Source organism: uncultured Mobiluncus sp., assembly GCF_963511525.1.
Taxonomy (GTDB): Bacteria; Actinomycetota; Actinomycetes; order Actinomycetales; family Actinomycetaceae; genus Mobiluncus.
Genome location: NZ_CAUPIY010000001.1, coordinates 115344 through 172651, shown reverse-complemented (window position 1 = coordinate 172651; position 57308 = coordinate 115344). Strand labels below are relative to the sequence as shown.

54 protein-coding genes and 1 tRNA gene (2 of these 55 cut by a window edge) are annotated in these 57308 nt (G+C 55.7%); 23 read left to right on the top strand and 32 right to left on the bottom strand.

What is annotated here, in order from left to right:
• Together RQ935_RS00770 and RQ935_RS00765 are read right to left on the bottom strand one after the other, a co-directional pair.
• Positions 1–51: the 5' portion of a transposase family protein gene (locus RQ935_RS00770; protein WP_295026639.1), read on the bottom strand. The gene continues 405 nt to the left of window position 1, outside the view; 51 of the gene's 456 nt are visible here — the first part of the coding sequence; the start codon lies at positions 49–51; its stop codon lies beyond the left edge, outside the window.
• A complete protein-coding gene (locus tag RQ935_RS00765) occupies positions 48–395 on the bottom strand; it encodes a hypothetical protein (protein ID WP_295026637.1) in 348 nt (115 codons plus the stop codon). Before RQ935_RS00765 ends, RQ935_RS00770 begins: the two co-directional genes overlap by 4 nt.
• A 284-nt stretch (positions 396–679) precedes the next feature.
• Here RQ935_RS00765 and RQ935_RS00760 point away from each other — a divergent pair, with 284 nt between their 5' ends.
• The 8 genes from RQ935_RS00760 to RQ935_RS00725 all read left to right on the top strand — a co-directional run bounded on the left by RQ935_RS00760 (position 680) and on the right by RQ935_RS00725 (position 10273).
• Positions 680–2860 (top strand): YcaO-like family protein, encoded by a 2181-nt coding sequence (locus RQ935_RS00760; RefSeq protein WP_311496774.1) that lies wholly within the window; start codon positions 680–682, stop codon positions 2858–2860.
• A gap of 10 nt (positions 2861–2870) precedes the next feature.
• Positions 2871–3977 (top strand): iron ABC transporter permease, encoded by a 1107-nt coding sequence (locus tag RQ935_RS00755; RefSeq protein WP_295026636.1) that lies wholly within the window; start codon positions 2871–2873, stop codon positions 3975–3977.
• Positions 3970–4785: an ABC transporter ATP-binding protein gene (locus RQ935_RS00750; protein WP_297346509.1), complete on the top strand. Its 816-nt coding sequence runs from the start codon at positions 3970–3972 to the stop codon at positions 4783–4785. Before RQ935_RS00755 ends, RQ935_RS00750 begins: the two co-directional genes overlap by 8 nt.
• On the top strand, positions 4782–5813 hold the full coding sequence (locus RQ935_RS00745) for an ABC transporter substrate-binding protein (RefSeq protein WP_311496773.1): 1032 nt from the start codon (positions 4782–4784) through the stop codon (positions 5811–5813). Before RQ935_RS00750 ends, RQ935_RS00745 begins: the two co-directional genes overlap by 4 nt.
• A 32-nt stretch (positions 5814–5845) precedes the next feature.
• On the top strand, positions 5846–7666 hold the full coding sequence (locus RQ935_RS00740) for an ABC transporter ATP-binding protein/permease (protein ID WP_297346511.1): 1821 nt from the start codon (positions 5846–5848) through the stop codon (positions 7664–7666).
• Entirely contained in the window at positions 7663–9399 is a 1737-nt protein-coding gene (locus tag RQ935_RS00735) for an ABC transporter ATP-binding protein (RefSeq protein ID WP_295026630.1), read from the top strand. The genes RQ935_RS00740 and RQ935_RS00735 overlap by 4 nt, the downstream gene beginning before the upstream one ends.
• Positions 9400–9602: 203 nt before the next feature.
• Complete coding sequence (locus tag RQ935_RS00730; RefSeq protein WP_311496772.1) at positions 9603–10004, top strand: hypothetical protein; 402 nt, start codon at positions 9603–9605, stop codon at positions 10002–10004.
• 80 nt (positions 10005–10084) lie between these two features.
• Positions 10085–10273 carry a hypothetical protein gene (locus RQ935_RS00725; RefSeq protein ID WP_311496771.1) on the top strand — a complete coding sequence of 63 codons (189 nt, stop codon included), beginning with the start codon at positions 10085–10087 and terminating at the stop codon, positions 10271–10273.
• Between the two features lie 84 nt (positions 10274–10357).
• On the opposite strand, the gene RQ935_RS00720 is transcribed toward RQ935_RS00725, so the two are convergent.
• From RQ935_RS00720 to RQ935_RS00705, 4 genes are all read right to left on the bottom strand, one after another.
• On the bottom strand, positions 10358–10999 hold the full coding sequence (locus RQ935_RS00720; protein ID WP_311496770.1) for a hypothetical protein: 642 nt from the start codon (positions 10997–10999) through the stop codon (positions 10358–10360).
• A gap of 206 nt (positions 11000–11205) precedes the next feature.
• Positions 11206–12105 (bottom strand): hypothetical protein, encoded by a 900-nt coding sequence (locus tag RQ935_RS00715; protein ID WP_311496769.1) that lies wholly within the window; start codon positions 12103–12105, stop codon positions 11206–11208.
• A complete protein-coding gene (locus RQ935_RS00710; RefSeq protein WP_311496768.1) occupies positions 12102–12824 on the bottom strand; it encodes an ATP-binding cassette domain-containing protein in 723 nt (240 codons plus the stop codon). Before RQ935_RS00710 ends, RQ935_RS00715 begins: the two co-directional genes overlap by 4 nt.
• A 441-nt stretch (positions 12825–13265) precedes the next feature.
• Positions 13266–13694 carry a hypothetical protein gene (locus tag RQ935_RS00705; protein ID WP_311496767.1) on the bottom strand — a complete coding sequence of 143 codons (429 nt, stop codon included), beginning with the start codon at positions 13692–13694 and terminating at the stop codon, positions 13266–13268.
• A 243-nt stretch (positions 13695–13937) separates the two neighbouring features.
• Between RQ935_RS00705 and RQ935_RS00700 the strand changes: the two genes are divergently transcribed.
• Positions 13938–14264 (top strand): hypothetical protein, encoded by a 327-nt coding sequence (locus RQ935_RS00700; protein WP_311496766.1) that lies wholly within the window; start codon positions 13938–13940, stop codon positions 14262–14264.
• A 72-nt stretch (positions 14265–14336) separates the two neighbouring features.
• On the opposite strand, the gene RQ935_RS00695 is transcribed toward RQ935_RS00700, so the two are convergent.
• The 3 genes from RQ935_RS00695 to RQ935_RS00685 are packed head-to-tail and all read right to left on the bottom strand — an operon-like array spanning position 14337 to position 16401.
• Positions 14337–14570 carry a hypothetical protein gene (locus tag RQ935_RS00695; protein WP_311496765.1) on the bottom strand — a complete coding sequence of 78 codons (234 nt, stop codon included), beginning with the start codon at positions 14568–14570 and terminating at the stop codon, positions 14337–14339.
• A 27-nt stretch (positions 14571–14597) separates the two neighbouring features.
• Positions 14598–15272, bottom strand: a complete 675-nt coding sequence (locus RQ935_RS00690) for a response regulator transcription factor (protein WP_311496764.1) — start codon at positions 15270–15272, stop codon at positions 14598–14600.
• Positions 15259–16401, bottom strand: a complete 1143-nt coding sequence (locus RQ935_RS00685; protein WP_311496763.1) for a histidine kinase — start codon at positions 16399–16401, stop codon at positions 15259–15261. The genes RQ935_RS00690 and RQ935_RS00685 overlap by 14 nt, the downstream gene beginning before the upstream one ends.
• 227 nt (positions 16402–16628) lie before the next feature.
• Here RQ935_RS00685 and RQ935_RS00680 point away from each other — a divergent pair, with 227 nt between their 5' ends.
• Complete coding sequence (locus tag RQ935_RS00680) at positions 16629–17333, top strand: ABC transporter ATP-binding protein (protein WP_311496762.1); 705 nt, start codon at positions 16629–16631, stop codon at positions 17331–17333.
• A complete protein-coding gene (locus tag RQ935_RS00675; RefSeq protein ID WP_311496761.1) occupies positions 17330–17998 on the top strand; it encodes a hypothetical protein in 669 nt (222 codons plus the stop codon). The genes RQ935_RS00680 and RQ935_RS00675 overlap by 4 nt, the downstream gene beginning before the upstream one ends.
• 105 nt (positions 17999–18103) lie before the next feature.
• Here the strand turns inward: RQ935_RS00675 and RQ935_RS00670 are convergent, their stop codons facing one another.
• The 5 genes from RQ935_RS00670 to RQ935_RS00650 form a co-directional block, all read right to left on the bottom strand.
• Positions 18104–18262, bottom strand: coding sequence for a hypothetical protein (locus tag RQ935_RS00670; protein WP_311496760.1), 159 nt, complete (start codon positions 18260–18262; stop codon positions 18104–18106).
• 169 nt (positions 18263–18431) lie between these two features.
• Positions 18432–18923 (bottom strand): ribonuclease E activity regulator RraA, encoded by a 492-nt coding sequence (rraA, locus tag RQ935_RS00665; protein WP_299294202.1) that lies wholly within the window; start codon positions 18921–18923, stop codon positions 18432–18434.
• Between the two features lie 98 nt (positions 18924–19021).
• Positions 19022–19789: an ABC transporter ATP-binding protein gene (locus RQ935_RS00660; protein ID WP_311496759.1), complete on the bottom strand. Its 768-nt coding sequence runs from the start codon at positions 19787–19789 to the stop codon at positions 19022–19024.
• 4 nt (positions 19790–19793) lie between these two features.
• Positions 19794–21491: an ABC transporter permease subunit gene (locus tag RQ935_RS00655; RefSeq protein ID WP_311496758.1), complete on the bottom strand. Its 1698-nt coding sequence runs from the start codon at positions 21489–21491 to the stop codon at positions 19794–19796.
• 27 nt (positions 21492–21518) lie between these two features.
• On the bottom strand, positions 21519–22625 hold the full coding sequence (locus RQ935_RS00650) for a thiamine ABC transporter substrate-binding protein (RefSeq protein WP_311496757.1): 1107 nt from the start codon (positions 22623–22625) through the stop codon (positions 21519–21521).
• A 296-nt stretch (positions 22626–22921) separates the two neighbouring features.
• On the opposite strand from RQ935_RS00650, the gene glnA reads away from it, so the two are divergent.
• A complete protein-coding gene (gene glnA / locus RQ935_RS00645; protein ID WP_311496756.1) occupies positions 22922–24343 on the top strand; it encodes a type I glutamate--ammonia ligase in 1422 nt (473 codons plus the stop codon).
• A gap of 84 nt (positions 24344–24427) precedes the next feature.
• Here the strand turns inward: glnA and RQ935_RS00640 are convergent, their stop codons facing one another.
• The gene (locus RQ935_RS00640; protein WP_311496755.1) at positions 24428–25834 is read right to left on the bottom strand and encodes a hypothetical protein; all 1407 of its coding nucleotides are present in this window, start codon (positions 25832–25834) and stop codon (positions 24428–24430) included.
• Positions 25835–26002: 168 nt separating this feature from the next.
• Here RQ935_RS00640 and RQ935_RS00635 point away from each other — a divergent pair, with 168 nt between their 5' ends.
• Complete coding sequence (locus RQ935_RS00635) at positions 26003–27841, top strand: long-chain fatty acid--CoA ligase (RefSeq protein WP_311496754.1); 1839 nt, start codon at positions 26003–26005, stop codon at positions 27839–27841.
• A gap of 97 nt (positions 27842–27938) precedes the next feature.
• Here the strand turns inward: RQ935_RS00635 and RQ935_RS00630 are convergent, their stop codons facing one another.
• The 10 genes from RQ935_RS00630 to RQ935_RS00585 all read right to left on the bottom strand — a co-directional run bounded on the left by RQ935_RS00630 (position 27939) and on the right by RQ935_RS00585 (position 37760).
• Positions 27939–28910, bottom strand: a complete 972-nt coding sequence (locus tag RQ935_RS00630; protein ID WP_311496753.1) for a hypothetical protein — start codon at positions 28908–28910, stop codon at positions 27939–27941.
• Positions 28911–29673: 763 nt separating this feature from the next.
• A tRNA-Pro gene (locus RQ935_RS00625) sits at positions 29674–29747 on the bottom strand.
• A 110-nt stretch (positions 29748–29857) separates the two neighbouring features.
• On the bottom strand, positions 29858–31429 hold the full coding sequence (der, locus tag RQ935_RS00620; RefSeq protein ID WP_311496752.1) for a ribosome biogenesis GTPase Der: 1572 nt from the start codon (positions 31427–31429) through the stop codon (positions 29858–29860).
• A 43-nt stretch (positions 31430–31472) separates the two neighbouring features.
• A complete protein-coding gene (cmk, locus tag RQ935_RS00615) occupies positions 31473–32198 on the bottom strand; it encodes a (d)CMP kinase (protein WP_311496751.1) in 726 nt (241 codons plus the stop codon).
• 146 nt (positions 32199–32344) lie between these two features.
• Complete coding sequence (locus RQ935_RS00610; RefSeq protein ID WP_311496750.1) at positions 32345–33574, bottom strand: prephenate dehydrogenase; 1230 nt, start codon at positions 33572–33574, stop codon at positions 32345–32347.
• Positions 33571–34407: a pseudouridine synthase gene (locus RQ935_RS00605; RefSeq protein ID WP_311496749.1), complete on the bottom strand. Its 837-nt coding sequence runs from the start codon at positions 34405–34407 to the stop codon at positions 33571–33573. The genes RQ935_RS00610 and RQ935_RS00605 overlap by 4 nt, the downstream gene beginning before the upstream one ends.
• On the bottom strand, positions 34379–35047 hold the full coding sequence (gene scpB / locus RQ935_RS00600; RefSeq protein WP_311496748.1) for an SMC-Scp complex subunit ScpB: 669 nt from the start codon (positions 35045–35047) through the stop codon (positions 34379–34381). Before scpB ends, RQ935_RS00605 begins: the two co-directional genes overlap by 29 nt.
• Entirely contained in the window at positions 35038–35877 is an 840-nt protein-coding gene (locus RQ935_RS00595) for a ScpA family protein (protein ID WP_311496747.1), read from the bottom strand. Before RQ935_RS00595 ends, scpB begins: the two co-directional genes overlap by 10 nt.
• Positions 35867–36709, bottom strand: coding sequence for an AAA family ATPase (locus RQ935_RS00590; protein ID WP_311496963.1), 843 nt, complete (start codon positions 36707–36709; stop codon positions 35867–35869). Before RQ935_RS00590 ends, RQ935_RS00595 begins: the two co-directional genes overlap by 11 nt.
• Before the next feature lie 10 nt (positions 36710–36719).
• The gene (locus tag RQ935_RS00585) at positions 36720–37760 is read right to left on the bottom strand and encodes a site-specific tyrosine recombinase (RefSeq protein ID WP_311496746.1); all 1041 of its coding nucleotides are present in this window, start codon (positions 37758–37760) and stop codon (positions 36720–36722) included.
• 96 nt (positions 37761–37856) lie between these two features.
• Here RQ935_RS00585 and tkt point away from each other — a divergent pair, with 96 nt between their 5' ends.
• Positions 37857–39938, top strand: coding sequence for a transketolase (gene tkt, locus RQ935_RS00580; protein WP_311496745.1), 2082 nt, complete (start codon positions 37857–37859; stop codon positions 39936–39938).
• Positions 39939–39997: 59 nt separating this feature from the next.
• Here the strand turns inward: tkt and RQ935_RS00575 are convergent, their stop codons facing one another.
• Both RQ935_RS00575 and secG read right to left on the bottom strand, forming a co-directional pair.
• Positions 39998–40510, bottom strand: coding sequence for a hypothetical protein (locus RQ935_RS00575; protein WP_311496744.1), 513 nt, complete (start codon positions 40508–40510; stop codon positions 39998–40000).
• A gap of 441 nt (positions 40511–40951) precedes the next feature.
• Positions 40952–41299 carry a preprotein translocase subunit SecG gene (gene secG / locus RQ935_RS00570; protein WP_297346386.1) on the bottom strand — a complete coding sequence of 116 codons (348 nt, stop codon included), beginning with the start codon at positions 41297–41299 and terminating at the stop codon, positions 40952–40954.
• A gap of 74 nt (positions 41300–41373) precedes the next feature.
• On the opposite strand from secG, the gene RQ935_RS00565 reads away from it, so the two are divergent.
• On the top strand, positions 41374–42021 hold the full coding sequence (locus RQ935_RS00565; RefSeq protein ID WP_311496743.1) for a CrcB family protein: 648 nt from the start codon (positions 41374–41376) through the stop codon (positions 42019–42021).
• Positions 42018–42512, top strand: a complete 495-nt coding sequence (locus RQ935_RS00560) for a CrcB family protein (RefSeq protein WP_311496742.1) — start codon at positions 42018–42020, stop codon at positions 42510–42512. Before RQ935_RS00565 ends, RQ935_RS00560 begins: the two co-directional genes overlap by 4 nt.
• Positions 42513–42556: 44 nt before the next feature.
• On the opposite strand, the gene RQ935_RS00555 is transcribed toward RQ935_RS00560, so the two are convergent.
• The 4 genes from RQ935_RS00555 to gap all read right to left on the bottom strand — a co-directional run bounded on the left by RQ935_RS00555 (position 42557) and on the right by gap (position 47551).
• On the bottom strand, positions 42557–44314 hold the full coding sequence (locus tag RQ935_RS00555) for a cell wall-binding repeat-containing protein (RefSeq protein ID WP_311496741.1): 1758 nt from the start codon (positions 44312–44314) through the stop codon (positions 42557–42559).
• Positions 44315–44477: 163 nt separating this feature from the next.
• On the bottom strand, positions 44478–45254 hold the full coding sequence (gene tpiA, locus RQ935_RS00550; protein WP_296179956.1) for a triose-phosphate isomerase: 777 nt from the start codon (positions 45252–45254) through the stop codon (positions 44478–44480).
• Between the two features lie 2 nt (positions 45255–45256).
• Positions 45257–46447, bottom strand: coding sequence for a phosphoglycerate kinase (locus RQ935_RS00545; protein ID WP_311496962.1), 1191 nt, complete (start codon positions 46445–46447; stop codon positions 45257–45259).
• Between the two features lie 96 nt (positions 46448–46543).
• Positions 46544–47551: a type I glyceraldehyde-3-phosphate dehydrogenase gene (gene gap / locus RQ935_RS00540; protein WP_311496961.1), complete on the bottom strand. Its 1008-nt coding sequence runs from the start codon at positions 47549–47551 to the stop codon at positions 46544–46546.
• A 314-nt stretch (positions 47552–47865) separates the two neighbouring features.
• Between gap and RQ935_RS00535 the strand changes: the two genes are divergently transcribed.
• The 3 genes from RQ935_RS00535 (at position 47866) to RQ935_RS00525 (ending at position 52516) form a co-directional block, all read left to right on the top strand.
• Positions 47866–49299: a leucyl aminopeptidase gene (locus tag RQ935_RS00535; protein ID WP_311496740.1), complete on the top strand. Its 1434-nt coding sequence runs from the start codon at positions 47866–47868 to the stop codon at positions 49297–49299.
• Between the two features lie 103 nt (positions 49300–49402).
• Positions 49403–50770: a dihydrolipoyl dehydrogenase gene (gene lpdA / locus RQ935_RS00530; RefSeq protein WP_311496739.1), complete on the top strand. Its 1368-nt coding sequence runs from the start codon at positions 49403–49405 to the stop codon at positions 50768–50770.
• Positions 50771–50809: 39 nt separating this feature from the next.
• Positions 50810–52516 carry a biotin/lipoyl-containing protein gene (locus tag RQ935_RS00525; RefSeq protein ID WP_311496738.1) on the top strand — a complete coding sequence of 569 codons (1707 nt, stop codon included), beginning with the start codon at positions 50810–50812 and terminating at the stop codon, positions 52514–52516.
• Positions 52517–52541: 25 nt separating this feature from the next.
• Here RQ935_RS00525 and RQ935_RS00520 read toward each other — a convergent pair whose 3' ends face one another.
• Positions 52542–54158: a protein kinase domain-containing protein gene (locus tag RQ935_RS00520; protein WP_311496737.1), complete on the bottom strand. Its 1617-nt coding sequence runs from the start codon at positions 54156–54158 to the stop codon at positions 52542–52544.
• A 124-nt stretch (positions 54159–54282) separates the two neighbouring features.
• Here RQ935_RS00520 and RQ935_RS00515 point away from each other — a divergent pair, with 124 nt between their 5' ends.
• The 4 genes from RQ935_RS00515 to RQ935_RS00500 form a co-directional block, all read left to right on the top strand.
• A complete protein-coding gene (locus RQ935_RS00515) occupies positions 54283–54996 on the top strand; it encodes a DUF4191 domain-containing protein (RefSeq protein ID WP_311496736.1) in 714 nt (237 codons plus the stop codon).
• Positions 54997–55143: 147 nt separating this feature from the next.
• A complete protein-coding gene (locus tag RQ935_RS00510) occupies positions 55144–56076 on the top strand; it encodes a transporter substrate-binding domain-containing protein (protein ID WP_311496735.1) in 933 nt (310 codons plus the stop codon).
• 106 nt (positions 56077–56182) lie between these two features.
• A complete protein-coding gene (locus RQ935_RS00505) occupies positions 56183–57106 on the top strand; it encodes an amino acid ABC transporter permease (RefSeq protein WP_311496734.1) in 924 nt (307 codons plus the stop codon).
• Positions 57103–57308: the start of an amino acid ABC transporter ATP-binding protein gene (locus tag RQ935_RS00500; protein ID WP_311496733.1), read on the top strand. Its footprint extends 733 nt past the window's final position; 206 of the gene's 939 nt are visible here — the first part of the coding sequence; the start codon lies at positions 57103–57105; the stop codon falls past the right edge of the window. Before RQ935_RS00505 ends, RQ935_RS00500 begins: the two co-directional genes overlap by 4 nt.

Below are 57308 nucleotides of genomic sequence, written 5' to 3'. Positions count from 1 at the left end.
CTCGAAAAACCCCGGCTCGCAAGCAATCTCATCCCCGGCTCTTCCAATCACCAGTTCCTCATGCGTTTGAAGGAAATCAAGCCAAACACGCATCGATACTGCCAAATATTTACTGCATTGGCATCCTGATAGCACCCAAACCCGTTGTAGTATTCTCTTCGCCACCGTGGAATACTTTGTGGCCCGACCTTACGGTAATCAATCCTGACCACGCCAGGATTCCCAGTGACATCACTGGTCAGATACCTCCTCGCGGTAGCCCTGGACAATCCCGTAGATTCACAAAAACCATCTAGCACCCTGCCCTTTTCCTTTTTCGAAGCCCCGCGATACGCCCGGCGTAACCGCTTCGTGACCTCAACACGCGCACCCATAGAAACCACTCCATCATTCATACCAACAATATATTTTCGCGCTCAAACTATATGAGGCACCAGACCGCCTACGCGCTCAAAATACATAAGGTACGCTGCATGTTTGCAAACTCATATAGGTTAGGCTAACCTAAGTTCTGACATGGTTGTCATGTCATCCCTACAAGATAGGAGATTGTTATGAGTACGAAGGTGGAAATTAAGAAGGTCGAAGAGCGTCGCTCGGAGAAAACCATTCTTGCTCCGAATTCGAATCATCATCCTGGGCCGCATCCGACTACAGCTTTCCAGGTTGCAAGTAACAAGTGAAAGATTTAGTTCCTGGGGTTGCTCCGGTGGGTGTGGAAGATGCATTCGTTCAAGTGTGGCTCGTTGACGGTGGCTGCTTGGCTCGAGATGCACACGGCGACTTATTGCGACTATCTTTTGAAGGTGCAATAGATGATTTGGGTGCACGTGTATCGTGCCCACCCACCGTAGCAACCCTAAACTGTCAGATACCTGTACCTGAAGGCGTAAAGAACCTTGTTATTAAGGTCTGGAATCCGTTTCTAACAGAAGAAGATCAAACTGTTCTTCTTCAATGCGCTAAGGATTGTCTATCGGATTCCCCTTTTTTTGAAAATATCTGCATTTTACCTGCAGATGTTGATTGTGGTGAATCCATGGGGGATCAAGGCTCGTCAACTCTGGTGGTTCAACTTTTCTTAACGCCGGACATGGAGCAAATTCAGCGCGCCGAAGATCAAGCCCTTGCATGTGGTGCAATGTTTTGTGCAGTGATAGTGCGCTTCCCGCTGCTGCTTGTAGGACCATGTGCTGACAGTGAACATGCTGGGTTGTACAGTCAGTTTTATAAGCGTTTAGTTTCAGCCAGTCTGGAGCCGCTAATGACGCATGTTTCACTGACAAAACCGTTGTTGGACGGATTTGCCAGCCAGCTGGATGTTTGCTTGCAAGCTATAAGAGGGATGGGTTTCGGTGAATTCGCAAACCTTCTTTCTTGGTCTAGCCTAAATTTAGTCAATGGCGAGTATGAAAACCATTGGCTCGTGCCCTGGATTGATTGGGCTGGATATGCGCAAGGTAATGATTTCCCACGATTGCCGGCACAGGCTTTGATGGATTCTGAAGTGGGAGTCGTAACCCAACTTCGTCATATTAGACACAATGAGAATCTGCCTGATTGTCTCACTACTGTTCAATCAGATGTTGCAGATATAAGGGTCATATCCCAATGGGCAAATAACAGCGTTTGCCAGGGTAGCGCCATCAATGATTGGCAGGATGCTTCTAACGCAGCGGTTGGCGAGGCGATTGAGCGTTACTGCATTAATATCCTTGATTTGCCGCGAATCATCGTCGGATCGTGGACTGATCTTGAGCGGCAGGGATTACACCCGTGGTCGCCACAGAGTTTTGTGTTGTTCAGCGATGAGCAATACGCTCGGGATGGTTTCCCTTTTGAGAGATTTACAAAAGACACCATAATTCCATGGATTGATGGTGTCGTATTGGGGACGGGAGAGCCTGTATACGTTCCCGTATCTATGGTTTATGTTAACTATAACCATACGGGATTCGTTGATGGAGTCTCCCTTTCAAACTATCCCCTGATTAACCCGGTTCCTTATGCAGGGGTTGCTGCTGGGTCTAGCGAATATGATCCGATCGTCAATGGGCTTGAAGAGATTATTGAGCGTGATGCCACCATGATTTGGTGGCATAGTAAGCCTGCTATAGACCCAGTGAAGATTAACAGCCCACAGGTTGACGCAGTTATTCAAGAATTTGAAGCCAAGAGATTCTCAGTGAAACTGTTTATTCTCCCTAACGAGTTTAGAATTCCTGTTGTCGCTGCCTGTCTGACAAACGAGCAATTCGAAACGTGCAATATAGGGTTTTCGTGTCGCCCCAACGTAGAAGATGCCGCCTTGAAAGCTGTTACCGAAGCGGGAACGCTATTCGATGGTTCGATTGATTTGCTTGACCAGAATGGACGCCTTTACGAGGCGATACGCAAACGAGAACTCTCAGAAAAGATGGCTTTGCCGTGGCGTGCTGATAGACACTACTTAGATTCTATTGATTGGGATTTTAGCCGCGTTACAGACCTGATGATTCAACAACACATTAATATTGATCCGCGAGCAAAACAGTACCGCTCCGGTCATTTGAATCGCCAAGAGCACAGCGCCGACCTATCATGGCTTGACCAATCTGAACAGCGCAATAGGGAATACTACCTTGAACGACTGGAGGCTCACGGATACGACACAATTTGTGTTGATGTAACGACTCCTGATATTCGAATGTGTGGCGGTCGGGTCGTCCGGGTATTGGTTCCTGGGCTCGTGCCGAACTTTGCTGCCGGCCATATCACCCTCGGTCATCGCAGAATACAAGATGCTTACTTCAAAATGGGGCTGCTAGACAGTCCACAAGAATTTGCTGATTTAAACTATTTCCCTTTGCCTCATGCCTAACACTGAACTCGTGACTAAACGTTCCGCACCTCCCGACGAGAAGCTCATAGCTCCTGGTCTGTTAGCCGCAAAAAGATGGGTCTCGTTGCCCTCTTACGTGGGGCTTACGCTCATCCTTATTGTGGTATGGATTCTAGCTTTGGGAGTAGGTGCTGTCAGCATCAATCCGCTTGTCACCCTACGAGTAGTTCTGGAGAATATCTTTCCCGGACTCTACTTTACGGGGCTTCCTGCCCCCGCAAGTACCGATCATGATGTTATCTGGAATCTGCGTATGCCGCGAACTCTCCTTAGCGTCATCTGTGGTGCTGGTTTGGCTGTGTGTGGGCTCGCTACACAAGCCCTGCTCCGCAATATTTTGGCCGATCCTTATATTCTGGGGATTTCTTCCGGGGCATCTACAGGTGCTGCGATGGTTATGGTTCTCGGGATTGGACTCGGTTTTGCTTCGCCCTCAATCGCGGTCATGTGCGGAGCATTTATCGGATGCCTTGTCTCGGTATGCCTTGTTTTTGTTCTTGCTGGGTTGAATGGCAGAAACTCTACAACAAAAGTGGTTTTTGCTGGCATGGCAGTAAACTTCTTCTTTTCGGCTTTGACAAGTCTGCTCATCATGGTGGCAAAGAATCCTTCTGTCACGAAAAGTGTTATGTTTTGGATGCTAGGTTCCTTTAGCGCCACCCGCTGGAGGGAAATCCCAATTGTATTCTTCGGTGTCCTCCTAGGTTGCCTCTGGCTGTTTATAAGTGGCAGGAAAATAGATGCGATGACACTGGGTGATGATGCAGCGCGTGGTCTTGGACTCAGACCAGATCGCACTCGGCTCCATGTGTTCTTTGTAGTTGCGTTTATCGTCGCCACGCTAGTGTCTGTGAGCGGAACAATTGGGTTCGTCGGTCTTGTCGTACCGCATATAGCAAAGAAACTTTACGGAGGAATTTTCCGTAACGCTATCTTCGGATGTGCCCTTGTTGGCGCCACATTGATGCTAGGTGCCGACTTGTTGTCACGTATTTTGGTATCCCCCGGGGAACTGTCTGTTGGTATCATTACCGCTCTGATCGGCACTCCACTACTCATGTCACTTATTCGTAGGAATGCGGTTAACGATGCTTAACTCACACTTTTGCGCTCAAGTATCTGAAACGCCATTGTTTTCACTCGATGATGTGACGGTAAAATTCGGGAAAACGGTTGCGCTGAACCAACTGTCGGGGACTATTCCAGCAGGTATGCATGTTGGTTTAATAGGCCCGAACGGGTCGGGCAAGACGACACTTATGCGAGCCTTATACGGGGCAGTTAAACCTAATCGTGGTCGAATTAAGTTGGTTGGGGAACCTCTCGACAGTCTCCAACCGCACGAGATAGCAACCAAGATTGCTCTAGTTCCACAAAACCAAATTGTGCCGCAAAGAGTCAAGGTTATTGACGAAGTACTACTTGGCAGAATCCCTTTCTTATCCGCTTTTGCAACATATTCTCACAGTGACTATGACCTAGCCGCGAAGGCGCTTGACACAGTAGGGTTGACAGGCGTTCGCGAGAAGTATTCTGATCAACTCTCCGGGGGAGAGCGGCAACGAACCGTTATCGCCCGGGCGCTGACCCAAGACACGAACTGTGTGCTACTTGATGAGCCTACGAATCACCTCGACATTTTCTACCAGCATAAGGTGCTGAGTTTACTCAGGCGGCTGGCTCCCAATGTGGTCACGGTGCTTCACGATATTAACCTCGCAGCAAAATACTGCGACTGGTTGCTCATGCTCGACCACGGCAAAGTTTTCGCTTCCGGGAAACCCCACGAGGTACTAACCGAAAGCAATATCGAGCACGTGTACGGTGTTCAAGCAACAACCATCCATCACGAAGGCAAACTGCAATATTGCTTCAGTGTTAACAACGATAAGGAGAAATCATGATAAAAACTAGGCTGCAGATTCCACGAGCAATAACCTGCGTAGCGCTATTGGTAGCGTGCGGACTTGCTGGATGCACGACGCAAAAGCCTGATGATTCCGGTCAGAATACCCCTTCTGCTGCGAACAGTGCTGCGTATCCGCAGGAATACGATTCGTGTGGGACAAAAGTTACTTTAGATCAGCGCCCAGAGAGAATTATTGCGTCAGGCAGAGAAGGGGTTGCTAACCTTGTAGCTGCTGGCGGCGCGGATCGGATGATTGGTAGATTCGAAGAACACGGGGCGCAACAGTCCGATGAGGTTGAAGCAGCCGTCAAGGATGTCAAACAACTCGAGAATAGTTCGGGAGAAGCCCACGGCGAACTCTCGTTCGAAGCAATCCTCAAACTCAAGCCTGACATGATTTACGGCAATGATTACGGCGAAGTCGACGAACTTGAAAAATATGGGATTAAAGAAATTATTAGCCAATCTTCATGCGTTTATCTAACAAATGTTGATGAGGTTGATCGGGCTGACCTTACGGGTATTACGAAAACGATTCGCAACCTTGGTAAGTTGATTGATTCGGAAAAGGCAGCTAACGAAAATGCCGATAAACTAGATCAAGAGCTGCAGGACGCGCAAAAAGCTGGTGAAAGCCTGAAAGAAATGACCGTCGCCGGGTTGTATTACTGGGATGCGTCTGATGATCTGTTCGCATATGGTGCTAATTCCACCTTGCAGGGCATCTTTGAGGCCTCGAAACTGAAGAATGTTGTCGACCCGAAATACGATGCGATGATGAACGGTGCTATCCAGCCTGAGGCGATCATCAAAGCAAATCCCCAAGTAATAGTTATTACCACTGGGGAGTCGGGGATCACTCTCGAGGATTCCATGGACAGACTGAAGGCCATTCCTGGGATGGATCAAGTTGATGCAATTAAGAATAATCGCGTCATCGAGCTGCCTTCCGGGGCTGCGTATACCATCGCGGACGCTATTCACGGAGCTACCGCAACAGTTAAGGCCCGTCAAAACTACTAGGAGCGCCTAGTCCACACTAGATGAATGAAAGTATGTCGATGAAACCTGCCCACTTATGGCACCGCCAAATGACGGTGTTACGCATAGCCCAAGTCGGGGTTAGAATCATGATTCCGCCGATACTTCTTGGTCTGGTGTTAAGCGGTGCCTATGTTGGGCAGGCATTCATCAGTTCTGCGCTTTTCACGGAACTTCTTGGTAGTCGTGATAAAGGCACGATAGTTCGACTACTCATCGCTTTGAGTGTGTTTCTGGTTGCTATTCCGCTGATTGGTATTGCGAAGGCTTATCTTTTGAATCGAATAGGGTTGCGCCTGAAAGTCAATTTGCGTAAAGCGATTTTGACTCATGTCGATAGGCGTGGCCCCATGCGGATGAGCAGCCAGCGAGCTGGGAATCTTGAGTCGCTTATGGTTGACGGAGTTGAAGCGATTGAACCTTATTACGGCACTTATCTACCCCAAATCGCGATTACTACAATCACTGCAGGGTCTATCTGCGTGTGGATTGGAACAGTCAGCCCACTGGCTGGGATAGTTTTATTTGTTTGTGCAGTCATCACATTCCTGATTCCACGAGTATGGGACAAGGTGTTAGCGGAGAAAGGCCAAGAACACTGGGACGCTTACGCAGAGCTTAACTCGGATTTCGTCGATGCTATGACCGGCATGACTACGCTCAAGGCTTTTGGCGCTGCTAATCAATTCGGAAAACGACTCGCTAAGCAATCCAAGGAGCTTTTGCGCTCAACCCTCACCCAGCTACGCGTGTCACTTGGAGAAACCGGGGCATCGTCAGCCATGATGGTTCTCGGGCCAGCATTTGCCTTGTTGATTGCTATTGTCGAGGTTCGCAGCGGAAACTATCCGGTCACGAAAATATTCTTCATTACCTTGTTAAGCATTGAAGTATTTAGGCCTTTGAGAGACCTCGCCAATGCTTTCCATGCCGGCTATTTCGGACTATCCGCTGCCGACCAAATCTACAATACGCTCAGCGTTGACTCTACCATCCCAAACACGACTCAGACATCCAGGAAAACGCTTCCTGAGTCAACCCCCGCAACAATCGAAATCTGTGAACTGAGCTATCAATACGAATCAGCCACCACGAATGCACTCGAAAAAATTAGCCTTACCGTCGAGCAGGGGCAGTTTATGGCCATTGTCGGGGGATCGGGCTCAGGAAAATCCACTCTTCTAGGGCTCATGCTAGGTTTTGATGCCCCAAAATCAGGCACCGTGACTATCGGGAAAACCCCGACCGCAGAACTTGATATCGTCTCTACAGTCTCACTGGTGCCGCAAAACCCTGTCATCTTCCCCGGGACGGTTGAAAGTATCCTCAAAGAAGCTAACCCGCGTGCCAGCCATGATGATCTTCTTCAAGTGCTGAGTGTCGCTCAAGCAACCGATTTTCATGCTGAAGCCTCCGACGAAGAAGTCTTGGCTCATCGCCAAAAGGCTCAGCAGGCTGATCTGGAACTCATGATTGAAGAATCAGGGGCTAACATTTCTGGCGGACAAAAACAGCGTCTGGCTATCGCTCGCGCTCTCATCCGTAAGCCGCGCGTCATGATTCTTGATGAATCCACTTCGGCGCTCGATTCGCAGGTTGAAAAGAGAATCATTACCAGTCTGAGGAAAGATTTCCCGACCATGACGCTCATCCTCGTCACTCATCGAATGGACGTAGCGTTAATTGCAGATACGGTCACAGTGCTTCGAAAAGGTCGCATCAGTGAATATGGTTCCCCTGATGGTTTGTTAGCACGAAAAGGCGAATTCGCTGCGATGGTGGATAATTCCACAGGGAGCCTGACAGGTGCGAAAGAAACGGAGGTAAACAAATGAGAAAAACGCTTCATGATTTGTTCTCCATCATGGGACGGCTACGTGATTTCCGAGCGTTATTTCTAGCCTCAACCCTGGTCATAATCATCCACCAGCTCGCTTTAGCAGGTGTTGGAGCATTGAGCTACTGGATTTCTTCGTCAATCGTTGTCGACATCGATTATGAAATTACCTGGCTATTCGCAGGTCTATTCACGATTGCGGTTGTTCACGCACTTGGATATCTCATGGATGCTTGGTGGTCACACCAGCTCGCTTACCAGGTACTTGCTAGCATGCGCATCGACTTGTACAAGGTCATTCAGCGAATCGCCCCAAAAGGTCTGAAAGGTAGAAAAATCGCTGACGTCACTGCTGCAGGTATGAACGATATGGAACAACTCGAATGGTTCTACGCTCACACAGTCGCCGCCGCCTTGGCCGCTCTCATTAGCCCCACCATCCTTATCATCATTCTGTACGTTCTCATCGGCCCTTGGGCTTTGCTCACCCTTGTGTCCCTTTTCGCCCTAGTCGCAGCCCCGGCACTATTTGCCACCATTCAAAGACGTCAAGGAGAAAAAGTTCGCGCAGGCCTAGCCCAACTAAAAAGCCTCGGCTTGGAATCCATCATCGGGATTCGTGAACTCCATGTACTTGGACAAAAAACAAAACACGCAAACCGGGTATTCAAAGCCACAACTGATGTACAAAACCTGAAACTGCATCAAGCAATTCGAAAAAGTGGTGAAACAACATTATCAAGTATCGTGGTAACTGCTGTGTCAATCACTTTACTCGTGGTCATTACGGGTGACGTGCTTAATGGAACTCTTAACCCAGCGATACTTCCGGTTGCTGTCTCGCTAGCTGCCTCAAGCACCATCCCCGTTAATACCTTTGCGGGAATGTTGGGGATTATGGGAGAAGTCTCGGCGTGTGCTGCGCGTGTAAACGATTTAATGAACGCGCCTGATTCCATCAAAACGCCCACCGGAAACTACACGCCACTGTCCACATCCTTGGAAAACTACCCGAAGAGAGACCTTGACTACAACCAGGTCAGCTTCAAATACGATACAGAAGATGTTCTTGCCGATATCAACCTGAACATTCCAGACGGCCAAACAGTCGCGATTGTGGGGCAGTCAGGAGCGGGAAAAACCACCCTCGCATACCTAGCTATGCGCTTCTATGATCCAACCAGTGGACATATAGATTTCGCTGGACTACCGCTGACAGGTATTTATCCAGACGAATACCGCCAGCATCTAGCCCTCGTTCCTCAAGACGGACATGTTTTCGTCGGAACCTTTAGAACTAATCTGACGCTAGCGAAATGGGATGCCTCTGATAACGAATTATGGGAAGCAATTGACGCCGCCGGCATGACTACACTTGTAAAAGACCTCGGCGGCCTAGACTCACCCATCGGAGACCGGGGCACAAGCCTGTCAGGCGGAGAACGACAGCGCCTCGTTCTTGCCAGAGCATTTCTGCGCTCACCGGAACTCCTCATCCTCGACGAGCCTCTAGCCAATATTGACCCACAACTAGAACAAACGATCAACCAGGCATCCGGGGCACTACGTACGGGAAGAACCACAATCGTAATAACCCACAGGCTTCCGTCAATCCTCACTGCAGATACTGTCATCGTTGTTAAAGACGGACGGATTCACAATAGAGGAACACACGAAGAGCTACTGAAAGATGATTTCTATAGAAGCCTCTTAGCCAATCAGCTGACTTAGACGCAAAACAGTTTTTATCGAGGTAAAAACCGAGCTGGCTCAATCACATGACTTCCCGCCAATGAGAAACCACTGATATAGAAGTATCGCTAAAACCGGATGGGTACCAACCCGTACGGTTTTGGCATGTTTCAGGGACGTATTACGTATTAGCAAGAGCCCTCAAACTTTGTCGCTAGCTGGCTCTCGGAAAGGAGCCGGTTATGAGTACCAACCACAAAAATTTGCAATCAGCTTTTCGAACAAAGGCACACATGCAGGCGCGAGGAGTGTGGGCGATGAACAAGACGTTAGATGAGCGCCGCAACACGGAGGGATATCTTGATTTGAATACCTATCAGGCGTTGAAGAATCTGCAGCGCGCCACATACGGGTATCGGCCACTGGTGTATATCTGCTCGCCGTTTTCTCGTGATGTGGAAGCCAACATCGCTCTTGCTCGCCGTTTTTGTGCTCACGCCGTGGCAGCGAAGAAGATCCCGCTCGCCCGTGACGTGTCTGCCCCAGTACGCACCCGTAAAGTACGTAGATACGTGGTGCATCATGTCAATTTGAGCGCGAAGTGGGGGTTAGGCGCTGCGGGTTTTGATGCCTTGGGTGAGTAGGGTTTTATGTTTAGCTGAACTGTCCCAGATTTTCCCATCTACTCAAACGGAACAAAACCTGGGACAGTTCAAAACGCTACGTGGGTGCCCAAATCGGCATCTACAACCCGGAGGGAACCAAGGTCGGCAAAGTCACCCACCTGCGGAATCTGGAATATCTGGTCGTCGGCTGCAGCGCGCAGGTTGGTGCGCGTCTCCGCGCCGCTTTCCACGTCCCCGACGCCCCGGAAGCACCCTCAGAATCGCGCTTCCTCGCCCAAGTGGGCTAGTCCCCTTTCGCAATTAAAACCAAACTAAAAACTATCGAGCCGTGGTTGAAACGGACAATCGAAACGATATCGAAAGCCTAAAGTTCAGTGAAGATTTTTGTAATCAAAATGAGTGTAAATCACGAGGGATACTAACGTTATTAGACCTACCAAAAGCCAGGTAGGGAAACTGCTCACCGGCTGTAGCAAGATATTCCAAAATACGGGAGTGCTGGCGGTATCTGAAGTGCCAAAGATTAAGACTGCTCCGAGATAGATTATCCCCGGAATAGTGGCGTAGGACGTGCCGAGGACACAGCCGACAATCACACCTAGTGAAACCAAAAACAGTTCGTTACGTACGGCCACCAAGACAACTGAAGTAAAGTACACGGCATCGAAACTGTGGGTAAATATCGCGAGAATGAACAGTATTAGAGCGGTAGCTACGGCATAGCCAGTAATGACTATTATCAGCAAGGCTAGGCGGCTGAGCCGGAGCCGTCGAGTTTGCGTTAGTTCCAAGTTGCCTGGCACGGCCAAGAGCAAGGGCAGAATCAGCGCGCCGGAGGCTGCAGTGATGGGAAGCAGGAATACAGAGACACCCGCACGCAGCGGAACCTCGGTCAGGAACGCTGGCGAAAAAGCTACCAGGAGCGCGGGCAGGAGAACAGCAACACCAAAGACGCGGTAATCGCGAGACTTCACGAACAGCGCAAATCCCGGCGGGTTTTTACCACGTTCCACGGCTAGGTCGCCTCCTTCGAGAGCTGAGAATCAGTTAATTTACGGTTCCGAGCCAAATCTCGTCTTGTAAGTGCCGATATTTAGGCTCAGGAATCACTTTGCAATCAAGCAGCCTCGCGATGTAGGCACTCTCTATATCAGTTTGTTCAATGTGCTTGGTGCCGCCTCTCTGCGGAACAACTAGCAGAGGGGAACAGGTCTGCGCATCAGGGCCGAATGTGGTTATCCCGTTCCACCTCCATCGGTATCTCGTGCTCATCGAACCAGACCTTAGCTAAATCGTATTCTCGCATCACCGCGGGAAGATATCGTTTTGATTCTGGAGCCACGCACACCTTTACCTCCCCAGATGTCGCACACACGGCAGAATCTTGAGGCAGAGGGACGAAAGGACTCAAGCTCATAGTCGTAAACCAAGCAGAGAAGATTAAACTCGAAGCGCCGATACCAGCCACAAATGCCCACCACCGGCGAGGAAACAAGATCCCCAGAGCCGATAACACCACGATAGTCAGGGCGAACAGCCACTGAATGGACTTGAACGTCAGGTTATAGGTGTAACCGGTCAACGGCTCCGTGGCACCTCCGGGCAGGAACAAATAGTAGGGGAAACCGAGCCAGTTGTAGGCAGCAAACCATAACAGCGCTAAAAGAGGTGCGAAAACATAGCTCAGAACGATATTGCCGACAAAAACACCGAGGTACGAGGCCATCAGTATGACCGACACCATGGAGAAGAACGACCACGGATTGAGCAACCGAAAACAGGCATGGCCCACGGCTGTAAATACCGTCACGACCAGATACAGTACTGTTATTGCCAACACATAAGGCAGACTATTGATGAGACCAAAAGCCAGCACTTGCCGGTTCCATACCTGGCGTGGCCACAAATTCTGACAGCCATTTTTACGATGGTGAATTAACTCCAAGCTACCCGTCAGCAAGCAAAGCGGAGCCATTAAAGCGACGCAAACCACCGAAAAATCCGCTGCCCCCAACCAATCCTCGCTCCAGAATAAGCCGCGGGAAAACAGCGGAAGCAAACCCGCAATCATCGCCAACGGCAGCAGCTTCAGGGCATAGGAATACTTGAGCTGAGTCATGACGAGTTTCCCTGATAAACGCGGTCATAAAGTACTCGTAACAGTGATGTTGATTTCTCACCGGACACAGAATCAGTGATTTCACGGGTTACGTCGCTCATTTTGCCGGTGAAACCGCAACGCCCACCCCGCAGAATAACCACGTAGTCCGCTACCGGCTCAAACACCTCGACCTCGTGAGTGGACACCACGACGACGCGAGAACGACCCAACTGTGCCACACAATTAATCAGGGATTCACGCGCCCCAATGTCTAAACCAGTCAATGGTTCATCGAGCAAAACTACGCTTGGCCTGGCACATACCGATTGTGCGAGCATTACGCGCCGATACTGTCCTCCCGAGAGCTCGTTCAACCGCTTTTCTGCCAGTTCAGAAAGTGAAAACTCCGCAATGACTTCGGAAACCCGGCGAGCACGTTCTGACGATGGCACACCACGCCACCAAGCCGAATAGCGTAATAAGTCAAGAACCTTGTAACGACCTATCCAACGCGGATCTTGCGGTAAATATGCAGGAGCTTCTCTGCCCTCGTACTCAATTTGTGCGCCCGGTAGGGGTTTGAGTTCACCCTGAATACAACGCATCAAGGTGGACTTGCCAGCCCCGTTTTCTCCCATCAAGACGGTAACACCCGAACCGACTTGAAATGAAACATCCGTCAGGGACGGGCGGCTTTTCAGCCCGTACGCATAGCTAAGACTGCTGACGGTGAGCACGATGAAATCATATATCGATTTTGCGGATGTAATATTACAAAAATCACATAGCTAGGGAACAACTGTATTTAATTATTGCGCCCTGTTTTTCTGCAAATGTCTTATAAAAAAGCGTGACACCCTGAGGCTTTACCATCCGGGTCTCCCAGATAATTGGTGACGATGACTTCGGTTCATCTGCGTTTTGAGGCATCGGAATTAATTGCACGCCGCACCGCCACCCAGAAACGGCTCGCACAAGCGTACATATTGGATACAAACCTACGACTGTCTGAAACTTGCCGCCTAGAGGGTTCACTTTTTTGAAAAGAGGATTCACCCTAAATGAAATCCCCGTGACCTGCGTGGAACTCCACATAACCACACTTAACGCAAAGACCTGCCTCGCTGTTTAGCACCTCCGCCGCTCCGTATAACTTTTTGGCTTTAAGGTACTCGTCTCTATACTCGTAGGCGGATGCTGGCCGGGTCAACCCAGTCCAAAGCCTCGCCGCATTGGGGACACACCTCGAGTATTTCTTCGTCGGTGGGGAGCCAATCGAATCCTTCGATCTCAGGGCCAGACATGATGCCGAAGTTGTCGCACTCGAGGCAGACCCAACAATCCTGGTTTTCCCCTTGGCAATAGAACGGGGATTCCATGTACTCCTTGACTTGGTCTGGGTACATTTGCTCCAAATCGGAGAAAGTAGTCCACTTGACCTCTCCGCCACAATAGTCGCAGGTGCGCCGAAATATCTCACCAAATATGTCGGGCTGTTGGGGTTGAGCGGCTTCCCTTTGCTTTTGTTCCCTTGCCGCCTCGGTGTATTTCTGACCGGTCTTTTCCTGACGGTTGCGGATACGGCGTTTCTGGTTTTGGTTGCTCATGATTGTCGCTTTCAGGCACACGTCCCCGCTCGCGTGTACTGATAGGTTACGCGAACAATTACCAGCGACCCCTGGGGAGCCTTGTCCTCTAACGACAGGCGGACGCGGGAATCCGTGCTGTCTTGGAGATGAGCAGGCTGACTCCGCTCGCTGGCAACGTTACCAGAGGTCCGTCGAGTCACGGCTCCTCATAGAGCGAGTTGCTGGTTTAATACCTAATTAGATGAATCGAAGGAATCTCACATGAACCTGCCACCTGACTCAGAAGCGCACAATGCCGCCGTTGATGCGGTGAAACGCTCCGTGTTCGAGATGACCGATTTCACTATCGACCACACCCCTTTTGAGGAGAACGTCTCGTTCCTGATTTTCAACGATTCCAGTGACGGCTGGGGTGCGTCCGCCCGGCTCATCGCCGTAGCTGACACGAGAACGAATGCTGCAATACCGGCCGACAAACTGACTGGTTCGACTGGAACTGTTGAAACCCTAATGTGCATAGATCGCAAAGCACATCAGCGCCGAAAATACAGCTATGCTCAGAGCACTGGCAGTGTGCCAGTGCTCTAAGCATAGCTACGTTTTAGGTTCCTACTTATTGAAGTTCGCGAAAAAATGAGTCAAAAAGCAAGACCCCATGACTCATTTATAGAAGTTCGCCATGGTGGTGTGTTTGAAGGTCTCGCCGATTATGCAACCGAGGCTGCCCAAAGCAAGCCGGGTGACGTGCAGGTCGATGATCTCGATGAGGTTGCGGTCCGGGTCGCGGAAAAACGCCCAGTCCGCCCCACTGGAGCGCAGGCACTTCACAAGGGGGTGCTTTTCTTCGCATAATCGCCCATCGCCATCAGCAGAGCTCCAAGTGTTCGTTTTCATGTCGGTGGTCAGTTACACGTTTAGGAGTTACTCCGTCCTTAATTCCAGTTGCCCCATTTTCACGGCGATTTCGCCGCGCCGGGCTCCGAGTTCGGTGATGACATCACGGACATAACTTCCGACTGTGTTTTCGGCGAGCCCAGTCGCTCGGGAGATTTCCCGGTTTGTCATTGACTGGGCCAGACAATCGGCAACTTTGCGCAGTCGCGGAGGCAGATCCTCTAAGCGGCGGGCAAATTCGGGGTCAACAGGTTCAGGCTCTCCTTGCAGGTAAAAGTCTCGCAGCATATCCAACGGGCGGTCGTCCAACACGGTTTTTCCTTTATAAGCGCGGTGAATGAGCTCGGCGATTTCCTCTGACGGTGTGTCCTTGGTCAAAAATCCTTTAGCCCCGGTCTCGAGCGCCTGGCGTAAGGTTTCGGGACGCTCAAAAGCGGTCAGCATGAGTACCACCGCTTCAGGGCGCTGTTCTAGGAGCCGTTGCAAAGTGGCGATACCATCTAAACCAGGCATCCCAATATCCAGCAGTACCACATCCCACTCGACTCGCGAGGCCAATTCCAGCAGTGTAGTCCCGCAATTAGCCGTACCAACCAGGTCTAGGCTCGGCTGTCTACGGAGGAGAATACTTTCCTGCTCCATATAGAGGGGGTCATCATCGGCAAAAATCACCCGCAACACTGAATCGTTATTGTTTTGCATTAAAGTCCCCCTGCTCGATGGGTAGCTCTGCGTGGACAATCCACCAACCGTTGCTCGACCACGCTTCGAGGCTGCCCCCGGAATCATCCAGGCGCTTTTCTAGCTGTAGAAGGCCTTTCCCGGAACTCATCACTGCGTCCTGAACCTCTTCAGATACCCGATTTTTCATCATAAATTCCACGAAGTTGCCGCTGCGAGAAATGCTTAGGGTCACCGGCGCGCTGGGGGAAGCATATTTGATTGCATTGGTTATGGTTTCGCGCAAAATAGTGATTAGTTGATTCTCGATGTAATCAGGCAGCGCTTTAAGTTCTTGCCCGCTGGAATCCAGCTCGAGGCGAAGCCCCGCCCCGGCGGCGACGCTGGTGGCCCTGTCCAGTTCTTTTTTGAGGTGCGGGCGGATTTCTTTTTGATCCTGCCTGGTGTCTAACAGTTGGATAATCTCTCGCAACTCGCTAAGAGCGTTTCTCGTTTCTTGACGCAATAGTTCTGCCTTGGAACTCGTGGGTGAATCGGATGGTAGTTCCCCGCAAATTACCTCAGCGGTAGACGCCACAATGGAAAGAGTCCCAGCCACTGAATCGTGCAGTTGCACTGATAAACCATCACGGAAGGCCTGGGTTTCTTGGATGGTTTGGAGCTTTTGATTCCATAACTGGTTCAAAGCGCCGTCACGTTCATCAACGTATCTTCGCAGCATATACCCAGCAGTGAAACTGGCAATAAGCAGTATGGACGTAAGAATGCTCGTTGCTGGATAGAGCGGTGCGCCCAGGAAGAAGCTCGCCGCAAGGAGGATAATTGCGAGTGCGGCATCGACATAGTACCTACGCCACCCCCATAGAAAGATTACGGCCATGCACAGATATCCCAGCATTCCCACGGAGGAGCTGGGTAGAGCCACAAAAATTGCATCCGCTAAGAGATAGATCCAGCCACCTAGGCGGGGCCAAAACAGGAATATTATCGATGAAATACTGAGAATGGCAGCGGCAATCAAGCTTGTTGGGCGGGGCGGAACCTGGAATAAAAAGAGGTCAACCCCCAAAGCAAGGACTATAAGCAACAGCATTCCGAGACGATAGCCCCAGACTGATTTCTGCGGCCCCAATGACTCAAAATATCTCATGAAGACTTCCCAGTTCGCAGCAGGTCACATCCTATCAGAGGCTACTTCCGCTAGGAAGTTTTTGCAATACCCCGATTTTGGGGTATTCACACGCTTGATGTTCGTTGTTAGTCTGAAAAAGACCCTCAACCCTTGCCTGATTCGAACAGACTATTGTTTACTCTGATTGTCTGGCTTTGCGTAACCTTGACGCTTTGTTTAGTTGGAATGTCCAGAAGGAAGTAAAAATGCTAGAAACACAAAACTTGGTCAAGTCGGTGGATGGCAAAATCCTGGTTGACGATATCAGTTTCTTAGCTGAGCCCGGAGAAATCGTGGCAATCATCGGTCCTAATGGTGCTGGTAAGTCCACGCTGCTGAAAATTCTTGCCACATTAATTTGGCCTACTTCCGGCAGCTTCAGTTTCCAAAACCGGAAAGTTGACGGAAAATCTTCCGATTGGTACCTCAGCATAATGGGAACGAATCTGTCACTGCCTAAGGGGGAAGACGCGCGTAGTTGTCTTGAATTGCTGGAATCTCGGTTGGTTTACGGTGAGGTAACCCATGTAACTCCGGAGAATATTCTCCAGACGGTAGGGCTGCTTGAGAAAACACATATCCCTTTGTCGAAACTATCAACAGGGATGCGCTCTAGACTGGCTTTAGGTCTAGCGCTCGCGAATCAGCCAGAATTGTTATTGTTGGATGAACCAACCACCGGAATCGATGCTTCCGGTGTAGAGGGATTTGTCGAAATCATTCGTTCTGCTACTGCTCGCGGAACAACGACAATTTTAGTGAGCCACGATTTTCCCCTCGTATCTTCATTAGCGAATCGGATTTTCTTCATGAACCAAGGTTCTTTCACAGACTCCTGCGTCAAACGCAATGAATATGATGCTTTCCTTAACAAATATTCCACTCTGATTAACGCACAGGTGAAACAATGAAACAGTACGAATGGCGTATTTTGAACAAAAAACCTTTTTTAATATTAGGGTCGCTTTCCTTGACACTACCGCTGGTGTTCTCTTTATTTTTTAGGTTGCTTGGCGTGGATGAGGCGACTTCTCTCGGGCCGTTTCCACTAACCCTGAGCATCTCTATACCTGCCGCGATTACGTTATTCATCGCTACGATATACGTGAGCTGGATAGTATCCTACGGCGTTGTTTACGATTACCTTCCAGACAAACGCTCCTTCCTGTTTAGCCTCCCAGGTGGTAGGACAAAAGTGTTTCAAAATAAGTTGCATTTGCACTCTGCGCTAGGCGCGGGCTCAGTAGCAATAGGATTTTGGATCTCTGAATCAATCTATTGCGCCATCTCGGGAATCTCTTTACTGACGCCGCTATGCTACGCGGCAATTTTGGCCATCTCAGTTTTTAGCATGGCAATAATCGGTGCTTGCGTTGGGGTTATATCCGGGTCCACGCGCGCAACGGTGTTGAACGGTATTATTTGGGCCTGCCTGATTCCGAATACACTGGCAAATAGCGGTCCAGTCTGGGTGTCCTTAATCGCAGGCAGTAGTACCGCTGTTTTTTGTCTGGGTGTTGCTGCCGTATTGGGAATATTGACCAGGCAGAAGGTGCGGAAAATCGACTGTTTTTAAAATCTCATTCGCCCTACGCAGCTGCGCATTCTCACGTTTGAGCCGTTTGACTTCCTCATGCTCTTCACGCGTGAACCCCTGCCGCTCGCCCGTAACAACCAAATGCTACTCATACCAGCGGCGCAATAACTCGTTTGCAACCCCCAGCTTCGGAGCTATCTCATTAACCGCCCTCCACTGAGAACACAAGCCATCACCAGCTAAGCAATCCACAAGCATACGCACCGCCCAATCCTTAAACACCCGAGAATACCTCTTAACCATGCCCCAATCCTCTCAAAAACGAGTAGGAACAAAACCCAATACACTTCAAAAAGACGCACAACTTAACATTCACGCTCAAATTGACATGAGGCACCACGGAGTTTGGCGCACCTTACATATTTTGATCACGATAAGGGGGCTTAGGACCTCTATTCACCAGGGCGTTGGCTTACTCTTTTGGCAGCAAAACGATTCCGTCCATGTCGGCGTGCAAGATGTCTCCGGGGCGCCACGTGATGCCCCCGAAGTTTAGCTCCACATCGGTTTCCCCCACGCTGTCTTTGGCGGATTTACGAGGGGTAGTGCCCAGCGCTTTCATGCCCAGGGCCAGACCGCGAATCGTTGCCGAGTCACGAATCGCCCCATTGATGACGACCCCAGCCCAACCGTTCTTTACCGCGGCACCCGCAATCATGTCTCCGCACAAGGCCGTGCGCAGGTCGCCTTCTCCGTCAACGACCAGGACCCGGCCCTCCCCCGGCGAGTTCAGCGTGGCTTTCACCAGGCCATTGTCGAGGTGGCAGTGGATTGTTGTAATCTGGCCGGCGAAAGCCTTATGCCCGCCAAAGTTTTTCATCTGAATATCGCAAACTCGCAGCTTGTCACCGTATTCGTCATACAAATCCGTGGTGGCGAGGGGGGCTATCATGTCTTGTTTCATTGTCGTTTCCTTTCCGAAACACCACTGCATACCGCAAGAATGGTACGAATACACCGGTCTCGGGGCGCTGGCGTCACCAGTCTAACGAATTTCTCGAACTACCGGTGAGGAAAGCCGATCCCCAGGAATTTGGCGACTTCACGGGTCTCCGGGTGGGCTTTTAGCTCCTCCAACGTGCCGGTCTGACGAACCACCCCAGCGAGCATGATCCCCACCCGGTCCGCCACAAGAGCCGCCTCTGCCTGATCGTGGGTCACGTAAACAGCGGTGATGTGGCTGCGTTTCACAATGTCGCGGATTTCGGCGGCTAACTCGTACTTCAACTGTTCGTCAAGGGCGGAAAGAGGCTCATCGAGTAGCAGTAGTTTCGGCCGGGCCGCCAGGGCGCGAGCGAGGGCGACTCGCCCGGCCTGCCCCCCTGAAAGCGTGTCGACACGGCGTTTTTCCATGCCCTCTAACCGCACCAGCTGCAGCATTTCAGCAACTGTGGCGGCTATTTCCGTTTTGCTAGGGCGTGGGCGGCGCAGTTCCAGGGCGTAACCGACATTGCGTTCCACGTTGCGGTTGGCAAACAGTTGCCCGTCTTGGAACAGCATCGCGAATCCGCGCCGATGGGTGGGAATGGGCTCCTGGTTGACCCCGTCCCAGGTCAGGGTGCCGGAATCGGCTGGCAACAATCCCGCCACAACCTGCAGCAGGGTTGATTTCCCGCAGCCGGAGGGTCCCAGCAGCACCATGATTTCGCCCCGGTCCACGTCAAGGTCCACGTCCTGCAAAACCGGCATGGGAGCCTCACCGCGTCGGTTTGGCGGGTAGGAAAAGGTCACTTGCCGCAGGCACAAGCCCGGGTGGGCAATATCGTTCACGTGTTTATTCTCCTTTATGGGACAGTCGCCGCCGCGGGTCTCGCGTCAACAGGGTAAAACCGTTTTCCGCCACAAACATGACCAACGCACAAGTCAGCGCCAGCACCACGCTCGCGGCGGCGCTCGCCCCTTGTGCCTGCGCGGACGGACGGGAACTCAAAGCAAAAATTGCCACCGGCAGTGTCGGCTCCAGCGGCCTAGCCAAGAAACTGGTCGCCCCGAACTCCCCCAGAGAGATTGCAAAAGCAAAACCAGCCCCGACCCCGCTGACCCGCGCCAAAATGGGCAGCTCCACCGTGACGAAAGACTGCAGACGATTGGCCCCCAAAGTCGCGGCCGCCTCCCGCAGATGCGGATTGATGGCCCGCAAGGTCGGCAAGACCGAACGCAACACCAGCGGCACCGCCACCACCGCTTGTGCGGCCGCCAGAAACGCCGCGTTAGCGGGCAGAGAAAGCGGCGGAGCCTGCAAAGTTATCAACATTCCGAAACCCACCGTAACCGCGCTAACCCCTTGGGGAGAGGAAAACAGCATATCGAACAGTTCCTGAGCCCCGCGCCACCGCGAGTTTGACGGTACTCGGCGCGACACGACCAGAGCCACCGATAACCCCATGACCAGGGAAATCACGCAGGACAGCAACGCCACCTGCAGGGAATACCCCCACGCCCCCCAAGCCGTGCCCGGTAGCTGCGCCACGATTCCCGGCTGGCCCAAAGCCCGATAGTTCGCCAGCGTCCAACGACCCGCCAAACGCAGCGAAGCCACCACCATAAAAATTAGCGGCAGCGCCACCAACAAGATCCCGAAACCGGTCAAGACCAGCGCGAAAATATCCTCGCGACGCACTCGCCGGGGCGGCACGGTGCGCAACGCCCCCGCGCGTTCAAAACGCGCTCGCGCGATGCCGTTAATACCCAGAGCCGCTAACACGATGAGAATTTGCAGGATAGACAAAACTGCGGCTCCCGAAAGATTGAGGTAACTGGCGGTCTCCAGATAAATCTCGACTTCCAACGTCGTGATTTTTACCCCACCCAGCACCCGAATCAGGCCGTAAGACGTAATGCAATAGAGGAACACCAGGGAAGCCGCGGCAAAAATCGCCGGCCCCAGCCGGGGCAGGGTCACGGTCAAGAACGCCCGCGCCGGACTGGCCCCCAGCGCCCGCGCCGCTTGTGCGGGACGCGGATCCAAACGCATCCAAGCGTTGCCGACAATCCTCGCGACCAGGGAAAAGTTAAAAAACACCATCGCCAAGATAATCGCGGCACGGCTCTCGGACAGACCCAGGAAACCCAAGGGAGCGCCCGGCCCCAACAGGTTTTGGAACGCCACCCCGACCACCACGGAGGGCAGGACGAAAGGCACCCCGGTGAGGGTGCGCCACACTCGACGCCCCGGAATCCGCAGCCCGTAGAGCACCCAAGCCCCGGCCACACCCAGGAAAACTGAAAAAATAGTCCCCAGCAGACCCATCTCCAGGGTCCAAAACAGGGTCGTCCAGGTCCGGGTTCGACCGAGCATCTCGCGCAAAGCCCCGCCAAAGCCAGCACTACCACCGGAACCGAGGCCAGTCGCCGCACCGCTCAAACCCAGGCCGATAATCCGCAAGGTCGGCCACAGAAAAAACAGCCCCAGGAAAGCCAGCGGCAGGAAAACCATCACCGCTATAGCCACCCTGGGGGCTGTCTTTTCCATTTATCGCCTTTCGAACACTAGGGACGACTAGCCCATAATCGAGGCCCAGGAACGCACCCAGGCTTCGCGGTTCTTAACCACGTCAGATTCTTTCAACATGGCCGCCTGACCCGACGGGGCACCGAACTTGGCCAAAGCCTCCGGCAGCTGCACCGAATCCAACACCGGGTACATGTAGTTGTTCTCGGTCAGGTCCTTTTGCGCCGTTTCTTCGGTCAGGAACTGGACCAACGCCGCGGCACCCGCCGGGTTCTTGGCACCTTTCAGCACCCCGGCGTATTCAATCTGCTGGTAGCAAGTCGCCGGCACATTACCGATGGTGGAAACACTCCCGTCATCGCTGACTGCCCAAGCCGGGGACGAAGCGTAAGACACCATAACGGGGTAAGCCGCGCTGCCGTTGTCATTAGAACCCGCCGTAAAATCGACGTTGAAGGCATCGTCCCACGACCCCACGGACTTGACCCCGTTTTCTTTCAGCGACTTCCAGTAGTCCGTCCACCCGTTTTCGCCCTTGGCGTTGATGGTGGACAGCAGGAAAGCCAGGCCCGGCGTGGACGTGCGAGGATCCTCCACCACGGTGAGGTTCTTGTATTCAGGTTTCGCCAGGTCATCGAAGGTCGCCGGGGGCTGCTGGCCTTTCTTTTGGAAGTAGGCGACATCGTAGTTCACGCAAACCTCGCCGCGGTCCACGGGAACCAACTGTTTCGAATCCCCGCGCACCTTTTGCACGCTGGGAGCGAGTTTCCCGGTGAAATCAGCCAGGGCTCCGGCATCAACAGCGGCCTGAGCGGTGTTGTTATCGAAACCAAACACGGCGTCTCCCAACGGCGCGTCCTTGGTCAAAATCAGCTTGTTGGTCAGCTCTACCCCATCGCCGTTCTTAACCACCTTTAACTTGTAACCGGTTTTCTTGGTGAAGGCGGCGGCCGTTTCATCGCTCAGAGGGAATGAATCATAGGTCACAAGGGTCACCGTGCTGCTGGACTTGTCCTGGTCGGTTCCCGGGGTGCTGGTGGCGCTATCGGCCGGACGCGAATCGCTGCAACCCGCCAGCAAAGCCGCGCACAACCCTGCTGCGGCCAACGCTGCCAAAGTCCGGGACGAGGCTGGTCCACGAGTAATAGAAAACATAACTGCCCTTTCTATAATCAGTAAGAGCAGGGGAAAAGTTCACGTCCTGGGCGACGTAAACCGAGATTTACTCGACTTCCTCGGCAACATTACTTGCCTGGTGCGAGGGTCTGCCAGACTCGTGCAACGCACGAAGCCACGGCACTCTCAGCGAATTTCGCTCCCCTGTCGTGCCTCTAAGTATATGCCATCGTCAGGCAAAATCTGGAAGCGCGCCGATTTGGCGGACCTCGGGGGTAAAGGTAAAAATAGAGAGGTAAATATGTAATAATTTTTACCTTGCAGGAGGTTCCGGAATGTTTAATGATTCGCAATCAGTAATTAATTTTGTGAAAGAAAAAAACATTCGTTTCATCGATGTGCGCTTCTCCGACCTTTATGGGACTATGCAGCACCTTACCATCCCCACAAATATGCTGGAGGAAACGCTCACTGACGGGATGATGTTTGACGGTTCGTCCATCAACGGTTTCACCGCGATTCACGAGTCCGACATGAAGCTGATTCCCGATCCCACCGCGGCTTTCGTCGATCCGTTCCGACGGGAACCGACCCTGGTGCTGTATTCCTCCATCGTGGATCCCTTTACGAACGAACCGTTTTCCCGCGATCCGCGCGGCGTGACCCAGAAAGCGGAAGCCTACCTGAAGTCCACCGGCATCGCCGACACGGCGTACTTGGCTCCCGAACCGGAGTTTTACATTTTTGATTCCATCCAGTTCCGCACCGATCCGCACGATACTTTCGTAAAAATTGGTTCTAAGGAATCGCCCGTGACCTCCGGCGATTGGGAGGACGGGCACAACTTGGGCAACAAGATGCCGTTCCAAGCTGGCTATGTCCCGGTACCCCCGATGGATGCCACCGCCGATGACCGGGACGCCATTGTGCGCGCCTTGCAAGAGACCGGTTTTGAAATCGAACGCTCCCACCACGAAGTCGGGGCGTCGGGCCAGCAGGAAATCAACTACACCTATTCCACGCTGCTGCACGCCGCGGACAACCTCACGGTGTTCAAATACATCGTGAAGAACAAGGCTATCGAACTGGGCAAGACCGTGACTTTCATGCCCAAGCCGCTGTGGGGTCAGGCCGGTTCGGGAATGCACTGCCACGTGTCTCTGTGGAAAGACGGCAATCCCCTGTTCTACGGAGAAAACGGCTACGGCGGCCTATCTGACCTGGCACGTTGGTTTATCGGCGGGTTGCTGCGTCACGCGGCCGCGATTCTGCCGTTTACGAACCCGTCCATCAACTCTTTCCGCCGCCTGGTGCCGGGCTTCGAAGCCCCGGTGAACTTGGTGTATTCGGCGCGTAACCGGTCGGCTTGCATTCGCATTCCCGTCACCGGGACTTCCCCGAAAGCGAAGCGTGTCGAGTACCGCGTACCCGATACTTCGGCGAACCCCTACCTGGCTTTCCCCGCCATCCTGATGGCTGGTCTGGACGGGATTCGCAATCGTATCGAGCCGGCCGAGCCCATCGACAAAGACCTTTACGAACTTCCTCCTGAGGAGTACCGCGACATCGACAAACTACCGCCGTCGTTGGATTTGGCGCTGCACGCCCTAGAGGACGACAACGAGTTCCTCACCGAAGGCGACGTGTTCACGACTGACCTGTTAGAGACCTGGATTCGGCTGAAGCGCGAAAATGAGGTGCAAAAGTTGTTCGTGCATCCCCATCCGCTGGAGTTTGAACTGTACTACAACTGCTAATAGTTGCCGTTTTCCGCGGGTTCACAAGGGACCTGCCGCACTTTCGCGTTGCCGTCACCAGATTCCGGGTGGCGGCGGCGCGTTTTAATCCCCAGGTTTTCCCCGCATTAGCCACGGCCCTATCATCAGCATAATCCCGATGATGGCGGCGAAACTCAGCGCGACAATTTCCTCTGGAACCACGCCGTCAACAAACACTCGCATGATGACCAGGGTTATCACCAGCACGCCGCAAAAACTGATGAGGTTGCCGGCTGTGAGGTTGGCGATACCCAGGTTCAAGTTCAGGCTTTGCTGCAGTTTCGCCCCAAATCCGCTGGCCGCCGCGACTTGGCTCATATACATCGGATCCTCCGACACGCCACTAACGCTGGTACCTAACTGGCCGGCTTTCGGGGCTGGATCCTGGGGCGTCATCGGGGCTGGCAAAGCGGGTGCCAGATTGGCGTCGGGGCCTACGGCAGCGTTGCGTGCCTGGTTTTGGGGATGTGCCGCCGCGGTTTTGCCTTCGCTGGCCGACGCCGCCGCCTGCGCAACGGCCTGCTGAACGTTGGCCTGAGCCACGTTAGCTTGGCGCACCGCAGCTTCGGGCAAAGCGGCCGGAACCGCCGGTCCCCCGGGAACGCTTGCAGGAGTACCGGTCGGGTTCGCGGGAGCAGGAGCCGCCTGGGTCTGGGCTCCTTCCGCCCGCAGGGTCGCCGCTCCGGCAGCTGTCTGCGTAGCCGTTTGGGCGCCGGCCAGCTGTGCGGCCGCCGCTTGTGCGGAAGTGGCGGGAGCGGCGGTATTTGCGCTGGCCGCAGCGTTAGCCGGGGTGGGCATGGCGGATTGGGCGGTAGTGCCCGCCGCAGCTGTACCCGGGTTAGCAGCTCCCGCGGCAGAGGCGGGGTTTGCGGTGGTAGCTGGGTTCCCCGTGGCTGCGGCTCCGCCATTTTGGGCCGCCGCGTAAAGGTTCGCCCCCTGTCCGGGAGGAATAATCTGGGCGCGTCCCAAAGACGTTTGTACCGTGCCGGGAGACACGGTGGATTGGGAAAAGGTCTGCAGCATTCGTGCTAAAGAATCTGGATTCGCCCCACCCTTTTGGGTGGCGGCTTGCCCGGCGGCGTTTTGCCAGGCACTGCGGGAGTTTTGCAACGCGGAGTCAAGGTTGGTGCCGGAGGTTCCAGTGTTGGGCAACAGCTGAGTAGCCGGGGAGGCGTTAGATTGGGCGGACGCCGGATTGGGTTTTCCGGTGGCGGCCTCAGAAGTGTTTTGGGCCGACGCCAGACCCGCCACGATATTGGCGATGGCGGCAGAGTTTTGCGGAATCGGCGTGCCGGTAGCACTCAGGTTTTGCTGGACAGCCGCCCCCATATTCGCTGCCGCATTATTAACCGCAGCTTGGGCGTTTTGAGCGGCAGTTGCGGCATTTTGGGCGGCATTAGCCGCATTGGCAACATTAGCAACCCCCGGATTTCCTAGCGGAAAGGAGGGGCCAACCGCAGGTATACTCATGGATGCTCCCCCTTTCGATCAGATTTCTTTAAGTAGTTATTTCCGCCGATTTGATAAGTCTTACATCGGCTCTGCTGGTTTCATTATGAGGCTCCGCAGCCACAAAGTCCACCATTTCGGCGCGGTTGAGCCAAATACTATGTTCTATCTTTCGACCTATTTTGCGGTATGTTAAACCTATTGATTCAGGAGGCTCTGTTGACCACGAATTATTACGCCACCCCCGCCCAAGTCAGCTTGGAACCTAACGATTCCATCCCTGCCCTGTTTTTCACTCGCGCGCGGCGCACTCCCCAGGCCGTCGTAATGATGCGGCCGCAGCCTTTCGGTGATGGCTGGGAAGAGATTACCGCCTCCACTATGGCGAACCAAATTATCGATGTAGCGCGCGGATTTATCGGTATGGGCCTTCAGGCCGGGGACCGCATCGGCATCATGGCCGGGACCTCCTACGATTGGATCTTGTTAGATTACGCTGCCCAGTCGGCTGGTTTGACAGTGGTTCCCATCTATGAAACTGATTCGGCTGCCCAGGTGGACTGGATTTTGGAAGATACTGGGGCGCGTTTTGTCATAACCGAAACCGCGACTCAGACCCGTTTGGTTGAGTCCACCGGAAGGGCTGTAGATTGCGGGGTGGCCGCTCTCCAGGACGGGGCACTGGACGAGATTCGCCTCAAAGGAACCAACATCCGCAAACAGGAAGTTCGGGAACGTTTGTCCGCGGTCAATCTCGATTCGCTGCTCTCCATCGTCTATACCTCTGGTACGACTGGCAAACCGAAAGGCGTGGAGCTGACCCAGCGCAACTTCGTCTATATGGCTTTGATGATTGGGGACTGCCTGCCCGAAGTCATCGACAACAAAAAGACCCGTATGCTGCTGTTTTTACCGCTGGCTCACGTGTTTGCCCGTTTCAGTTCCTACACTGTACTCTCCGGGCGGGGCATGCTGGGCTGCGTCCCCAACGTAAAAAACCTGCTGAACGACCTACAATCCTTCCGTCCCACCAGCATGATTGTGGTGCCTCGGGTTTTGGAAAAAATTTATACCGCTGCCCAAGTCAAGGCCGGTCGCGGTTTGAAACACACGATTTTCAGCTGGGCGGTGGCGCAAGCCATTCATTACTCGGAAGCTTTAGAGGATCCAAACCGCAAGTTTGTGGGATTCCGCTTGCATCGTTCTCACGCGATTGCGGACAAGCTGCTGTTTTCTAAACTTTTGGAGCTGATGGGTGGAGACTGCCGCTGGGTCATCAGCGGTGGTGCTCCCCTAGGCGCGCGTCTGGGGCATTTTTTCCGCGGCGTGGGCTTGACTGTCATTGAGGGCTGGGGTCTGACAGAAACCGCCGGACCGGTTACCGGCAACCTTCCTGGCAATATCCGAATCGGCACCGTCGGGCGCCCGCTGCCCGGAGTGGAAATCAAACTTGACAACAGCGGGGAAATCTTTGTCCGGTCCGACGTGGTGATGCGCGGGTATCGCAACAACCCCGAGGCGACCCGCGAGGCTTTGGACCCCGACGGATGGTTCTCCAGTGGAGACTTGGGCGAAATCGACGACGACGGTTTTCTCAGCATTACTGGACGCAAGAAGGAACTTATCGTGACAGCCTCGGGAAAGAACGTCTCTCCGGCGCCGTTGGAGGACTCGTTCCGCGGTCACCCGCTGGTTTCTAACGTGGTCGTTATCGGAGACAAAAGGCCGTTTGTGTCGGCTCTGGTGACTTTGGACCGAGAAATGCTGCCCACGTGGCTGGCCAACCACAAACTTCCGCCCATGGATCCAGCTACTGCCGCCCTGCACCCCGCTGTCCAAGAATCACTGATGAAAGGCGCCCAGCGAGCTTCCGCCAGTGTCTCCAGGGCCGAGTCCATCCGCAAAGTGCGGGTTATTATCGGCGACTTTACCGTGGACAATGGCCTGTTGACGCCATCCTTAAAAGTTCGCCGGCAACTGGTCATTGAAAAATACGCCAAAGAAATCGAAGCTATCTACGCGAAATAGACTCGGCGCGGGATGACGCATTGAGGGCTTAAATCAAGTTGGACCCGCACGCGGCGGGTCCAACCAGTGGAGGTTTTAGTTATTCGGATTGAACGAGTTACCGTTCAACCTCGCTGGCGCGGCGACGCGTGGTGGCGACTGCGCCAGCCAGCAATCCGACGCCGGCAATCAGGGCAGCGACAGAGAGCAAAGCAGCATACTGGGCAACGGAGCCGGTGCGAGCCAAGGAGCGGCTCAAAGAGCCAGCTTCGGAGACGGCCTGAGCCCGATTAACTTGAGCCTGCTGAGCAGGGGCGGCCTGAACGGCGGAGGCCTGGACAGTAGTAGCAGGAACTACGTTCGCGTTGACTGCCGGAGCCTCAGAAACGGCCGAATTCAGCAACGGGGTGGTCTGACCGGGAACCAAAGCCGGGCCGGCAGGTTCCGGAAGCTCAAACCACACAACCTGGGATTGACCGTTGGGGTCAGCCGGAGGAGTGTTTTCGGTCTTTGCCATGGTCAGCAACGGAGCGGGAGCCTGGGGATCAGGAGCCGCGACCGGAGTGGAAACCGGAGCCATTGCGCTGTAATGAGGCACCACGTAAGTAACGGGAACGACTTGCGCCGGGGCAGGCTCTGCCGGCTCAGCAGGTTCTGCGGGCTCGGCGGCAGGAGCAGGCTCCTCAGCCTGAGGTTCGGCCGGAACGGTTTCCTCAGCAGGCTCAGCCTGGGTATCAGTACCCTCTTCGGCAGGAGCGGCAGTCTGTTCCTCAGCAGTTTCAGAGACTTCCGTTTCGGTGGTTTCGGGGGCTGGTGTAGTTTCCTGCGCGGCGGGTTCCTCACCCGGAGCAGGTTCTGAGGTGGCCTCTTCTGAAGTTACAGGTTCAGTTTCCTGCGTGGCTTCTTCAGTTTCCTCAGTACCGGCGACAGTAATGTCGTTATCGGCAGCAGTAGCGCCTGCCACCTCTATAGCGGGATCAGTTTCGAGTGCAGCTTGCGTGCCATCGTCCGCGAAAGACGGAGCGAAGCCCATCACCGCAGCTATAAGTAAGCCGCCTCCTGCGGCGTAAAGCTTATGTGAATTTTTCATGATCGGAGACCTCCATGCTCCAGCGATACCCTGTATATCGCTCTTCAGTTGCTGCCTTCCGGTTACCCTTATTACAGTCAACCCGTACTCACAAGTATAGTCGATTTCGGCCTAATTACGCCGATTGATTGCTCCACCCAACCCCCCAAAATAAAGTCAAATTTTTCATCTCAGTAAGTTTTAAGCTGGGTTACAGGAAAAATCGCTGAATTATCACCATTTAAAACATTTCCAGGGGGTAAGGAATCAATCTATTATGTGAGGAATATCACATTTATAGGATGCGAACAAAGGGGTCATTTGACCTGACATTAAAATCATCTTTGTATTCACATTCGAACTTAGCCACAGCCCAGTTTTGGGACAAAATCCCACGTGAGAAGGCATTTATCCGGTTGGGGAGGCTCTGGTTGGCGCGCTACGGCAAAACGACCGAAAATTCCCCCGTTGACCACCACCGAATTCTTAAGAGATTTACCAAAAATACTCAGGCATTCAGGAACGCTCGGCGAATTTAGGCGTTTTTTCAGCTAACCCTCAGATTTGAGCTGAGTCCAGGGACAATCGCCTCTCACGTGACGGCCGACAGCGCGAAGGTATTTTGTATTCATTCCGTGAACATAGTTCCAAAATCTAGCGACTGTTTAGATTATTTGTTGAATGTGAAATTGAGGCCAAAATTTCGTTCTCAGCGAACCGGAATCCAGAACCGGCAATCCCAATCCGCCTCTGCTCAAAAAGGAGCCACCCGTTAAACAAACTGTCGGGCTGACAGGATTTGAACCTGCGACCCCTTGACCCCCAGTCAAGTGCGCTACCAAACTGCGCCACAGCCCGATTGCCCAAAAAGCAACATAGACACTTTACCCTATTGGCAACCGAAGGGAAAAACGCTGCCGCCCCGGACGCTTGAAAAAAGAATAAATCATTGGAAAATCGCGGAAATCCTAGCGGCCTTTCCGCTTTTCGCGCACCCGCACCCCGATGCGTACCGGGGTACCTACGAAACCAAAAGTGTCCCGCAGGCGGTGTTCGATGAAACGTCGGTACTGCGGGTCAAGGAAACCGGTAGTAAACAGGACAAAACGAGGCGGACACACCCCCGCCTGGGTGGCGTAAAGAATACGCGGCTGTTTGCCGCCGCGTAGCGGATGGGGATGAGCCGCCACCAGCTCGCCCAAAAATGCGTTCAAACGCGAGGTCGGGATCCGAATGGTCCACCCCTCCAAGGCCGCTCGCAATGCCCGGGCAATCCGGTTCGTGTGCCACCCTGTTTTCGCCGAGACGTTAATCTTGGGCACCCAAGACACGTGCGCCAAGTCCGCCTCTTGCTCGTATTTCAGTTCGCCCTGGCGATATTCGTCCACCAGGTCCCACTTGTTGTTGACCAGCACTAAGGCCCGGCCTGCCTCGACGACCTGGTTCACGACCCGCACGTCTTGTTCCGTGAGGGGTTCTCCCCCGTCCAACAAGACCAGCGCCACATCAGCGTTTTCGATGGCGGCTTGGGTGCGCAGCACCGAATAGTAATCCGCACCCACGCTGCGCTTGACCCGCCGTCGCACCCCCGCGGTGTCCACAAAAACCCACTGCTGACCGTCCAGCTCCAAGACCTCGTCTACCGGGTCACGAGTGGTGCCGGGAACCTCTGACACCACGGCTCGTCCCGCCCCGGACAGGGCGTTCAGCAGCGAGGACTTGCCTACGTTGGGCCGGCCCACGAGGGCGACCCGCGGCGTAGAGTCTTCGGCACGGGTCACTGGTGTGGCTCCGGCCTGGGGCAACGCCTGCAAAATGGCGTCCAGCAAGTCACCTGTACCCCGCCCGTGCAGGGCAGAAATCGGGTAGGGCTGACCCATGCCGAGGTTCCACAGGGCGGCGGCATCGGCCTCTTGACGATCCGAGTCAACCTTATTAGCCACCAGCAGCACGGGCTTGCCGGAACGGCGCAGTAGCTTCATCAAACGCTCATCGGTAGCGGTCGCCCCCACGTTCGCGTCCACCACGAACAAAGCGGCGTCCGCCAGGTCAATCGCAATTTCGGCCTGGTCCGCGACCGCCCGGTCCAGCCCGGAAACCCCCACGTCCCAGCCGCCAGTATCAACCAGATGAAAATTGCGTCCGTTCCAGTGGGCATCATAAGTGACCCGGTCTCGCGTCACTCCCGGTTCGTCCAGCACCACGGCTTCGCGGCGTCCCAAAATGCGGTTCACCAGGGTGGATTTGCCGACATTGGGTCGACCCACCACGGCCAGGGTGGGCCAGTTTGGAGCGGCGGGCAGTCCGGCGGCGTCCAGCGTCATATCCCCGGACAGAAGATCCAAATCCTCCGGCTCCAAGTCGTAATCTTGCAGCCCCTCGCGCAGCATTTCATCACGCGCTGCGTCTGCGGGGTCTATCGTGCCATCGTCGACAAAGTTTTCGTATTCCTCATCAGGAAGCTCATCGTTGGACGCAATCGGAGCGGGCTGTTCAGACAGCGTCGCGTCCCCGGTGTCTCCGGTAGTTTCCTCGGTCATTATTCCCCCGTGCGTTACGGCCTGGCCAAATTCGGGCCAAGTCTCAATTCGTCGCCTGATCAATCAGACGCATAACCGTATCTAAAGTTTGCGACACGCTCAAATCGGTGGAGTCTACCTTGGTCACCCCATCGGCGGCCGCGTGGAAGGAAGTGACTTTGGCATCGCGGGCATCGCGGTCCAACACCAAGGCGCGTTCCCGGTCCAGAGTTTCGCTCTGAGCGTCACCTTGATCGGCCAAAGCCCGCCGACTGACCCGCGTCGCCGCGTTGGCAGTCAGCAGAATCCGCACTTGTGCATCCGGAGCCACCACGGTGGTGATGTCCCGGCCTTCCACCACGATACCGCGAGTAGATTCGCGGGCCTGGGCGATGATGTCGCGCTGCAGCGCAATCAGCGTGGTACGCACCTCCGGTACGCTCGAGACAGCGGACACGATAGTGTTGATGTGGTCCGTGCGAATCACGTGCATGACATCGACATCATCCACAAAAATCCTGGGCGCGTGGGGAACCGCGTTGACGGTGAACTTCATGGCCTGCACTGCTGCTGCGATGGCTACGGGATCGTTGAGATCCACCCCGCGGTGCTCCACCCCCCAGGCCGCGGCGCGATACATCGCTCCCGTATCGAGGTAGCCCAAATCGAGGGCTGCCGCCACGTTGCGCGAAATGGTGGATTTGCCCGAACCGCTGGGTCCGTCGATGGCGACCACCACCCCGCGCCCCAAAATCTTTTCGCGCAATGCCTCATAGTTCGCGTATTCCATGACTCCCCTACACTTTCCAGGTATTTAGCAACGTTCCAGTATTCCACATTGAAACCGGTAACGCCCTAAGCAAGCCTATTTTACAGGCAAAAGGGCTTGTAATGACCCGTTTTGCCGAAAGAATCCGGCGCTAAGCGCTCCCCGGTTCAAACCTCGGCCAGGGACCAGCCCCGTTGCGACAGGTGTGCCATCAGCGGCTCTACCGAAGCCGGTGTCACATACAGGTAGGCCAACCCGCGCGCTTGTCCCAACGAGTGTTCCAGGCGAAAATCCTCCACGTTGATGCCGGCTGAACCCATATCGTTGAACAAACGTCCCAGGAAACCCGGCTCATCCGGGACCAGCACCGCCACCACCCCGTACTTCGAGGCGGCATCACCGTGCTTGCCGGGAATCCGGCCCACGCCCTCATTTCCGCGCACCAACACAGTATTAATTGCGCCCACCGCGGGAGAATTCCAGGCGGTGCGCTCGCTAGTCTGGGAGGGGTCACAAGGCCGGGTGGGCGGGGTTGTTTCGGTTGGATTACCGTCCGGGTCGCCGGTATCGCAGTGAATATCCGGGCTCAGTCCGGCGATGAGAGCCTGCAGGTTACCTTGCAGTTCCACCAGGATTTCGCGCACCGCGGTTTCGTTTCCCGCCAAGATAGCGTTCCACAGCCGCGGGTCCGAGGCCGCGATGCGGGTTACGTCGCGCAAGCCGCCTCCAGCCAGTTCCAAAGCGGCCGGAGGTGCCGTCACCAGCAGCCCCGCCATCAGGGAGGACACCAGCTGGGGCACGTGCGAAACCAAAGCTACCGCCCGGTCGTGCTCGTCAGCGTCCAAAGTCAACAGGAACGCACCCAAGTCTGTCCCCAAAGTCCGCGCCGCCAATACCGCGTCGGGGCGGGTAGTCTCATGCGCCACCACCACCCAGGGCCGACCAGCGAATAAGTCTGCGGTGGCAGCTCCCACGCCGTTCACTTCCTTGCCAGCCATGGGATGCACCGAACAATAGCGCGGCGCCGCGGCGCAGTCCCCCGCCACGACCTCGTGCACCACCGCGTCCTTCACGGAACTGACGTCAAACACGAAAGCCGCGGGAAACTCCCGCAAAGCCGCCAACGCGACACCGGCAGTCACATCGGGAGGGGTCGCGACCAAAACCAGAGAAGGCGCGGGCAGGCCGTCCTGCCAGACCCGGCCGGCTCCCAGGCTCTCACCCAAAGCCATCGCCGTCGGGGACGCATCTCGCAGGTAAACGTCCACTCCCGCGCGGAACAGCGCCAACCCGATAGAACCGCCTATTAAACCGACACCGATAATTAACACCGGTCCCCGCGTGCCGACCACGGCGACACCGGGCTGCGGGGCGGATTGCGGTAATGCGTCGCTCATAGTCCCACCATTTCTTGTAGGGCGGCCAGCTCATTGCCGTGCAGCAGCCGGAACTGGCCTTCTTTCAGGCCATCCAAAGTCAGGTTGGCAATTCCCGTGCGGGTCAAGGCAGACACCGGGTGGCCCACCGCAGAGAGCAGGCGACGCACCACGCGGTTCTTGCCTGAATGCAGGGTCAGCTGCACAATAGACGAACCCTTGCGCACTTCGATGAGTTTGAATTTGTCGACTTTCACCGTGCCGTCCTCGAGCTCGACCCCACGGCGCAATACCTTACCCAAACCCATCTTGACCTGGCCTTGCACCACCGCGACGTAGGTTTTCGGGACTTCGTACGACGGGTGCATGATTCGGTTCGCCAGCTCGCCGTTGTTGGTCAGTAGCAGCAGTCCCGCCGTGGCGACATCCAGACGGCCCACGTTATAGACCCGCTCGGGCAGTTTCGTCACCCAGTCCCCGATGCAGGGCCGATCGTCCTCGGGCTGCATCGAAGAAACGGTGCCAACGGGCTTGTGAAAAGCCCAGACCTGCAGGACTGTATCGGTGTGAACACGCTGGCCGTCCACGGTAATCCGGTCCGTAGGCAGGACTTTTACTCCCATTTCGCGCACGGTTTCACCGTTAATCTGGACGCGACCCTGCGCAATCAAGTCCTCGCTGGCTCGCCGCGAGGCGACCCCGGCGCGGGACAATACCTTTTGGAGGCGCTCGGGTTCGCTGGTGGCTTCGGGGCGGGTCTGGGTTTCAGTTTCCGGCTCGGGCAAGGGCGTGTCGGCACTGGTAACGGTGTTTTTGGTTTCCGACTCAGTCATCTGTACTGCTTTCTGTGTCATTGATTTCGCTGTCGTCCGCACTGCGTTGGGTTTGAGCATCCCACAGCATGTCGGCCGTTTCCGCCGCCAAAACCTGGGATAGGTCAGGATTAGCCGGCATATATGGAGCTAAGGGCGGCAGCTGATCCAGGCTGTCCAGTCCGGTCTGTTCCAGGAAAGCCGCGGTGGTGCGGTACAGCAAAGCTCCAAGGTTCGTTTGTCCGCATTCCTCGATGAGCCCGCGCGCCGCCAGGTTACGCATTACCGAATCCACGTTCACCCCGCGAATGGCGGCGACTTGGGCGCGGGTACAGGGCTGTTTGTAAGCCACTACCGCCAAAGTTTCCAACGCCGCTTGTGAGAGCCGACCGGTGGAACCCAAGGTGACGAAACGCTGCACCAAGGTCTGAAACCGTGGCGCCACGTAGATACGCCACCCGCCGCCGACTTCCCGCAGCTCAAATCCGCGCGGGCGTCCGAACAGGGCTCCCTCCCCGCCTTCACCGCGATATTCCGCAGCCAACCCCTGCAGGGCGGCGCACACCTCTGTCTCTGGGGTCTGCAGGGCTACGGACAACACGTCCACACCCACCGGCGCTTCGGTAATCATCAAAATAGCTTCTAGGGAAGCCCACAAGTCTTGGTTGTCGCTCATTCCCATTCGTCCTCATTGCGGGGTGTGGGCTCGCTGTCGCTGGAGCCGACCCAGATGATAACTAACTTACCCAAAGGTTTTTCCTGGGTAAAACTCAATACCCCGGAGCGGTACATATCCAACAGCGCCAAGAACCGCGAAATGACTACCGGCAGGGTTTTGGCGTCCGCCACGAGTTCTTTAAACGTGAGGGTGCGGGCTCGTTCCAGGCGCTCGGTCAGCACCGCGGTTTGCTCATGAACCGAGACGAGCGGATCGTGCAGGTGGGCGACCAGGACTTGCGGAGGAACCGCGTAGAGAGTTCCGGCGGCGCGGCGGGCCAACTCCTCGGGATCTATCTGGGTTTTCAGTTCCGCCAAGACGTGTTTCAAAGCCGGCTCGTCGCCCGGCACACGTCCGGTCACCAGTTGAAAAGCCTGCAGCTGCTCCTCGACGAAGTTCGAGGCTTCTTTATAGGTTTGATATTGAATGAGCCGGGAAATCAGCAGGTCCTGGGCTTCCAGAAGTTCCAGGTCCTCCTCACTGTCAGCCATGCCCGGCAAGAGCCGCGCCGCTTTTATGTCCAGCAGGGTCGCCGCTATGACCAGGAATTCCGTCGCTTCGGCCAGATTGGGCCATTTATCCAGATAAGCGAGGAAATCCGCAGTCACTTCGGCGAGGGCAAAAGCGGTGATGTCCAGCTTGCGTTTCGCGACCAAGTCCGCCAGCAGGTGAAACGGTCCGGTGTACTCGGGTGAATGGACTTCAAAAGCGGGGGTGTCCGCTGCGTCCAAGTCCGCCGGTTCTTGGTTGTCCGGGGACGTGTCGGGCAGGTTCGGGTCAGGGTTAGGCGACATAGCCCTTGGCTATCACTTCGCGCGCCAAGCGGCGGTAGGCTTGGGCACCATCGTGGGTGGGGGCAAATTCGGTGATGGGCCGGGTCGCCACGGTGGAGTCGGGGAACTTCACGGTGCGTTTGATGACGGTGGAAAACATTTTGTCTTGGAACGCTTCGAGCAGGCGTTCCTGAACTTCCTTGGAGTGCAGGGTCCGCGAGTCCACCAACGTCGCCAAAATGCCGTCCAACTGCAGTTTCGGGTTCAACCGGTCACGCACGGTTTCAATAGTTTCCATCAGCAGCGCTACTCCGCGCAGGGCAAAGAATTCGGTAGACACCGGAATAATCACCCCGTGAGCCGCCGTCAAAGCATTGACCGTGAGCAAACCTAGTGACGGCTGACAGTCAATGATAATCGCGTCATATTCCGGCTCTACTTCTCGCAGGATTCGAGCCAGGATAGATTCCCGCGCCACTTCGTTTACCAGCTGCAACTCCGCGGCAGAAAGGTCAATGTTGGCCGGAATGATGTCCAGGTTTTCCGTGTTGGTGTGGTGAATGACATCGGCAGTCGTCAAGTCGCGGTGCGGGCCGACCATCAGGGAATAGATAGTGGTGTCCATCTCGTGACCGTTAATGCCCAAACCGACCGAGGCGGCTCCCTGCGGATCGAAATCGACCAGCAGGACTTTGCGACCGTATTCCGCCAGGGCTGCTGCCAAGTTAATGGAAGTCGTAGTTTTGCCAACCCCGCCTTTTTGGTTACACATGGCGATAATCCGCGCCGGACCGTGGCCTTTGAGGGACTTCGGGACCGGAAACTCTTTATCCGTATCAGGAACAGGCATCATCGCGGGTTGGTTAGCATTCACCGTTACAGTTTACCCAAAGTTGTTCCCTTGACATGCCACCACCGCCGTAACACGATAGCTCACTCGCTTCGCGATGCCATCGCGCACGCGGATGTGCTGAAGCGTAGACTTCCCGGAGCATGTCGTTCGAGACTTTCGTGTAAATCTGGGTGGTGGTCACCGCGGCGTGACCCAGCAGCTCCTGAACTGCCCGGACGTCCGCGCCGCCCTGCAATAGGTGCGTGGCAAAACAGTGCCGCAGGGTATGGGGACCAACCGGAACAGTAATCTGGGCGCGCTGCGCCGCGGACTGGATAATTGCCCAGGCACTTTGCCGACTGAGAGGGCGCCCCAAAGTATTCAAAAAGACCCGCCCTCGTGAACGACCCTTTTCTGCCAAGCCCGGGCGCACCCGCACCAAGTAGGCTTCCAGGGCGTCTTTGGCCAGGTGGCCCAACATGGACAGGCGTTCCTTGCGGCCCTTGCCGAACAGTCGGACCAGCGGAATCTCCTCATCGAGGTCAATATCATCCACCGCCAGATTAACCGCCTCGGAAATCCGGGCTCCCGTCGCGTAGAGGAACTCCAGCAGCGCCCGATCTCGCAACGCATTACCATCGCCGGGCGCGCTGGCAGCCTGCAGCAGGGCTTGGACTTCCTCCACGGTCAACACCGTGGGCAAATGCGCGCTGACCTTGGCAGGCGCGATGCCTTTCGTCGGGTTCGAGCGAGCCGCGCCGGTTTCATAAGCATAGCGATGCCAAGAGCGCACGCTGGCGATGGCACGGCGCGCCGAGGAGGGCGCCACCGCGGCATAGTCGCCAAAACCCGCTTCTAGGGCACGCACAAACGCCTCCAACACCGCCAAGGTCACCTCATCGAGACTTTTGACACCGTAGTCGACCAGGAACGTCACGTAACGACGCAAGTCCCGGGTATAGGCCGCCACGGTATGCGGGGAAGCGCCGCGCTCTACCGCCAGATAGTCCAAGTAGGGTTGAGGGTCCAACCGTTCGGGACACTCAAAAGTGGGGGCAGGTCGCGAGCCCATATCCTCCCCCTTTCACCCGGTTTTTTTATAGTATCGAGTGACGGGACAAAAACCGCGAGTATTTATCCGACTTTCCGACAATTTAGGTGATGAGTTATGACTTTTGTGGCAAGCGAACTGGACAAACAGGCGATTAAAGCCGCCAAGGCTCTGGCGGCAGACGCGGTAGAAAACGCCGGTAACGGACACCCGGGAACCCCGATCTCTTTGGCTCCCGCCGCTTATCTGCTCTACCAGTATGTGATGCGCAGCGATCCGTCAGATCCCTGGTGGCTGGGTCGAGATCGCTTCGTTCTCAGTGCCGGGCACGCCTCAGCTCTACAGTATGTGCAGCTCTTCCTGGCTGGCTACGGGATAGAGCTCGAGGACCTGAAAAAGTTCCGTCAATCGGGCGGGCTGCTGACCGGACATCCCGAATACCGTCACCAGCCCGGTGTGGAAGTCACTACTGGACCTTTGGGCACCGGCATCGCGGCCGCGGTCGGCATGGCGATGGAACAGCGCCGTCTGCGCGGGCTGCTGGACCCGGACGCAGCCCCCGGTGAAAGCCCCTTCGACCATCACATCTATGTGGTGTCCGGGGACGGCTGCCTGCAGGAAGGCATCAGTTACGAGGCGATGTCTCTGGCGGGTACTCAGGAACTCGGAAACCTCATCTATCTGTATGACGAAAACCGCATCTCTATCGAGGACGATATTGAGATTGCCTTTATCGAGGATATTCGCGCTCGGTTTGAATCCCAGGGTTGGCACTACCAAGAAGTGTCCTGGGTGCAAGACGATGGGTCTTACGTGGAAAACCTGGAGGCTCTGTTCGCCGCTTTCGAGGCCGCAAAAGCCGAAACGAAACGGCCTTCCATTATTAAGTTGCGCACCATTATTGGCTGGCCCTCGCCGAACAAACAGAATCAGGGCGGCATTCACGGCTCCGCTCTGGGCACTTCAGAGCTGGAGGGTCTTAAGGCCGCACTGGGGCTGGATCCCACTAAGATGTTCGACATTCCTGCCGAAATTGTCGCTGCGACCAGGGAAAACGTCGCCCAACGCGCCCGGGAGTTCCGGGCTGAGTGGGATCCGCGCTTTGCCGCTTGGCAGCAATCCCACCCGCAGCAGGCCGCGTTGCTGAAACGTCTGCAGGATGGGGAGCTGCCCGCCGATGTGGAGTCGGCGTTGCCGCAGTTCGAACCCGGCAGCGCAATCGCCACCCGCGCCGCCTCCGGCAAGGTCATCAATGCTTTGGCCGGCGTGCTGCCCGAGTTGTGGGGCGGCAGCGCGGACCTGGCAGGCTCTAACAACACCGCCATCGCCGACGAACCGTCTTTTGCTCCCGCCGACCGCGCCACAAAAGCGTGGACGAAGGTCAGCGAATGGGGCCGCAACCTGCACTTCGGGGTGCGCGAACACGCTATGGCAGGGATTCTCAACGGCATCGCGACCAGCGGTTTAACCCGCCCCTACGCGGGGACTTTCCTGGTGTTCTCTGACTTTATGCGCGGCGCGGTGCGCCTGTCAGCGCTGATGAAGCTGCCGGTCACGTACGTGTGGACCCACGACTCTATCGGGGTTGGCGAGGACGGACCGACTCACCAGCCGGTAGAGACGCTGACCAGCTTGCGCGCCATTCCGAACCTGGCGGTGGTACGTCCCGCGGACGGCGCGGAAACCGCGTACGCCTGGTTAGAGATTATGCGGCGGCGCGGCCCGGCCGGGTTGGCGCTGAGCCGTCAAAATCTGCCCAATCCCGCGCGCGGGGCGGACACCGGCTTGGCCAGTGCAAAAAATGTGGCGCGCGGTGGTTACGTGCTGAAAGACTTTGGGGACAATCCCACGGTCATTTTGCTGGCGACCGGTTCTGAGGTCGCTCTGGCTTTGCAGGCCGGAGAACAACTGGCTCAAGAGGGCGTGGCGGCTCGGGTCGTTTCCCTGCCGTGCTTGGAGTGGTTCGAAGAACAGGACGCGGCCTATCGGGAATCGGTCTTGCCCGCTTCAATCCGCGCCCGGGTGTCTATCGAGGCTGGACTGGCGATGCCGTGGTATCGCTATCTGGGAGATGCGGGGCAAGCGGTGTCGGTGGAAACTTTCGGTACTCCGGCAAGCGGTGAGGATAACTTTGCCCACTTTGGGTTCACTGTAGAAAACGTGGTCGCGAAAGCGAAAGAAAGTATGGCGAAATTGTAAGCACAATAGAAATGCATTACTCCTGGTACTGTTTAATAGATTATTGAAATGAGACGAGTTTAATCAAATTTCTCCAAGGTTTCAGGGGGTAAATTCTGATTTATCCAATCGTTTAAATGATTGGCACATCCATCATTAGGAATATAAGCCTGGAATAAGTTACCCTCTGAATCCAAGACCCAAACGCCTAGCAGCGGCGCATTTGTCTCCGCGCAGTTTTCAGCAAGATTTGGATTTTTTGCACGTAAGGCCTCACTCAATTTGCCAAGATTTCCAACAAATTTGTGGGGTTTGAAGCCCTCCTGCAAGTCAGAGACAATGCAAATCGTTGCCCCCTGCAAGGGGACATTCTCTAAACGTGGCAGCTGGATCAATTCGTCGTTTGTTTTACTGCAGTCAACATTCGACAGCACCTCATCAATGGTAGAAGCGCTTAAATTTGTCCCCAGAGCCGTGCTAGTTGCTTCAGGTTCAGACTTAGGATGCTCAGAAGTAGCGCAAGATACCAGCGAGAAGGCAAACAAACCACACAGAAATAAACCAACAAACTTACGCACAACAATCAGCCTCACTTGATGCTAATTCCCAACACAACCTGTGCCAATTTTTTGTCTATGCATATAGAAAATGGAAAGTTACTATTTCCACCTTTGATTGTGAGTAGCCCGTGTTTGTTACGACAGTAATCGGATAGGAAAGAGCGCCTATCGGGAGGTAATTGTGCGTCAGTCTCTTCACTAGACAGCATCTTTACAGATGAGTAGTTCAACTCATCAACATGAGATTGTGCCTGCGCAAAAGAAACGTTGACTGCACTAAATGATAGAGAGATAGAGGCCACAGCTGCCAAAATGCCCAATTTGTAATTTATCATTATTCTACCTACTATCAGACCGGATTTGAATCTCCACATCATTTTACTGACAGCTGAAAGTTACTGTCAATAGTCCGGCTAAATATACGAGGAAGCCCCGGAATATTCCGGGGCTTCCACTTCTAAGATTTAATGCGGCTTACTTTTGAGCCGGAGCGGGGCTGGTCGGCAAAGCCGGAGTCGGATTGGCCGGAGCCGTAATGGGCGCGGTAGGCGTCTGATTAGCCTTGGCATCAGGCGCCGCCGGCTTATCCATGGTGAAGGCGAACAGCACGATGGCAAAAAGCCACACCAGAGACACCACCACGGTCAAAATGTTCAGGTTACGCTGACCCACGCCGGAAGAGGACATAGCCGAAGTCAAGCCGCCGCCGAACATGTCGGACATGCCGCCGCCTTGGCCCTTGTGCATCAAAATGGACAATACCAGCAGCAGCGAGGTGATGACTAAAAGCACCTGTGCCACGATGTTGAAAGCAAATAACATGTTTTCCTCTGTGTTTATCTGTTCACGAACTCAGCCTTGCAATGATACCACGACCCGGGTATTAAGATGATTTCGTGACCGCAACACCCAAAGATTTATCCCCTCTCAGCGCCACCGTCGCTGTCTTTATCGGTGGTGCACTAGGGTCGCTGCTGCGCTGGGGCGGGTCTTTGGTAGCCCGTAGTGTGTCGTCCTCGCCGAACTGCCAGGGTCTTTGCCGAGTCATTGTCGGGGGCGGTGGAGTCAACATTGACACCTGGATCTTGAACCTCATTTCGGTGGTGGTGCTGGCATATTTGACGGGTCGTTTGGTGTCTAATCCGCATCGTCACCGCACCCAAGCCCTGAAGCTGTCGGTGGGCACCGGATTTTGCGGAGGACTGGGGACTTACGGGGGTCCGGTGTGGCAGATTGTGGTTTATCAACAGTTTTACCTGGGGCACTTGCTGGAGCTGATTGCCATGTTTGCCGTGGCCCTGCCGGTGGGGTTGTTTGCGCTGTGGCTGGGGACCCGGCAGGCTTTCGTTTCCGGAGACATCTACCGCGACTCCCCCGCTGACTTTACCCTGCCCAATGCTAACGACCCGACCTCCCTGCCGCCCTTGTCCACAGCGGCTGCCTCCACCGCACCACTGACGAACCATGTCGAGGATGAACAGCACCAACGTCCTTGTGCCCCCGAAGTACCACCTGAGACTGACGATGACGGGAGGTCGGCATGATTCCCCTTTTCATAGCTCTCGGCGGAGGACTGGGTGCGGCAGCCCGCTTTGGCGTGGACAAACTGTCCACGCGCCTCATCGACAAGTTTCGAGAGAAGCGCAGCGCCAAATATCCCAGTGAAACCGTGACCGGGAAGCGCTTGTGGGGCGGCTGGGGAATTATTTTCGTCAATATCACGGGTTGTTTCCTGGTGGGCTGGGTCGCGACCGCACCGTGGCTCGATGTCGTCATGGGCGGGCCCTCGCAAGCCCAGCTGCCCCCGCACACGGTGGCGGACGTGCTGCAAGCCGGTTTCCTGGGCGCCTACACGACATTTTCCACCGCCATCATGGACACCATCGGCTATACCTGGAAGCCCAAGTTTGACTTTAGGTATGCCGTGAAAGCCACGTTACTGATAGGCGTGGTCATTTTTGTCTGTATCGGGGCGGCACTGGCGGGCGTGGCGTTGAACACCGGCGTTTTCGTCCTGCCGAACCTGCATTCCTAGGGGTATCAGCGACAAAACGCCAGTTCGAACACGACACTTGGCGGCTAGCCAATAACGCCAAAACTGTAGCCCTGTGCGACAAAGTAGTCGATAATGCTCGGCAGTGCCGCAACGGTAGCTGTTTTTGGCGCTGAATCGTGCATCAACACGACCGCCACGTTTCCGGTACGCGGAACCTGTGAGCGCATCCGATTCAAAAGCTGGCTGGCATTCAACGATCGGCTCAACGCGTCCCCGATTTCCACATTCCAATCTATCCACGTCATTGCGCGTGAAGCCATCAACTGGTTACAAGGTGCCATGCCGCGCCATGACATCTGTCCTCCCGGATAACGGAAAGCGCCGGTCCCCCACTGGGGACCCGAAATCGAACGAACCGTATCGACCGCCCGCGCGTAATCTGCCCCGACATTCGCCGGCGAACACACGCGCCGAGGGTATAGATACTGATAGTTATGCGAGGCGGTATGCACCGCCACTGCATGGCCATTGAGCAGCTCTTGGCGCAAAATCTGTTGGGTAGCGGCGCTGCCCAGCTGGTTTGTCGCCACAAAAAAAGTGGCGTGAACTCCGCGGCTCGCTAAAGTCTGCAGGTTCTGGGCGGTGTTGGCGGAGGGGCCATCGTCAAAAGTCAGGAACACGACTTTTTGTTGGGGGTAGGTCGGTGAGGTTTGCCGGCGTAACAGCCAGTCCTGCACTTGCCCTGCCGGATAAACGTAGCTTTGCGCGGCATAGATGTGGTTTTGTCCGGGTACTATATCCGTGGGCCGCACCGGTGGCGGGCACACTTTTCCTGTCGCCTCATTCGACACGGCACCGGCACCTCCGAGGACGATTTTGGTCTCTAACGTCGAAAGGCGCTTGACTACCGGCTGACTGTTGCACGTCGGTCCGCTGAGTAAAACCGGCAACCCCGCAGCTTTTGCCAGAACCGCCCCGGATAGAGCATCGGGGAAGTTCTGGGCCGAAGTCACCAGTGCCCCGGAAAAGCCTTGACCCCAGAACTGCTGGGAAACATTAAATGCCGTATCGAAACGGTCAGTTCCGCCCACAGGCACCAGGGAAACCCCCGGCAGAGACGCCCGGAGCTGGGCTGAGGCATCGGAAGCGAGTTTTTTCCCGATGACGTAAACGGTTTGGGGTTTCAGGCGTCTCAGTTCTGTCCCAGTTGTGGCATCAAATCCCGCGGGATTGCTCAGCAACAGCGGTGCTCCCAGGCGTGCCGCAGCCGGTCCCGCCACCAATGCATCTGGGAAATCGCTGCCGGAAACCAACATCACCGAATCAGTTTCCGAACCCCAAAAAAGCTGCGAAACTGCGGCGGCTGTCTGGTATCGGTCCTCTCCGGAAACTCGTAGCAGCCTTGTGTCAGGCAGGATTTTTCCCAGGGTGTTTTCCATCCCCGTATCGAGCGCCCCTGAACCTCCTACCAGCAGGATTTGCTTGGGATTGAGTCGTTTTAGCTCAGCTGCGGTCGATGGATTCAAACTGGAGTGCGTGGTCAGCAACAAGGGGGCACCCAAACGCGCTGCGGTGGCGCCCGCCACCAAACCATCGGGATAATTTTCTCCACTGACCAGCACAGCCGTGAGCGCCGAACCAGGAAAGATTGTGCGGCTGATTTTAACGGCGGTTTCGTATCGGTCCGTTCCATCCAGGCGCTGCTGGTTAGCCACCTGGATCGCAGGAAGAACTTGGGGCGTTGTCTCAAAATCCATCGTGGTTGCGTTGGCAGCGGATAACGTCCCGCCGGATGAGGCCGCAAACAGTACGGCTGCTAGCAATCCTGCCTTTGCGTTCATGATTGAGATTCCTTCCACGATGGCGCGCAAATTCAATATAACTTTGTTTTTGCTCGGCGATGCCACCCCGCGTTGTGGTCAGTTAGTATGAAAAATTTTCTCGGGGAGGCTACTGATTATCAATAGCCTCCCCGAGAAAGTTTAGGGTGTCCTGCCGGTGGCGTTACTCGCCGAGGCGGCAGATTTTCCCGAATTCTTCAGCCTTCAGAGAAGCGCCGCCGACCAGGCCGCCGTCCACGTTGGGTTGAGCCATGAGCTCAGCCACGTTCGCGGATTTCACCGAACCGCCGTAGAGGACGCGGATTCCATCAGCGGTTTCCTGACCGTAAAGCTCCGCCAGCTTGGCGCGGATGGCCCCGCAAACTTCCTCGGCATTTTCCGGGGTCGCGGTCTCGCCCGTGCCAATCGCCCAGATGGGTTCATAGGCGACCACACACTTGGCGGCATCCGGAGTGGGGATAGCGTCAAAAGCCGCTGTAATCTGAGCCAAAACGTGCTCGACGTGCTTTCCGGCCTTGCGGACCTCGAGAGCCTCGCCACAGCAGATAATAGGTACCATACCCGCCGCCAGAACCTTGCGCGCCTTTTCATTAACGACAGCATCGCTTTCCTGGTGATATTCACGGCGTTCCGAGTGACCGACCACCACGTAAGTGCAGCCCAGCTTGGTCAGCATCGCGGTGGACACTTCGCCGGTGTAGGCACCGTTATCGTGGGTGGAGACGTCTTGAGCGCCGTACTTAATCTTCATGTCGTCGCCGTCGATGGTGGTCTGTACCGAACGAATGTCGGTAAACGGCGGAATGACCGCCACCTCGACCTTGCTAAAGTCGTGACGATGATCTTGCAAATCAAGGTTCAGCTGATTGACCAACTGAATTGCCTCGAGGTGGTCGAGGTTCATCTTCCAGTTGCCTGCCATCAGGGGAATACGTGCCATGTTTAGGCCTCCAATACTTCAATACCGGGCAAAACCTTGCCCTCCAATAATTCTAGTGATGCTCCGCCACCGGTGGAGATGTGGCTGAACTTGGACTCGTCAAAGCCCAGCTGGCGCACCGCCGCCGCGGAGTCCCCGCCGCCCACGATGCCAAAGGCCGTGCCGTCCTGCAATGCCTTTGCTACCGCTTTAGTGCCGCCCGCGAAAGCCGGGAATTCGAACACGCCCATCGGCCCGTTCCAAGCCACGGTCTTTGACTCAGCAATCTTCGCAGCAAAGAGTTCACCCGATTTCGGCCCGATATCCAGGCCCATCTGATCCTCGGGGATAGCATCGGCGGCCACTACGGTAGCCGGAGCGTCAGCCTTAAACTCGGGAGCCACCACGACATCTACCGGCAGCACCAGTTCGACTCCGTTTTGTTTTGCCTGATCCAGGTAGCCTTTCACGGTGTCAATCTGATCGGACTCCAGCAGGGATTTGCCTACCGCGTATCCTTGCGCCGCCAGGAACGTAAACGCCATACCACCGCCAATCAGCAGGGTGTCGGCTTTCGTCAACAGGTTCGCGATGACGCCGAGTTTGTCGGAGACTTTCGAGCCGCCCAGCACCACCGTGTAGGGCCGCTCCGGGTTTTCCGTGGCTTTGCGCAGGGATTCAATTTCCTTTAACACCAGGAAACCGGCCGCTGCGGGCAGCAGTTTCGCCACGTCATAAACAGAGGTTTGCTTACGGTGCACCACTCCGAAACCATCAGACACGTAGCAGTCCGCCAACTCCGCCATCTCGGCCGCGAAAGCAGCACGTTCGGCATCGTCTTTTGAGGTTTCGCGCGCATCAAACCGGACGTTTTCCAGCATAAGGATTTCGCCGGGAGCTAGGGCGGCAGCTTTCGCTTTCGCGTCCGCACCGGTCGTGTCCTGAGCCAGGGTAACCTTGACCCCAATCAGCTCAGCGAGACGCTGGGCCACCGGAGCTAGAGAAAATTCGGGCATGACCTGGCCTTTAGGACGCCCCAAGTGAGCCATAGTGATGACTTTCGCACCACTGTCCAGCAACTTTTGCAAGGTGGGCAGCGCCGCACGAATACGTCCATCGTCAGTAATTACACCGTCCTTGAGGGGTACATTGAAGTCGCAACGCACCAAAACGCGCTTGCCGCTCAAATCCCCCAAGGAATCAATAGTTTTCAGCATATTTATCCCTTCCTTAAACACTCGGAAAATGCGAGAGGACGCCCGCAATTCACGCAGAAATGCAGGCGTCCTATCTCACTCAAAACTCCCGAATTAGAGCTGCTTGCCCATGAACACGGCCAGGTCAACCACGCGGTTGGAGTAGCCCCATTCGTTGTCGTACCAAGACACACACTTAATCATGTTGTCAATCTGCTTTGTCAGAGGCGCATCGTAAATCGAAGAATGCGAATCGGTGACGATGTCGGTCGAAACAATGCCATCGTCGTTGTAATCCAAAATGCCCTTCAAAGAGCCCTCGGCGGCAGCCTTCATCGCGGCATTGATGTCGTCGATAGAGCAGGACTTCTTCGGGATGAAGCTCAAGTCAGTGACGGAACCGGTGATGACCGGCACGCGCAAGGCGTAACCATCGAGCTTACCCTTCAACTGGGGAAGCACCAGGGCGACCGCGCGGGCTGCACCGGTGGAAGTCGGCACAATGTTTTGGGCCGCAGCGCGGGCGCGGCGCAGATCCTTGTGCGGAGCGTCGTGAATACGCTGGTCACCGGTGTAGGCGTGAATAGTGGTCATCAAGCCGTAATCGATGCCGAACTCGTCGTCCAGGACCTTGGCCATCGGGGCCAGGCAGTTCGTGGTGCAAGAAGCGTTAGAAACCACGTGGTGCTTTGCCGGATCGTAAGTCTCATGGTTTACGCCCATGACGAAAGTCGCGTCCACGTTGCCCTTGGCGGGAGCGGAGATAATGACTTTCTTTGCACCAGCCTTGATGTGAGCGCGAGCCGCATCGCCATCGGTAAAGAAGCCGGTGGATTCAATCACAATATCCGTACCCAAATCGCCCCAAGGCAGGTTGGCAGGGTCGCGCTCTGCCATGGCGGCAAATTTCTTGCCGTCAACGGTGATGGTCTTGTCGTCATAGGTGACTTCCTTGCCCAGGCGGCCGGTCACCGAATCGTATTTCAACAAGTGAGACAAGGTGTGGTTGTCGGTCAAGTCGTTCACGCCAACAATCTCGATGTCCGCGCCCTGCTTCAGGGCGGCGCGGAAGAAGTTACGACCAATACGGCCAAAGCCATTGATGCCAACACGGACAGTCACAGTTTCCTCCATCTTGTGCAACTCTATGCACATGTAGGTTCTTTAGTTATTCAATCCCGGCAGTGAACACACTGCGGGACCCGGTCAAAAATGTCGACCAGCTCTTAAAACCTACCTGAAACGTTCTTATAAATCATCAAAAATCACAGTTAATTTCCAGTTAATTTCGCTCTTTTACGCCAGAACCATTACAAAGAACATGATTTATTATTCCCGACGCACGCTTTTCGACACCCCAAATTCTCACCGACCGCGCCACTTGGCGCGGGAACAAAACCCCAAACCAACCCGAAAAAGGACGTAGGATTTCAGGTATGACTAAGATTGATGTGTTTTCTAAAGATTTACCCGCGCTGCGCACTCCCCTGGTGCTGGCTGTCACCACAGATGGTGACGAACTGCAGGTTCCCAATTTTCCAGCCCTGCGCGATTTTGCCCGCGCTGCCGGGGTGACCGGAAAGCTCGGAGAGGTAAACAGGGTTCCCTCCCCGAATGACTTTTCTGCCGCGTTCGTCGTGTTTGCTGGGGTCGGCTCCCCGAAAACTCCTGCCGAAACACTCCAAAACTTCCGCGAGGCGGCCGGCAACGTGACCCGCAGCATCACCAGTGAAGAACTCGCTTTTTCCTTCCCCACGAAGAACCGGGAGGAAGTCCTGGCGACTGTAGAGGGGGCGCTTCTGGGGGCCTACCGTTTTGGAAAATATCAGTCCAAACCCTCCAAAACCCTGAAAACTCTGTACATTCCTGCTCACGATGCTCTCAGTGACACGGATCGTGCCCAACTGCAAACCACCGTCAAGGCAGTCACGCGAGTTCGCGACCTCGTGAACACGTCCCCCTCCGAGCTGTACCCCGAATCCATGGCCAAAGCGTTTCAGAAAGCCAGCAAGAACCTGCCGGTGAGCTTTGAAAAGTGGAATTACCGAGACCTCAAGGATCAGGGCTTTGGCGGACTCGTCGCGGTAGGGAAAGGCTCTAAGCGCAAGCCCTGCCTGGTGAAGTTGACCTACGCGCCCGAGGGCGCCAAAGCCCACGTCGCCTTGGTCGGCAAGGGCATCACTTTTGACTCCGGGGGCTACAGCTTAAAACCGAGCACTTCCATGCTCACCATGAAATCCGATATGACCGGCGCAGCCACCATGGGAGCGGTGTGCCTAGCGGCGGCGGAACTGCGGCTGCCAGTGAGAGTCACGGCGTGGCTGTGCTTGGCAGAAAACCTGGTCAGCGGTAACGCGTCGCGGGTCGATGACGTCATCACGATGAAAAGCGGGAAAACTGTAGAGATTACCAATACCGACGCGGAAGGGCGGTTGGTGCTGGCAGACGGCTTGACTATGGCGGTGGCGCAGCACCCCGACCTAGTTATTGATATGGCTACCCTGACCGGCGCGCAGAGAGTGGCTTTTGGTAGCCGCATCGCCGGAGTGATGGGGTGCCAAAAGGACTGGATACGCGACGCCTCCGTGGCGGTCGGAGAACCAGCTTGGACGGCACCACTGCCCGAATACCTGTTGGAGCACCTGCATTCTGACGTTGCTGACATCGCGAATTCTTCGTCGAAACGCGAGGCCGGGATGCTGGTGGCCGGAATTTTCCTGAAACAGTTTGTGGGCGACACGCCGTGGGCGCATATCGACATTGCCGGCCCGGGTTTTAATACCGGTTCTGCCTGGGGATACACTCCGAAAGGCGGTACCGGCTACGGGGTGCGCACCCTGTTGCGGGTCATTGCGGACATGGGTCGCTAGGCCCGATTTTGTTCACCCTGTTTGCATTAGCACATGGGAATCATTTAGTGAAAGAATAAACTTGCTTAGAATTTTGTTCCTTTGACAGAACTGGAGTTGAACATTGAGCGAAGAACAATACGATGTAGTGATTTTAGGCGGCGGAAATGGCGGTTACGCTTGTGCTTTGCGAGCAACTTCTCTGGGAATGAGCGTCGCCATGGTCGAGGCGGACAAAATCGGCGGCACCTGTCTGCACCGCGGATGCATTCCTACCAAGGCTTTGCTGAGGGCGGCGGAAGTCGCCGATACCGTGCATGAGTCCCTGGATTGGGGCATTGGCTCTGCCTTCAATGGTATCGATATGGCTAAAGTGCTGGAGTTTCAGAGCGGAATCATCAACAAAATGCATCGTGGCTTGTCCGGGTTGATTAAGAGTCACAAGGTCGAGTTCGTCAACGCCCATGGCGTGCTCAGCGGGGTCGATACGGTCACCGCTGGTGACCGTGTGCTCAAGGGCAAGAACATCGTTTTGGCCTCCGGTTCGGTCACCAAGACTTTGGGGATGAACCTGGGCGGACGCATTATCGGTTCCGAGCACGCTCTGTTCCTCGATCATGTTCCCAGTTCAGTAGTGATTTTGGGCGGCGGGGTCATCGGCGTCGAGTTTGCCTCCGTGTGGAAGTCTTTCGGGGCAGACGTCACCATCGTTGAGGCTTTGCCGCACCTGGTGCCTAACGAGGACGAGGACATTTCTAAGGGATTGGAAAAGGCGTTCAAGGCTCGCGGGATTAAGTTCATGACCGGGACCCGTTTCCGGGATGCCGCTGAGGACGGTTCCGGCGTGACGGTAAACACCGAAGACGGTCAGAGCCTGCGTGCTGATTACCTGTTGGTGGCGATTGGGCGCGGCCCGAACACAGCGAACATGGGTTACGAGGCACAGGGCATTCCGATGGATCGCGGTTTCGTATTAGCTAATGAGCGCCTGCACACCGGTGTGGGGAATATTTATGCAGTCGGGGACATTGTGCCTGGTCTGCAGTTGGCGCACCGCGCGACGATGCAGGGGGTCTTTGTGGCTGAGGAAATCGCGGGGCTGAATCCGCGCGTTGTGCCCAACGACAACATTCCCCGCGTGACGTTCTGCGAACCGGAAATTGCCTCCGTGGGCTTGACCGAAGCGAAAGCCAAGGAAGTCTACGGCGCGGACAATGTCATCTCGAAGCAGTCCAATATGCTGGGTAACGCGAAGTCACAAATGCTGAAAGCGGCTGGTTTCGTGAAACTGGTCCAGGTCAAGGACGGTCCGATTGTGGGCTTCCACGCTTTGGGGCAGCGTATCGGGGAACAGATTGGTGAAGGTCAGCTCATTGTGAATTGGGAAGCTGATGCTGACGATTTGGCATACCTGATGCACACCCACCCGACCCAAAACGAGATGATTGGTGAAGCGGCGATGGCTTTAGCTGGCAAACCGCTACACGGCTGAAACTTCGGGAAAAGTCAATCAAAGGAGAAAGACGAAATCATGGCTCAATCAGTTGCAATGCCCGCACTCGGAGAATCGGTGACCGAAGGTACCGTCACGAAATGGCTGAAAAATGTTGGCGACACCGTCGCCCTGGACGAACCCCTCCTGGAAGTCTCCACGGATAAGGTCGACACGGAGATACCCAGTCCCGTTGCTGGCGTGCTGACCAAGATTTTGGTTCCAGAGGACGAAACGGTCGATGTGGGTACCATTTTGGCTGAAGTCGGGGATGCTTCTGAAGTCAGCGCCGCCTCGGCGGCCCCGGCAGCACCGGCGGTTCCTGAGCTGCCGAATCCCGAGATTCCTTCTACCGTCACGGCTGGCAGCGACGGCGGCGCACAGGTCGAGTGGTCCTATCCGGCAGTTCCGCCGATTCCTCCGAAGGCTGAGGAGGTTCCGGCTCCCCCGGTTTCTCCAGCCGCACCGGCCGCCCCTGCTGCGCCCGCGGCTCCGGCGGCTGCTGCACCGGCGGCACCCGGAACGGGTCAGCCCATTATGATGCCGGCCTTGGGCGAATCCGTTACTGAAGGCACCGTCACGAAATGGCTAAAGAACGTCGGCGACGCCGTCGCCCTGGACGAACCCCTCCTGGAAGTCTCCACCGACAAAGTCGACACCGAAATCCCCTCACCCATCGCCGGCACCATCACCCAAATCGTCGTCTCCGAAGACGAAACCGTAGACGTCGGCACCATCCTCGCCTACGTCGGCGGGGAAGTTTCGGCTCCCGCCGCGCCGGTTACGCCCGCGGCACCCGCTGCTCCGGCGGCTCCTGCTGCTGCCCCGGCGGCTCCCGTTGCTCCCGCAGCTCCGGCCGCGCCCGCTGCCCCTGCTGCCCCGGTAGCCCCTGCTGCCCCGGTAGCCCCAGCGGTTCCTTCGACACCTGCTGACAACCAAGCAGAGTACGCCACCCCGATTGTACGGAAATTAGCTGTTGAAAAGGGCGTGGACCTCAGCAAGGTACACGGCACCGGAGTGGGTGGACGTATCCGCAAGCAAGATGTTTTAGATGCCGCGGGCAGCGTTCCGGCCCAGCCGCGGCCTCCCGTGCCACCCACAGCTCCTGCGGTTCCTCCCGTTGTACCAACGCCACCGGCTCCCGCAGTTGCGACGCCGCCGGTCCCGCCGGTCCCGCCGATTCCACCGGCTCCGGCCGCTCCAGTTTCGGTCCCGCCGAGTGCTGCACCTACGGGCGGAGCACTGGATATGGCCCGCCTCGCCCAACTGTTTGCCGAGGTAGCCGAGGCATTCGCGCATAATCAAGGATCCGCGCCAGCGCCGCAAGCCCCGGTTCCTCTGGTGGCACCCGCTGCCCCGACTATTCCAGCTCCCCCAGTACCTCCGGTACCCCCGATTCCCCCGGCGGCACCCGCTGCCCCAGCTATACCGGCTCCCCCGGTTCCTCCAGCGGCTCCGGCTGCGCCCGCGGCTCCGGCCGCTCCGGCGGCTGCTGCACCGGCGGCTGCAGGAACAGGTCAGCCCATTAAGATGCCGGTCTTGGGCGAATCCGTCACCGAAGGCACCGTCACGAAATGGCTAAAGAACGTCGGCGACGCCGTCGCCCTGGACGAACCCCTCCTGGAAGTCTCCACCGACAAAGTCGACACCGAAATCCCCTCACCCATCGCCGGCACCATCACCCAAATCGTCGTCTCCGAAGACGAAACCGTAGACGTCGGCACTGTACTGGCCTACGTGGGCTAGAGCCGGATTTCACTCTGAAACTGGCTCATTCGAGTCGGACCACCGAAGCAATCTTCCACGGATTGCCGGATAACAGAATCTCAGATTCCGTATCGGGAATCGCCGCGATTTGGTGGCGGTTCCCGATACGGTCAATTTGGGTGTATGCACCTTGCGTGAGTGTCACCTGCAGACGCACCGAACGCGTATTCTTGCCGGCGCTGCCCTTATTGCCCGCCACTATAGTCGCCGACTTCACCGCGGTGGACAGGCCCTCAACTTGGGCTTTGCTGGCCTGCAGGGCGGCCAGCAAACTCGCATCGGCGGACTCGGCTATCGAATCTTTGACACTGAGTTTTTCCAAAGCCACCCGATCCTGGCGTGTCAGGGCCGCATCGCGTTTAGTCAGCAACAGCTGCAGGATTTCCTGGGCCGAGGCATCATCCGTGATGGGATCGCGCAAGTTCGGGGTTTTCGCTTGGCTGTCAGGGGAATTGGGTAACAGGTCAGCCGGTGGCGCAACTGGTGACGTGCTTTCAGGAGCTGCCGGATCCGCGAGTCTTTCTGATGGAGCCGGCGCTTCGGCCTGGGTCGCAGAAGGGCGGTGCGGCGGGGTCGACGTCTTGGCGCCGCCTTTTTTCCCCGCGACGGGGCTGGGCGCGGCGCTATCCGTCAAAAGCGCCGCCGCGCTCGGTTTTGCAGACGGGGCGGGCAGCGCTTGGGCCGCGCTGGGCAACTCCGCCAGCCGTGGGAACAGGACCGCTCCCAGCGCCAGCGTGGCTCCTGCCAAAGCCGGCAGTCCCCAGCGTAATATCGGGCTGGTCGGACGTGTTTCGCGGCGTTGGCGCCGCCTCGGCGTCGGGCGGCGCGACGGCGAAACCAGCTCGGTGGCCACGTCGCGTCCGGCCGCCCGCATCCGTGCCGCCATCAGCTCCGACCCGCCCAACAGGTCAATGCCACAGCACGGCAGACTCTCCCACGCCTCGGCAAGTTCCCCCGCGCTGGGTCGCGCGCTCGCCACCGGGTTCAACGCAGCTTTCAATAGACCCGCGTCCATCCCCAATGCTAGCAGCACCTGCGCCATCGCATACACATCACCGGCTTGATTCACCGCCACAGACGTCCCGGCAGCAACAGCGGATGCAGCCTCCGGTCCAGAGGATTCTCCCGCCGCGGTGCTCCAGGTGAGCCCCTCCGTTTCCGGCGCGCTAAACGCCCGGGTCGTACCCACGTCACCGAGCAGGTCTACCAGAACCACCCGGCCTTGTGCCGTCACCATCAGATTCGCCGCCGAAACGTCCCCGTGACTCAAACCGACCTCGTGCAGCGCCGCCAAACCTCGAGCCAGGGACAGCGCGATGAAGTTGACCTGCGGCGTACTGAACTCGCGTCCCGCCCGCAACACTTCCAGGTCTTGCCCGTCCAGATACTCAAAAATAGCCACGTAGCGGCCATCGGTCAGTTTGCGCAACTCGTGGAGTTTCAGCAGGTTCGGGCACGATACCTTTCGCAACGTCCGCAGTCGGGACTCCAGCTGAGCCGACAGCGTGCCGCCTAACAGCTGCAGCGCGTGGGTACCGCCCTGGTCGTCTACCACCCGCCACATCGGGCCGCTTTTACCAAAACCAACCGGTTCATATAAGACATAACCAACAAGTTCCATAACTCAATATATATCTAAGTACGACAACAAAAATCAACAGACATTTTCAAACCTGTGGATAACTTTAGGCACGGCGGCAGAACTCGGTTTACCCCTGCGGCAAAAATCCCCTAAGATAAAGGCGATGGCTAAGAAAAACAACTCTGCGACCGGGGGCGACGCGTCCGGGAAGAAACGCAATATATTCCAAAACTTAAAGGACTCCTTCACCATTGTGAGGCGGTCTTTCCCGTGGATTGTGTGGGCGATTTTGGCGACGCTAGTCGTGGCGGAAGCCTTGACCGTGTGGTACATGATTGTGGGCAAACACTGGATCATGGGGGCAATCACCATTGTAATGGTGCTGATGGTCGTGCCGATGGCCTGGATCTCCGTGTTTCTATCCCGGGCTATGCTGCGTCAGATTGAAGGCATGAAAGGCTGCGTCGGAGCGCTGCGCCAGCTGCTGCGCCGGTCCTGGTTTGCCGAGGAAGAGCCCGTTGCGGTTAATAAGGATCAAGACTTAGTGTGGCGTTTTGTAGGTCCCCGCGGCATTTTCCTGGTCAGCGAGGGGCCGCATACTCGAGCCAGCAAGCTGCTCAACGATGAGGTGAAAAAGACCACGCGGGTCGTCGCTCAGGTGCCGGTACACGCCGTGGAGTGCGGCACCGAAGAGGGACAGGTACGCCTCGAACACGTGATGAAAACCATGTATAAAGCTCCACGTGCTTTGAATCGAAACGAGATTCCTGCGGTGCAAAAACGTCTGCTGGCGATTCACCGCAATCAGGGGCTGCCCATTCCGAAGGGGATTGATCCTTACCGGGTTCGCCCTAATCGGCGCGCTTTGTACGGATAAAATTTCCTTCGCACCAGCCCCGGATATACGGGGCGTAAAATTATTACAATTTCAAACTTTTTATGCGCTAAGACTTGCATAAAGTTGCAAGGCTCTGTAAATTTATACCGGTAGTTCATTTATACGACCGTCGACAAGGAGAATCTCATGCGTCGTCTTCCCGTTGCCATGCTTCTAGCTGCAGCCTCTCTGGGCTTAGCCGGATGCTCCACCGCTTCCACCGGAAACGCTGGTGGTGACGATGCTGCTAATCAATCCGGCTCGGCCACAGCTTTTGACTTTTCGACCATTAAGCCTGATCCCAAGGTCGAGGAGCTGGTTCCCGCCGACGTAAAGGAACGCGGAGTGCTGCGCAATGGCGCTTCTACCAGCTATGCCCCGGCGGAATTCCTGATGGAGGACGGCACTACCCCCACCGGCTACGAAGTGGATATGGTAAAGGCTATTGCCCTGACTATGGGTCTCGAGGACGGCACCACCACTACCGAAGCGTTTGGCGCGCTGCTGCCCAAGATTGGCACAACTTACGATTTGGGGGCCTCGTCGTTTACGGTTACGGAAGACCGCGTCGCCAACTACGACATGCTGGCTTATATGGATATGGGTTCCCTGTTCGCGGTGGCCAAAGGCAACCCGCAGGGCTTTGACCCCAAGGACGTATGCGGCAAAACCATCGGGGTACAGACCGGTACCCTGCAGGAAACGGAACTGCTGCCGAAAATGAGCAAACAGTGCGAAGAGAGTGGCAAACCGCCAGTCGTCATTCAAAAGGAAGAGTTGCTGTCTAACGTGTTCCCGAAGGTCATTTCGGGGCAATACCAAGCCATGCTCGCCGACGATCCAGTCACGACCTACTACGTGAAACAGACCCGCGGTCAGATGGAGCAAATTGGCCAGATTCTGGACCCGAGCCCCATCGGGATTGTGGTGGATAACAAGAATCAACAACTGTCCGCCGCCATTAAAGCGGCGATGGATTCCCTGCTGGCCTCGGGCAAACTGCGGGAAATCATGGATAACTACGGCGCTGGCGCGGGCTTGTACGACGCGGTGGAACTGAAAACTTCCGTAGGAAAGTAGCACGGCGCCCGCAGTCTTTTGACGTCTCACTTTCTGCCCCGGGCTTCTGAGTGAAAACCGCATCGGCGAAACTGTGCAAAGTAAACGAATCGAAGGAAGAAAACGCATGAGCGAAGAAGACCTAAAATTCAACCATCCCCGACCGGTGTTCCGTTTGGGCAGGTGGGTCAGCGTGGCGGTGGTCGCGCTGGTGGTGCTAGGACTGGTCAACTCCCTTTTCACCAACCCCAACTACCATTGGGAAATGGTGTGGGCATACTTGACGCATCCGAACTTGATTAAAGGTATCGGTTTCACCCTGGCGCTGACGGTGGGAGCAATGACTATCGGTGTCACCCTGGCTATTACCATGGCGGTCATGCGCCAGTCTCCGAACCCGGTGCTGAAAGGCGTTGCCTGGTTCTATATCTGGTTCTTCCGCGGCACGCCGATTTACACCCAGTTGATTTTTTGGGGCTTGTTGCCGACGCTGTACCCCATGATTATCTTGGGAATTCCTTTTGGGCCCCAACTGTTTGCGGTGGAAACGAAACTCGTGCTAAACATGTTCTGGTCAGCCATGCTGGGACTGGGCCTGAACGAAGGCGCCTACCTGGCTGAAATCGTGCGCGCCGGACTGAACTCGGTCAATCCCGGACAGTGGGAGGCGGCTACCGCACTCGGCATGAAACGCGGCATGATATTGCGCCGCATCGTCATTCCCCAAGCCATGCGTGTCATTGTCCCGCCCACCGGCAACGAAACAATCTCGATGCTGAAAACGACTTCCCTAGTCTCGGTGGTGCCGTTTACCTTGGAGCTGAACTTCCAGGCTCAAAACCTGGGACGCCTGACTTTCATGCCGGTGCCGATGATGATTTGCGCCGCCATTTGGTATCTGCTCATTACCTCAATCCTGATGGTGGGCCAGTACTACCTCGAGAAATATTTCGGCAAGGGCTTCAACACTCAACAAGCCGCCACCTCGACGCGCAGCAAAACTCTGAGCGCAGCCGCAACGACGAAGACGCTATTGGATGTGAAATCTTGAGTAACGATTTGATGACGAACAGTTCTCTGGACACTACAATTCCCGAGGGTATCGTCGACGCTTTCCCGGATTTACAGCCGGGGGATCTGGTGCCCGCTCCCGCAGACGTGGCGGACACCATGGTGTCTTTGCGCAATGTCCACAAGTACTTCGGTCCCCTGCACGTTTTGAAGGGCATTGACTTGGACATTCACAAGGGCGA

What these genes read in the sequence shown, in the direction of transcription:
- RQ935_RS00765 (WP_295026637.1), bottom strand. Translation starts at nt 395, where the DNA reads ATGAATGATGGAGTGGTTTCTATGGGTGCGCGTGTTGAGGTCACGAAG.
- RQ935_RS00750 (WP_297346509.1), top strand. Translation starts at nt 3,970, where the DNA reads ATGCTTAACTCACACTTTTGCGCTCAAGTATCTGAAACGCCATTGTTT.
- RQ935_RS00745 (WP_311496773.1), top strand. Translation starts at nt 4,782, where the DNA reads ATGATAAAAACTAGGCTGCAGATTCCACGAGCAATAACCTGCGTAGCG.
- RQ935_RS00740 (WP_297346511.1), top strand. Translation starts at nt 5,846, where the DNA reads ATGTCGATGAAACCTGCCCACTTATGGCACCGCCAAATGACGGTGTTA.
- RQ935_RS00735 (WP_295026630.1), top strand. Translation starts at nt 7,663, where the DNA reads ATGAGAAAAACGCTTCATGATTTGTTCTCCATCATGGGACGGCTACGT.
- RQ935_RS00730 (WP_311496772.1), top strand. Translation starts at nt 9,603, where the DNA reads ATGAGTACCAACCACAAAAATTTGCAATCAGCTTTTCGAACAAAGGCA.
- RQ935_RS00715 (WP_311496769.1), bottom strand. Translation starts at nt 12,105, where the DNA reads ATGACTCAGCTCAAGTATTCCTATGCCCTGAAGCTGCTGCCGTTGGCG.
- RQ935_RS00705 (WP_311496767.1), bottom strand. Translation starts at nt 13,694, where the DNA reads ATGAGCAACCAAAACCAGAAACGCCGTATCCGCAACCGTCAGGAAAAG.
- RQ935_RS00700 (WP_311496766.1), top strand. Translation starts at nt 13,938, where the DNA reads ATGAACCTGCCACCTGACTCAGAAGCGCACAATGCCGCCGTTGATGCG.
- RQ935_RS00695 (WP_311496765.1), bottom strand. Translation starts at nt 14,570, where the DNA reads ATGAAAACGAACACTTGGAGCTCTGCTGATGGCGATGGGCGATTATGC.
- RQ935_RS00690 (WP_311496764.1), bottom strand. Translation starts at nt 15,272, where the DNA reads ATGCAAAACAATAACGATTCAGTGTTGCGGGTGATTTTTGCCGATGAT.
- RQ935_RS00685 (WP_311496763.1), bottom strand. Translation starts at nt 16,401, where the DNA reads ATGAGATATTTTGAGTCATTGGGGCCGCAGAAATCAGTCTGGGGCTAT.
- RQ935_RS00680 (WP_311496762.1), top strand. Translation starts at nt 16,629, where the DNA reads ATGCTAGAAACACAAAACTTGGTCAAGTCGGTGGATGGCAAAATCCTG.
- RQ935_RS00675 (WP_311496761.1), top strand. Translation starts at nt 17,330, where the DNA reads ATGAAACAGTACGAATGGCGTATTTTGAACAAAAAACCTTTTTTAATA.
- RQ935_RS00670 (WP_311496760.1), bottom strand. Translation starts at nt 18,262, where the DNA reads ATGGTTAAGAGGTATTCTCGGGTGTTTAAGGATTGGGCGGTGCGTATG.
- rraA (WP_299294202.1), bottom strand. Translation starts at nt 18,923, where the DNA reads ATGAAACAAGACATGATAGCCCCCCTCGCCACCACGGATTTGTATGAC.
- RQ935_RS00655 (WP_311496758.1), bottom strand. Translation starts at nt 21,491, where the DNA reads ATGGAAAAGACAGCCCCCAGGGTGGCTATAGCGGTGATGGTTTTCCTG.
- RQ935_RS00650 (WP_311496757.1), bottom strand. Translation starts at nt 22,625, where the DNA reads ATGTTTTCTATTACTCGTGGACCAGCCTCGTCCCGGACTTTGGCAGCG.
- glnA (WP_311496756.1), top strand. Translation starts at nt 22,922, where the DNA reads ATGTTTAATGATTCGCAATCAGTAATTAATTTTGTGAAAGAAAAAAAC.
- RQ935_RS00640 (WP_311496755.1), bottom strand. Translation starts at nt 25,834, where the DNA reads ATGAGTATACCTGCGGTTGGCCCCTCCTTTCCGCTAGGAAATCCGGGG.
- RQ935_RS00635 (WP_311496754.1), top strand. Translation starts at nt 26,003, where the DNA reads ATGTTAAACCTATTGATTCAGGAGGCTCTGTTGACCACGAATTATTAC.
- RQ935_RS00630 (WP_311496753.1), bottom strand. Translation starts at nt 28,910, where the DNA reads ATGAAAAATTCACATAAGCTTTACGCCGCAGGAGGCGGCTTACTTATA.
- der (WP_311496752.1), bottom strand. Translation starts at nt 31,429, where the DNA reads ATGACCGAGGAAACTACCGGAGACACCGGGGACGCGACGCTGTCTGAA.
- cmk (WP_311496751.1), bottom strand. Translation starts at nt 32,198, where the DNA reads ATGGAATACGCGAACTATGAGGCATTGCGCGAAAAGATTTTGGGGCGC.
- RQ935_RS00610 (WP_311496750.1), bottom strand. Translation starts at nt 33,574, where the DNA reads ATGAGCGACGCATTACCGCAATCCGCCCCGCAGCCCGGTGTCGCCGTG.
- RQ935_RS00605 (WP_311496749.1), bottom strand. Translation starts at nt 34,407, where the DNA reads ATGACACAGAAAGCAGTACAGATGACTGAGTCGGAAACCAAAAACACC.
- scpB (WP_311496748.1), bottom strand. Translation starts at nt 35,047, where the DNA reads ATGGGAATGAGCGACAACCAAGACTTGTGGGCTTCCCTAGAAGCTATT.
- RQ935_RS00595 (WP_311496747.1), bottom strand. Translation starts at nt 35,877, where the DNA reads ATGTCGCCTAACCCTGACCCGAACCTGCCCGACACGTCCCCGGACAAC.
- RQ935_RS00590 (WP_311496963.1), bottom strand. Translation starts at nt 36,709, where the DNA reads ATGATGCCTGTTCCTGATACGGATAAAGAGTTTCCGGTCCCGAAGTCC.
- RQ935_RS00585 (WP_311496746.1), bottom strand. Translation starts at nt 37,760, where the DNA reads ATGGGCTCGCGACCTGCCCCCACTTTTGAGTGTCCCGAACGGTTGGAC.
- tkt (WP_311496745.1), top strand. Translation starts at nt 37,857, where the DNA reads ATGACTTTTGTGGCAAGCGAACTGGACAAACAGGCGATTAAAGCCGCC.
- secG (WP_297346386.1), bottom strand. Translation starts at nt 41,299, where the DNA reads ATGTTATTTGCTTTCAACATCGTGGCACAGGTGCTTTTAGTCATCACC.
- RQ935_RS00560 (WP_311496742.1), top strand. Translation starts at nt 42,018, where the DNA reads ATGATTCCCCTTTTCATAGCTCTCGGCGGAGGACTGGGTGCGGCAGCC.
- RQ935_RS00555 (WP_311496741.1), bottom strand. Translation starts at nt 44,314, where the DNA reads ATGAACGCAAAGGCAGGATTGCTAGCAGCCGTACTGTTTGCGGCCTCA.
- tpiA (WP_296179956.1), bottom strand. Translation starts at nt 45,254, where the DNA reads ATGGCACGTATTCCCCTGATGGCAGGCAACTGGAAGATGAACCTCGAC.
- RQ935_RS00535 (WP_311496740.1), top strand. Translation starts at nt 47,866, where the DNA reads ATGACTAAGATTGATGTGTTTTCTAAAGATTTACCCGCGCTGCGCACT.
- RQ935_RS00525 (WP_311496738.1), top strand. Translation starts at nt 50,810, where the DNA reads ATGGCTCAATCAGTTGCAATGCCCGCACTCGGAGAATCGGTGACCGAA.
- RQ935_RS00520 (WP_311496737.1), bottom strand. Translation starts at nt 54,158, where the DNA reads ATGGAACTTGTTGGTTATGTCTTATATGAACCGGTTGGTTTTGGTAAA.
- RQ935_RS00515 (WP_311496736.1), top strand. Translation starts at nt 54,283, where the DNA reads ATGGCTAAGAAAAACAACTCTGCGACCGGGGGCGACGCGTCCGGGAAG.
- RQ935_RS00510 (WP_311496735.1), top strand. Translation starts at nt 55,144, where the DNA reads ATGCGTCGTCTTCCCGTTGCCATGCTTCTAGCTGCAGCCTCTCTGGGC.
- RQ935_RS00505 (WP_311496734.1), top strand. Translation starts at nt 56,183, where the DNA reads ATGAGCGAAGAAGACCTAAAATTCAACCATCCCCGACCGGTGTTCCGT.